Genomic DNA, 44,369 nt, shown 5'->3' with positions numbered 1-44,369 from the left:
ACAACGCCTGCCGGTCCGGCACCCGCGGCCGGCCCGCCACCAGCTTCGGCCCCGGCTCGGGCAGCAACGGCTCGATGAGCGACCACAGTTCGTCCGACACGATCCACGGCCGCGACTGACGCTTCCCCACGCCCCGACCAACGAGCAGACCAGCGGACGGTTACTTGATCAACAACTTCTGTTAGGACCTCTCAGAGGGTAATTCACCCAAGCCGGGCGTCCCAAGACGGTTGAAGCCGGCGAGGCGCGGCGAGACGACGAAGGGGAAGGATTCGCCATCGGGGGTCTTGAGCGCCGCCACGATGTCATGGTCCGGTGCACCGAATATCTCGAAGTGCTGCACGGTGCAGTGGTCCATTACCTCGCGGATGCACGGATCCGAGAGCCGCCAGTGGGCGCGGATGGCATCGGAGTCGCGGTAGAGCTGGAAGCTGTGCGCCAGCATCCGCTCCTCGTCGATGAAGACCTCGACCATGAGCTGAGGGCCGTGCTCTTGAGAGAATGCCACCGCCTGCGCGATGGCGCGCCGGAAACCGTCGAGGTGACCGTCCGTGATGCGCATGGTATTGCGGAAGAGAATGGTGCTGCTCTTTGTGATCTCCATGCGCCGAGTGTTGCGCCTCAACCAAGGTTGAGGTCAAAGGTGCAGCCCAGCCGGGGAACCGGCGACGACACTGAGGCTGCTGATGAAGCCCAGGCGGGCCGCCTCGCGCTCTTCTCCGGCACGGAGGACCGAACAGCACCTCCCACCCGAGCCCAGCGACGAACCGAACATTAAGTCACAAACCGGCCTCTGACGGCTTGATGGTCCGGGATACCGGCATCGGCAGCATGCCCCAGGTGCTCGCCGGCCTGCTCGACGCCGGTGACTTCACGCAGGTTCTCCATCGACTCGACGAGGAGTGACCGTCCCCCACTCCTACTCTGAAACGATCAGTAATCCCCGCGACGCTCCGTCGCCCCACCTCTACGATCGTTCAAAGCGGCAGATGAGCAGGGTAGGACAAGCATGGACGACGACATCGGAAGCGGCGGGACAGCAGCAGTCTGCCTGATCCGGGGAACGCCCCTCACCGAGGCTTTGGACACCGTTGATCCCCGGGCTTGGACCGCGCTCGATGTGGGCGTCCGACAGATCCTCCGGTACGGGCATGCGCTGCTGCCGGACGAAGACCGGACCGCGGTGCTGCGCTCCGGCGCATCCAGTGACGCCGCACTGCGGACGGAGGCGTCTTCACGGCAATCGGCAACCGGCCGCTTCCGCCGCTGGGTCACTGCCCGTTTCCACCATCCGGTCGGGAGAGTGGAACCGGCCGCCGAACTCGGGCACCTTTCGTACAGCCAGCCCGAGGCAGACAAGACCTGGGACGAGAGCGCGAGGCAGGGTGCGCAGGCCCGGCTCGCTCTCGCGCTGTGTCATCCGGACGGGCGGGTACGCGAGGCCGCTCTGGAGGGGGCCGTGGAGCATCCCGTGCTCCTTCCGCTGCTGGCCATACGCGCCGGCGACTGGGCCACGCCCGTGCGGGAGCGGGCCCGGAGGTTGCTGGGCGAGAGGCTCGATGTGGAGACCGCGGTCGCCCTTGCGCCGCTGATCCTGCGCGTCGGCCTGCGCGAGCGGGGCGCCTTCGGGCTCGAACTGCTCGACAGCACGCTCCGCCGGGCGCCGCGCGAGCGGCTGCTGCCCCTGCACACCCACACCGACCGCACCGTACGCCGGTTCGCCTTCCGGCTGAGCATTGAGGAAGGGCTCCTCTCTCCCGGCGAACTGGCCCGCCGCGCCGCCTGGGACGACGACGCGGTCGTCCAGGGCCTGTGCGCCGACGCCGCTCTGGCCGCCATGACGGACGGAGGCGACTGGGACGAGGTGCTGGAACCGCTCCTGGACGCGCGCAGTCCCCGGGCGCGGTCGGCCGGGGTCACCGCGCTGCGACGGGCGGAACGACCCGGGTGGGCGATGGAGTTCCTCAACGACCGGTCCGCGTTGGTGCGGGCCTGCGCGCGGTACGTCATACGCCAAAACGGCAGGGATCCGCTGCCCTGGTACCGGGAGCGATGCGCGGACCCGGCCGACTCGACGATGCCGCCCGGTGCGGTGATCGGGCTGGCGGAGTGCGGGGCACGCGTGGACGCGGAGCTGCTGTGGCCACTGCTCACCCATCCGGCACCGACGGTGCGGGCACGGACGGTGGCCGGGCTGCGCACGCTGGACGCGACCGACGTCGCACGGCTGCTACCGCTGCTCGACGACCCGGCACCCGGCGTCGTACGGGAGACGGCCACCGCGCTGCTCCCGTTCGCCGGAACACTGCCCGCCGGGCTGCTGACAGTGCGCCTCGGCGCCGCGCGGCCCCGGCCGGTCCGGGTCGCCGCATTCCGGCTGCTCAACGCCCGCGGCGGGATCGTCGGACTGCGGGCCGCGGTCGCCCTGCTGGACGATCCGGACGACAAGCTGCGCGCGTGGGCCGGGCAGTCGGTGCAGCGCTGGCATCCGGGAGCGGACACCCCGCGCGGGGACGCGGAAGTGGGCGAACTGCTGAACCGCTCCCGCCATCTCTTCAGCGACCACGTCCTTCAGCGGCGCAAGTGGGAAGTCGGACTGTCCAGCTGACCTGATGCCGGACACCCCGCAACCCCAGGGCGCCCGGCACCGGCCCGGGCGCCAGCGGTTGTAGTACATGAACGCGCTGTGGGGCGTTGTCACGTTGGCTGATCGGTGAGGATGATCTCCTGGTTGATCAGCCTGGGAAGGGTCGTCCATGGGGCCGTGTCGCCGTCGTACAAGAGCCACCGGTATCCGGTCGAGGTCATCTCCCACTGCGTGTGGCTGTACCACCGCTTCCCGCTGTCGTTCCGCGAGGTCGAGGAGCTCATGCTCGAGCGCGGGATCGCCGTCTCCTACGAGACGGTGCGCCGCTGGTGCGCCAAGTTCGGTCAGCAGTACGCGAGCGCGCTGCGCCGCCGGCAGCCCCGCCCTGGTGACACATGGCACCTGGACGAGGTCTTCCTCAAGATCAGCGGGGAACGGAAGTACCTGTGACGGGCTGTCGACCAGGACGGCAATGTGCTGGACATCCTGGTGCAGGACCGCCGGGACAAGGCCGCGGCCAGGCGCTTCTTCCGCCGCCTGATGAAGAGGACTCACACGGTGCCGCAGGTGATCGTCACCAACAAGCTCCGCTCCTACGGCGCCGCCCACCGCCAGGTCATGCCCTGCGTCGAGCACCGGCAGTCGAAGTACCTCAACAACCGGGCGGAGAACAGCCACCAGCCAACGAGGCAGCGCGAACGCGCGATGAAAGCTTCCGCTCCGTGGGCGGAGCCCAACGATTCCTGTCCGCGTTCAGCGGCATCTCGCCCCACTTCCGCCCCCGCCGCCACCTGACGACCGCACACGACTACCGAGCCGAGATGGCCATCCGCTTCGCGATCTGGGACCAGATCACCGGCACTGTCGACCAGCCCACCACAACCTGACCACAGTCCCAGGTCGCGGGCCCACATGCCGCGACGCACCATAAAACCACCACACGTCCAACAACGTGACAATGCCCGGAGGTGGCGTGCACGGACGAGCGCGTCCACTACTACGACCAGGAGGCCGTGGAGGCGTTCTGGGCGGCCTGGCAGGAGGATGTCGGTACCGGTCGGCTGCGGCGTGCGGGGCGGCCCCGCGGAGACGGGAGGGGCAACCACGGAGGCGGCTGGGGTCGCGCCCGACGCGACCAGGCCGTCGCCACCGCCCTCGAGGAACTCAAGCACGCCGGCGGCTACCAACGCGGCATGGCAGCCCGGCTGGCGCGTGAACACGGCGGCAGCGAACGCAGCTGGCAACGCGCCATGGCCGAAGCCCGCATCCTGTATGCACACGAGGACGGCCAAGGCCAGGGCCAGAACGTGGAACGAGACCAGGACGTGAAACAGGAAGCCGGCGCCGCCCAGACCACGTCCTGACGCACCGAGGGGACACTGCCGCGCCACACCCCTTCCGCCCGCATCCCGCCTCGCCGTCCCTCCTGACCTCTCCCCCGTGCCATCCTCTCTCGCCGCTGCCGCTCCCTCTCCTTCCCACTCTCTCCTTCTCTTTCCTACATGTCGGGCTGCCGACCAACCCCGAACAGGCGTGGTGAGCTGCGGGAATGTGGTCCGGAGGGCGGGGTGCGCGGACGGATGCGGGAGGGGTTGTCGGCGGGGATATCGGCCCGGTCCACGGCGGTGTTGTCGCAGCATGACCGCGGTCGGGTCCTGGCGGTCGACGGTCTGGTCGGGGCCGACTGCTGATCTGCCTCATATGCGCGAGGCCCGAGATGGAGCGGCACTGGTGTTCGGAGTGTGTGGCGAGTCGTCACGGCTGCGTACCGGCTGATCTGTTCGGGTTCCTGGTGGGGCTGGTTCGGGGCATTCTCGCTTCACTGTGACGGGTGAAGGGGGATGCCGGTGCGCGGGGCGAGGCCGGTTGGGTGGGCGGGCGTGCTGGTCCGTTGGGTGCTGGTTGCGGCGTTGGCCGCCTTCCTGGGGGCGGTGGTTTGGGCGGTTGCCCGTTTCGGGCTGGAGGCGGCGGATCAGACGGCCAGTGTCGTCGGCGGGAGCGCTGCGCTGCTGAGCCTGCCGATCTCCCTGTATGCCCTGCGCGCGTCTGGTGGGGCGGAGGCCGGCTCGTCGGCAGGCAGTGCGCCGACGGCGCGGGAGTGGGTGTCAGCCGCCGCGGTCAGCGCCTCCTTGCGGCCACCGGTACCGACGGCGCGGGTGCGGGGCCGGGACAGCGAGCTCGCCCTGCTGAACCATCTGGTACGTCGTGGTGGGGGGATGGCGGTGGTATGCGGGGCCGGCGGGTTGGGCAAGACCACCCTCGCCGCCGAGGCCGCCCGTCAAGCGCAGCAGGCGCGGAGGGTGGTGTTCTGGGTCCGCTGGCAGGACGACCCCAGCCGACTGGCTGAGGACCTGACCCGGATCGCGCAGGATCTGGGGCTTGCCGAGGAGCGGTTGGAGGCGGCGCGGCGGGGGCAGGCGGTGCTGGTCGATGTGGTGTGGGAGCACCTGGCGGCGGTGAGCGGGTGGGTGGTCGTCGTGGACAATGTCGACACTCCCGCGCGCGTCGGGCCGGGCCGGGAGGCGGTGGCGTCCTATCGGGGGTGGCTGCGCCCCGACGGGGCCGGACTGTTGATCGTCACCAGCCGGGACACCTCGGTGGGCACGTGGGGACGGCGGGCGCAGCTGGTGCATCTGGAGCCGCTCGAGGAGACGACCGCGGCCGCCGTTCTCACCGATGCGGCGCCGTCGGCCGGCAGTGAAGCGGAGGCGCGGGCGCTGGCGGTGCGGTTGGGGGGTCTGCCACTGGCGCTTGAGGCAGCCGGCCGCTTCCTGGCCACCCCGACGAGCCGCTACCGCAGCTTCGCTGCCTACCGTGAAGCGCTAGACCGGGAGTTCGGTGATCTGCTGGGAGCCGAGCATCCCCAGGCTGCCGATCCGGAGATCGCCCGCAGCGTCGTGCGGCACACCTGGGACCTGTCCCTGACCCAGCTCCACACCGACGGCTACACCCTCGCCCGCCCGCTGCTGCATCTGCTGGCTCTGCTGGAAGCCGCCCCTGTCCCCCGCTCCCTGATTACCCCCGCCCTCCTGGCCGACGCCACCGGGCAGGACGTCACCGCCACCGCCCTGGACGCCGCGCTGGCCGGGCTCCACCAGTACGCCCTCCTCGGCGCTCCCCGCACCACGGCAGACGCACCAGCCGGGGACGGCGCGGCGGTCAGCGTTGGTCAAGTGGTCCTGCATCCGCTGGTCCGCGAGGTCATGGCCCTTACCCCCACCGGCACCGACCCCGCCCCCTGGTACACCGCCCTAGACGCTCATCTCACCCAGGCCGTGAACGACACCGTCCACGCTGGCCGCGCCGGCTGGCCCACCGCCCGCCTCCTCACCCCTCACCTCCCAGCACTCCTGAACCGCACCACCGACCACACCTTTACCTCAGCCCACAACACACTCAACGCCCTCGCCGACGCGCTGCATGAAGCTGGCGCCTTCACCGAGGAACACCTGCTGCACCAGCACATCCTGGACATCGGAGTACGCCGTCTCGGACCCAACTACCCCGACACCCTCACCAGTCGCCACAATCTCGCCACCGCACTGCGGGGTCTGGGCCGCTATCAGGAAGCCGCCGATCTGCACCGCCAAACCCTCACCGACAGCGAACGCATCCTCGGCCCCCACCACCCCGACACCCTCACCAGCCGCAACAACCTCGCCACCGCACTGAACGACCTCGGCCAACACCAAGAAGCCGCCGAACTGCACCGCCAAACCCTCACCGACCGAGAACACACCCTCGGCCCTCAGCACCCAGACACCCTCACCAGCCGCAACAACCTCGCCACCGCACTGAACGACCTCGGCCAACACCAGAAAGCCGCCAACCTCCACCAGCGCACCCTGACTGACCGAGAACACACCCTCGGCCCCCACCACCCAGACACCCTCGCCAGCCGCAACAACCTCGCAGCCGTGTCGACTAATCTCGGACGGCACCAGGAAGCCATCGACCTGCATCGCCGAACCCTCACCGACCGCGAACGCATCCTCGGCCCCCACCACCCAGACACCCTCACCAGCCGCAACAACCTCGCCCGCGCGGAGGCCGCAATGGCACAAGCAGGGAGCGGCTGGTGGTCGAGACTGCGTCGACGTGGTCGGCCGTAGGTAGTGCATGCACCGTGATCTGGTCTGTTGGGTATGCCGTCAGGCGTAGGGCGTGGATACACGGCCAACGCGCGGCCGAGTACAGGCCGCCCTGCTCCCCCGGGTCGTACACCGCCCGCCCTCGTCCGTGTCGTTCCCCCCGCTTCTGGTGGTGAGGTGGTCATGGGGTGCGTGCAGGGGAGGTCGGGCTCTCGACCACGGTCAGACCAGTGTGGTGACCTGCGGATACGCGAGTCGTTCCTGGGCAAGTACGGGCCGGTGTTGGCGGGGAGGCCAAAAGGGGTTGTCGGCGTGGTCGGGGGTGGTGTTGTCGCATCGTGGCCGTGGTCGGGCCTTCGTGGTCGGTGGTCTGGTCGGGGCCGGCTGCTGACCTTCCTCATACGCGCGGCGCCCGATACGCAGGGGTGCCGCTGGATGAGGGAGCCGACGATGGCGGACGTCGACACGGGCGGTCGGGACCGGCTGGCGCTGGCGGTGCTGGTCCAGTACCGGATGGCCACCACCGAGCAGATGCGCCTGATCATCTCGCCCGGCGTAAGGGTCGAGCAGACACTGCGGCGGTTGATGAAACTGCGCGAGGAGGGCCTGGTCGATCGCATCACCCTGCCCCAGGCCGGACGCACCCAGGTATGGCATCCCACCCAGTACGGGGCGCAGATCGCCTCCGAGTGGCCCGAGCTACGCAGCCGGCGTCCCCTGCGGGGCGCGGTGGACCGGACCGCGGTGCGGCTGAAAGTCGGACACGGGCTGACCGTGACCGAGACCGCGCTGGCGTTCCTCCAGGACGCCCACCACCGCGGCGACCTGTGCCGGCCGCTGGACTGGATCCCCGAAGTCCACCACCCCCTCGGAGGCGGCGAAGCCGTCATCCCCGACGCCCTCCTCTACTACCAACGCCGCCCCACGGACGGCACGAACCGTACGACCGGCATGGACAGCGCGGACGGCGGCAACGAGGACAGGAACGGTGTCAGGGGCGGGGTGATGCTGCGGGCGTTCGTCGAAGTCGACCGGGCCACCATGGGACCCGAACGCCTCGCCGCCAAACTGTCTTCCTACGCCCGGCTCCACAGTTACGCGCCCGTACCAGTCGTGCGGCAGCGACAACCACCCTTCCCCGAACCAGCACAGGAGACCTGGCGCCAGCGCTACCCCCTCTTCCCCCGCCTGCTGTTCGTCCTCGACGGCACCAGCTCCACAGGCGTCGAGACCCGTATCAACGCCCTACGCGCCGCCACCCGAGGACACGAACTCGCCGCATTCCTGCGCGAGGTCCCCGTCCTCGCGGCCCCCATGACCGACCTGCTCCAGCACGGCCCCACCGCACCCATCTGGCGGCCCACCCACGACCCCGACCGGCAGGGTCGACTGGATGCACAGCCGGAACTCCTAGCCGCCATGGTCAGGGCTACGGTCAGGCATTGCGCAGACCCCGACCACAACCGCCTGGACCCCGACCATGAGGCCTACCACCGCAGGCCACAGCATTGCGCAGCCGAGCGCGCAGCGATTGCGCAGCCGCACCTCCGGCACGACCACCAGCTGCGCAGCGCGTCCACCAGATGCCGAACACTCCCGCGAGTGCGGGGAGTAGCAGATGCCGGAGGAGGGGAGGCCGGAGCGGCCGGGGACCATCCCCGCGGGTGCGGGGCAGAAGACGCGGCGTCCCTCTCCAGCTTAAGGGTGGTGTCGGCCTGGTGAACCTCCCCGGGATCGGTGCAGGCTCTGTGCATTGGCTCCAGCCGCCGGTTGGGGTGGGAAGAGGGCGAGCACACCGCAACGGTGCTCCACCAGGAGATCGTCACCAAGGGCTACCGCAGCCACTACCAGCGGGTCAAGACGGCCATCGCGCCGCTGCGCCGCGGTTTGCCGATCGACACCCCGCGCAAGCGGCCGCCCTCACCCCGCCAGATCGCCCGCTGGATCACCACCGCGCCATCCCGGCGCGGCCTGCACGCTACCGAGGCGCTCGGGCGGCTGCTTGAGCACTGCCCGGAACTGAACCGAACCCACAACCTGGTACGGCAGTTCGCCGCCATGCTCGAAGCCCGCGACGCCGCACCATTACCCGACTGGCTTGAGTACCTCTCAGCCTCCCGCCTCCCGGCCCTGGCCAGCCTGGCCAACGCCATCCGCGAGGACCAGCTGGCGGTCGTACAGGGCATCACCACGGTGCTCAACTCCGATGTTAACGAAGGCCGCATCACCGGTCTGAAGCTCTAAAAACGGATCATGGCCGGTCGCGCTGGAGTCCCGCTACTCCGCCACCGAGTCACCTTCATGGCCCTACTCCGACGCCGCCATGGGTGACGGAGCGTCACGGGCACACGAAAACACACCCCAGCTTCACGAAAATCTTGCCAGGGCCCTGAACGTGCTCAACCCCGTACAGGTGAACGTGCTCAGTTGATGATGCGCTGACCACGGGTTCTCGTCAGCCCGCAGTGGAGGGTCGACAGCGTCAGACGGCCGGGCACTTCTCATGCCACCTTGATGACAACTTTGCCCGAGGTGTGACCGTTCTCGACGGTGGCGAGGGCGGCCGGGGCGTCGGAGAGCGGATGGACCGCGGTGATCACGGATGCGAGGAGTCCGTCGAGGGCCAGCCGGGCCGACCGCTCCAGGTTCTCGCGGTCGACGCGGCGCTCGACGAAACGCCCACCGAGATCGGGCACAGACATATCACCCACAGCGATGACGTTGCGGGGATCCTGGGCCAGCGGAGCGACCGTCCGCAGCGAGGTGCCTCCGGCCAGGTCGACGATCCCGTCGAAGCCGTCCGGAACCAGCGCGCGTGCCGCGGCGGCGACGTCCTCGGCGGTGTAGTCGATGAACCGCACCCCGATGGCCTCGGCGTGCTCGCGTTTGGCGGTACTCCCGGTGCCGATCACACGCAGCTCGCGCCCGATGGCCAGCCGGGCGACGGCGAGGCCTACCCCGCCCCCGACTCCGTTGACCAGGACCGTGGCACCGGCCGGGAGGCCGAGCTGGTCGAGCACGTCCACCGCGGTCGTCCCAGCCACTGGCAGCGTTGCCGCCACGGTCGCGGACAGACCCTCCGGGATGCGTGCGGTGTTCGGCGCGGACAGCACCGTCGTCTCGGCGTAGGTGCCGCCACCGGTGAGTGCGAAGCCGAAGACCGCGTCACCCACCTCCAGCCCGTCGACGTCCTCGCCCCGGGCGAGAACGGTTCCGGCTGCCTCCATGCCCAGCACGCGGGGAAACGGACGCCCGCCGTCGAGCCCGTCGACCAGACCCGAGCGCAGAAGGTGGTCGAGGGGATTCACGCCGGCCACGTCGACCCGGATCAGCACCTCGCCGCGACCGGGGACGGGGTCGGGACGATCGAAGAACTCCTGCACCTCGGGTCCGCCGTACCTGCCGAAACCCCACGCCTGCCCCATCTTCCGCCGCCTCTCGTATGACCGCCCCGGTGATTCCGGGGTTGTCGCCATCCTCACCTCTGACATTGATGTGAGGGGCAACCGGCTGAGACGCAGATCACAGCATCAGGCCGACTGCGCCACCGGTTCCGGGGCCGTGGACAGCTCCGCCCGGTGTCGGCTGTTGGCCCTGATCAGCACGTCGAGTGCCTCCCGGGTCTCGATCAGGTGCGCGATGTCGGCGTCGATCCGGTCGCGCTCGCGCATCATCGCCGTGAACGTCTCCTCGGCGACGCCCAAGTCACCCGGGACGTCCACACACGGCAGCACCGTCGCGATCACCCTGCTGGACATACCCGCGTCGAACAGCTGCCGGATGAGTGACACGCGCTGGACCGCAGCATCGGAATAGTGACGCTGCCCCGCGTCGGAGCGTGAGCTGGTCAGCAGGCCCTGCTCTTCGTAGTACCTCAGTGAGCGCGGACTCACGCCCGTGCGCTTGGACAACTCGCCTATCCGCATCCCTGAGAGCCTACGCCCGCGTGCTCCAGGTTCAGACCGCCGTCGAGTCATGGACGCTCGCGGACACCCCCACCACCGCAGGACTGTCGCCAGGTCCCCCGACCGAGCACGTTCGCCTGCACACGCCTGAGCACTTTTCCCGGTACGCCGACACGCCTGCCACAGCGTCCCCCAGCTGCAGAACCTGCTTGATGAGTGGCTGGTGCACTGCCACCACCGGCCCCATGAAGGCCTGCGCCACCCGCCGATGCCCAGGAAGGCCCTCACCCCGAATCAGATGCGGGCCGCGCTCGCCGCCGTCGCCGGACACGTGCCCGTCCCGTTGACCGGCCACGACTACCTCGAACTGCTGCCCCCCTCCCCGCCCGCCACGGCACCCGCAGCCCCTTCACCGACGTCATCACCGGCATCGAAAACAACCTCGACCTCACCCACCACAGACCCGGTACTCCCCGCCACCCTCCCTGCCTCCACCAGCGCACCGCCGGCCGCATCGGATCCCTCACCCGACTCATCCGCCAAGCCGCCATCACCGCCATCACCGCCATCTGCGACGGCACCGAACGCATCACCAAACGATCACTCGAAACCATCCGTCTCGACCACCTCGCGGAAACCCACCACCACCCCCGCACACGAGACCGCCAACCCACCACCCCGCCGGCACAAACAGCGAGGGCGCGCACTGCGCACCCCACCCCTCCAACGCCCCCTCTTCCTGGGCCCGGAGCATCCTGCGCCACAACTCCGCGACGTTCCCGCCCGCCTCCGCGAGGACCTCCCGCACGGAGGCAGCCGGCAGGACGACGGAGGTGGCGCGCATGGGAGCCGTGCCGCCGTAACACGGACAAGGGTTCCTCAATCGGGCGGATCGGTCCGGTCCGGGGTGGTCGGCCCGCCCCGCGCCCGTCGCCCCCGGCCGGGCGCGAGGGGCCAACGCCCCCTCGCACGTCACCCGTTGCGGGAGTACCACGCCAGGCAGCGGCGCCACACCACGAGACCGGACAGTACGGCCAGCAGGGCGACCAGCGGTGCCAGATGGACCAGCAGGGGGGAGACGGGAACCGTGTCGGCGTGGCCGGTCAGCCATGCCGCCGGGTAGTAGCCGGCGAACGCGATCGGGATGCCGAACGTGAAGGCGCCCTGGAGGACCGCCGGGAACACGCTCAGCGGGTAGTTGCCGAAGTTGCCCGCGGTGTTGTCGAGCCAGAAGAACAGGGACTCACTGCCCCGGAACCGCAGCACCAGACCCGCGATGTGCAGGTTGAGCCCCAATTCGATCACCGCGGCGGCGGCGACGGCGACCACCAGGAAGCACACAGCGGCCGGCGACCAGGTGATGTCCAGGAGGGACAGACACACGGTCAGCGATGCTCCGGCCACCACCAGGTCCCCCAGGGCGTTGATCGGCGCCTCGTACGTGAACACCTGGAGCAGCACCGGTGCCGGGCGCGTGCGGAAGGCTTCGAAGCGCCCCTCCCGCAGCAGGTGCGGGATCAGTCCGAGATTGCCGAAGAACAGCATGTACAACCCGTGTCCGAGCATTCGGATGCTGCTGATCAGCAGGATCTCCCCGAGGCCCCAGCCGCCGAGGGAGGGGAACCGGCTGAAGACGACCGTCGCGAAGAGCAGCACCGTGATCTGGTAGGTCACGCCGTTCGCGACGGCCATCGCGAAGTCCGCCCGGTTGGCGAGCTGGCTGCGCAGACCGGCGCGCATGATCACGGCGGCCAGCCGCAGCCTGCCCACCCGGCGGGCGGGCGCGGCGGTGTCAGGAGTCGTCGTCATCCGCGTCACCCTCCCAGCACGAGCAGCCGGCGGGCCGCGCGCTGCCACATCACGCGGCTCAGCAGGGCCAGTACGACGCACCACAGGGCCTGCTCGGCGACGTACGGCCAGCAGTCCGCCGCAAGGATGCGCCCCGTGTACAGCGAGACCGGCACGTTGATGGTCGCGGCGAACGGCAGGTGGACGGCGAGGGCGCGCAGCCAGTCGGGGAAGAACCACAGGGGGATCAGTCCGCCGGACAGCAGCAGTTGGGCGAAGGCCGCCAGCCGGTTCACGCCGAAGGAGGTGATGGTCCAGAAACTGGTCAGGTCCACCAGCAGGCCGATCTGGTAGAAGACGACCTGGCCGAGTCCGTAGGCCAGCGCGGTGACCGCGGCGGCGGCCGGGGACGGCGGCAGCGCGACCAGCCCGCAGGCCACGCCCACCGCCAGGCCGGCCAGCAGCCAGGCCGTGGCGTACAGGCTCTCGCCCAGGCCGCGCCAGGCGCAGTAGCGGCGGGCGGAGAGCGGGCGGACGAACCAGAACACCACCGATCCGTCACGGATCTTGCTCTGCGCGGTCTCCTGCGAGGCCCCCTCCATGATGACCCGGCCGGTCCCCATGAGCGTGGCGAGCACCGAGTAGGTGATGGCCTGGGACATGTCGAGGCCGACGACCGTCTCGCCGCTCTCGCCGTACAGCGCGCGCCACAGCAGCACGTACAGGAAGACCTGTGTGAGGATCACGAAGGCCGTCGCGGCGATGCGCGGCCGGTAGGCCCATTCGGTGCGCGGCACCAGAGTCATGAGGCGGTGGGCGCGGGGGGACGGCCACGACACCGGGTCGGACGGGCCCGCCGGCTGGTCGGTGAGGCTCATGTGGCCACCTCGGCCGCATCGGTCGCCGGCTCGGGGCGCGCGCGCCGGTGCAGGGCGCGCAGGACGTCCTCGGCCGTCGCCCCCTCGTAGCGCACCGAGCGGACCGGGTGCGCGGCGAGCAGCTCGGCGGTGACCTCCGCCCGGTCCGCCCCGGGGAGCGGTCTGACCCGCGCGGTCGCTCCCTCGACCGACACGACCGTGGCCCGGACCAGGTCCAGCGGCGGCGGTGGCGTCTCGAACTCGACGAGGAACGACTGCTCGGCGTCGGCGGCGACGGCCAGCCGGTCACGCTGCCCGTCGTGTACGACCCGCCCGTGGTCGATGACGACGATGCGGCGGCACAGTGCGTCGACCTCCGCCATGTCGTGGGTCGTCAGCACCACCGAGTGGTCGCCGGTGGCGGCCAGCCGTGACAGCAGCTCCCGTACCTGGTCCTTGACCATGACGTCCAGGCCGATGGTCGGCTCGTCGAGGAAGAGGACCCGCGGCCGGTGCAGCAGGGCGGCGGCCAGGTCGCACCGCACTCGCTGTCCCAGTGAGAGGAACCGCACCGGGGTGTCCCAGAACTCGGAGAGGGTGAGTACGTCGTCGAGCTCGGTCAGGGTCTCCCGCCAGACTCCGTCGGGCAGCCCGTAGACGTCGCGGAGGATGGAGAAGGAGTCCCGTGCGGGCAGGTCCCACCACATCTGTGTGCGCTGCCCGAAGGTGACGCCCATGTTCCGGGCGTTGCTCTCCCGGTCGGCGTACGGGTCGAGCCCGCAGACCCGGACCGTGCCGGCGTCCGGCAGCAGCAGGCCCGTCATCAGTTTGATCAGGGTGGACTTGCCGGCCCCGTTCTGTCCCAGCAGCCCGACGAACTCGCCACGTGAGATCCGGAGCCGGACGTCGTCCAGCGCGACCGCGCGTTCCGTCGGCCGGCGGAAGGGGCGGCGGATGCTCCAGGCTCCGGCGGCGCCCCAGGTGCGGAACGTCTTGGTGACACCAAGGACTTCGATCACCGGCTCGGCACCGCTCATGATGTGCTCCCGGACGGCGCCGGGCCGGTGCCCGCGACTGTGGCGTCCTGGGCGCCCCGCAGCACCGCGGCCTCCACCAGCGGGTGCAGCAGCTCCCCCACGGCCGCCAGCCAGCGCACCGGGACGACGCGGCGCAGCGCGCCCGGAACGAGTGTGGCCAGGGCCGTACGAGCGGCGGGCCGTGCGGGGTCGGGGAATCTGCCGTCGGGCGCGCCGAGGTCCCGGCTGACCACACCGAGCGTGTAGGCGGTGGTCCACACCTCGGCGAGCAGGACGTCACTGACCCGGTCGTGCACGAACGCGCGGTGCGGGAGGGTCTCCAGCGTCTGCCGCAGCGCTCCCACGATCTGCTCATGTCCGATACCTCGTCGCGCGAGGGCTTCCTCGGCCGGCACCCGGCGCCAGCCGTCGGGGGCGGCGGGGTCGTGCAGGTAGACCACGGCCAGCTGTTCCCACCAGCAGAAGTACGGCACGGCGGTCATCGCCGGGAGGACGGAGCCGCCCGGGTCGGCGGCCGGGGACAGACAGGCGGCGCTGCGCGGGCCCATGATGTCGTTGCCCACGAGGCTGGGCGGATTGGCGTGGTCGACCGGTCCGGCCACGGGGACGAGTTTGTCCACTCCGCGCAGGTGGTCGAGGAGGGTGACGTCGTCGGTCGCCTCGGGCGTGGCCTTGGCGGCCGCGTACTCCTCGAAGCCGAAGGCGAGTGGTGCGGGCAGGACCAGGGCCACCGACGGCAGGTAGTCGTCCACCACGGGTGCCCAGGCGTGGCCGAGCAGCGCGGCGGCGCGGACGGCGTTCGCGGTGCGCGAGCCCCATTCCGTGAACAGGCTCAGGGACGCCCCCGGTTGCGCCGCGGTCAGTGCGGCGACCGTGCTCGCGAACCCCGGGAGCGGCAGTGCGTCGTCCTGGACGACCAGGTGGTGCGTGGCGCCCGGTGCCACTGCCTGCCAGGCGCGGCGGGCGGTGCGCAGCGCCGACGGGGGCCCCTCGGGCTCCGGGTCGGTGACGATCCTCGCGGCCAGCGCGGGATGGGCCTTGCTCAACGCCTGTGCCGCCGCCCTGCGGTGCGGGTGAGCCATGATCACGGTGGACAGGAGCGGGTCTGGGGGGTGCGGTGTCATTCTCGGGTCTTTCTCGTCGGCGGCGAGGTCGGGGGCTGGAGTCGGGGGTGAGGGGGTGAGGGGGTGAGGGGGTGAGGGGGCGGTGAACGGGAGGAGCACCGGTGCGGGCGGGCGTGGTGTGGGGGTTTTCAGGCCGTGTCCGGGCTCGGCTCACCGTTCGGTCTTGCCGAGGGCGGGCGGGGCACCGCGTACGGCCCGGTACAGGTGTCCGAGCGGGCCCGCCCAGTGCAGCAGCGGCTGGAGCAGGAAGGCCGGTACCAGTGCGAGAGCCGACGGCCACGTGGGCGTCTCGGTCCGTGCGGCGGTTCCGCGATGGGCGGCCAGCCATTGACGGGCCTTCGTCACGCACCATGTGGCGTGCAGCACCGTGTACGCGCACGCCGCCGCGACCCACACAAGCAGCGCACCGCCCGAGCCGTCGGCGACGAGGGCCGTGATCGCGGCCAGTACCACGGCGGGACCGCCGAACCACCATGCCGTGTCGAGGCCTTCCTTGACGAGCACGACGGTGTTGCGCGGCCGGAAGGCGCGCAGCACCGGATCGGTCAGCAGCCGTCGGCACCCGGCGATCGAGCCGTGGGCCACGAGCGCGTATGCCTTGCCGAGCGCCTGGGGCCGGGGGTAGCGGTCGACCAGGTTGAACACGGGCAGTACGTCCATGACGGCACCGGTGGTGGACAGTTTGTAGCCGACGAGCAGGTCGTCGACCGGTTCCTCGTACATGCCGATGGACACCAGGGTGTCGTGGCGGACGAACAGCCCGGCGCCGATCCCGTACACCACCGGCTCCGCGAGTGCCGTGAGTCCCGCGGGCAGTCGCGCGGAGCGGATGCGGCGCCGGGCCAGGATGCGGTACGCCTCCACGCCCGTGCGGCGGCGAAGGTCGGCCAGGGCGTGGGCGCGCATCAGCACGTCCGTGCCGCCGTGCCGCGCCGCGTGCGGCCGGCGCAGCTGGAGCGGAAGTTGCTGAACCAGGTGGGGTGTGGGTCCGTCGCCCCGGGACACGGTGGCCGCCAGCTGCTCCAGGCTGCCCAGGTCCGGCTGCGAGTCGGCGTCGTACAGCCCGACGTAGGTGTAGGCCGGGTCGGCGTCCGGCGGGAGCAGGCCCGGCAGTTGTTCGACGGCGTGCACGAGCTGACTGCTCTTGGCTCCCTCGTCCGTGTAGTGCAGGTGGTGCAGACCGACCCCGGGGTGGCCGGCCGCGATCGCCGGCAGCAGAACGGCGGCGACCTCACGTGTGGTGGGGACGGCGTCGATCTCGGCGCGCAGGGTGCCGGCCGGGTCGCTGGAGGCGCGGGTGCGCCGCGCGGTCTCCGCGGCCCGTCCGGACGGCACGATCCCGGCGAGCCTGGCGGCCGCGTCCTCGGCGTCTGCCTTGACCAGAGCGGCCGCCAGAGCGGGTACCCGTGCCGCCACGGCGTGCCGCTCCCGTTCCTCCCGCTGCGTGGTCACCACGACGACATGCAGCAGACCCGGCGGGTACGACAGCCCGGCCGCCGCCCGCACCACCTCGGCCAGCAGTTCCTGTTCGCGAAGGGCCGGCACCAGCAGGACGACGTGCGGCGCCGGGTCGGCGGCCGGCACGGTGCGCTGCCGTCGCCGGTCGAGGACGCGGGCGGCGAGCGCCGCTCGCACGCTGAGCAGGACCCCCCACGACAGGACGCCCCACAGTACGACGAGTGCGGCCGTGGTCATGAGGGCTGGGCCTGTCCGGGCGGGCCGTCCGGCGCGGACAGGTGCCGGTGCCCTCCTTCGGCGCGGGCCGCCTCGCGCAGCGCCCGCACCGGTGGATACAGACCGGCGGCCCAGGTCACCACCTCGGCGGGTGTCAGGCTCTCCGGGGCGCCGACCGGGATGCCCTTCAGCAGTGCGGGCAGCCGGGTGCCCAGGCCGAGCGGCACCGAGAACACGGCCTCGCCGGGTGTGTCGACCGCGGTGAGCGTCACCCGCAGGTCGCCTTCCGTGACGGCCGGCACCACGCGGACGAGGTCCAGCTCCGCGGACCGGGCCAGCACGTCGCCGCCCGGCAGGGCGGGCACGTGAGATGCGCCGGGTGAGGTGTGCCGGCGCCCCACGGTCATCTCGACGATCGTGTCGAAGAACCGGTTGGGGAACCGGCGGTACTGGCCGCGCAGCAGATGCCGCCGTCGCGGCAGCGCCGGATCGGTGTGCCGGGCCACCCGGTCGACGCGCGGGGCGGTGTCGTCGTCCGTCACCCTCACCCGTAGCTCCAGCGAGGTGTCCAGGGAAAAGGAGTAGTCGTCGCCGTCGCGGTGCACGCTGCGGGCGTCCTTGCCGATCTTGACCACGATCGTGTCGTGGAAGACCTGCACCTCGTCGTTGTACCGGCGGTCCCCGTACTTGTACTCGACGGACCGCAGTGTCCCGTCGGCGTGGAAGTTGGCGAGGACCACGGGCCGGCCGGCGTTTCGGGGCTCGGGGCCGAAGACGGAGAAGTGGGCGGCGCCGACCAGCGACAGTTTCTGCTGGTTGCGGTCGAGGACCTCCAGCGCGTACCGCTGGGGATCGGTCACCCCGAACAGCTCGTTGGCGAAGGGGGCGTCCAGATCGGGTGCGTAGACATACAGGTCCCGGTGCGCTCCATGGCCGTCCCACGGGCGTGCGGTCAGCTCCTCGCCGAGGCCCGCCCGGTCCTGGAAGGTGTGGAAGGAGTACGCGTCCGGATAGCCGTCCGGGTCGCGGCGCCGCGGAGGGTGGACGACGAGGTGCCTCAGGCAGACGCTGCTGCGCCGCACCTCTCGCAGCTCGTCCGGCGGGCCGGGGGGCGCGGTGTCCCCGGTCCGCCGGGACCGTGACGGTGAGGGCGCGCGGAGAGCGGCGGCGAGGGCGGTGCCGAAGGCGTCGATGTGGGTGCGGGTCAGGTGGGGCATGGCGTAGAAGTGGTGGAAGAGCCGGCCCTTGTCCGTGCCGTCCGGCGCGGTCCACGGCAGTATGTTGCCCACCAGGCGGTAGTGCTCGGTGAGTTCGGCGGGCAGGCGGCCGCCCTCGTGGGAGAAGCCGGCGACGACGACGGTGTTGCCGGGTGAGGGCAGCACCACCGCGTCGGGATCTGCGGCTCGTATGGCGTCGGCCAGTCGGTCGCGTACGGCGAGACAGTGGCGGAACACCTGCCGGTAGCCGTCCGCCGCCACCCCGAAGACCAGTGACCACAGAGCGGCGGCCATCGCGCCGGACCGTGACCCGGTGATCGTCTCGTCGAGGAAGCCGGACATCGGGGCGGGCACCGCGCCATGGCCCATCAGGCCCTTGCGGCACAGGAAGACCCCGCAACTGTAGGGCATCAGGCCGGACTTGTGCGGGTCGAGCACGATCGAGTGCACGTGCGGGCTGCGGAAGTCGAAGGCCACTTCCGGGGCGGTGAAGGGCAGGATCATGCCGCCGTGCGCCGCGTCCACGTGGTGGAAGAGCCTCAGGTCGCCGCCGTCCGCGGCCCGTCGTCCGAGTATGTCGGCGATCTCGTCCACCGGGTCGACCAGGCCGGTGTTGTAGTAGCCCGCGGTGGACACCACGATCACTCCGGTGCGGTCGTCCGGCGATCCCTGTGCCGCGAGATCGTCCAGCGCGGCCTCCACCGCCGCGGCCTCCAGCCGCCAGGACGGGCCCGCCGGGCAGAGCCGCAGTTCGACGTCGAGGATGTCCGCGGCCTTCGCCACGGAGTGGTGGGTGAGCGTCGACGCGAGGACGACGACCCGTGAGGCGCCCGCGGCACGCAGCGTGTTGCGGCCTACGCGCAGCCCGGCGAGGGTGCCCTCGTTGGCGCCGCTGGTGACGTACCCGTCGGCGGCGTCGGCGTGCAGGAGCCCGGCGAGTGCGAGGACCGCCTCCCGCTCGAGGCGTCGGGTGCCGCGGACGCCGTCGCCGAAGCGGGTGTGCACGCCGACGTTGTTGGGGTTGCGTGCGGCGAAGCGGCCGAACGTCTTCAGGGCCAGGTCGTGCGGTGCCGTCATGGCGAAGCCGAGCCGCACCGGGTCGTCTGGAGCGTGCCAGCCGGGCACCTCCGCGAGGCGGGCGTCCAGCAGGGCGTCCAACTCCTCCTTGGGCAGCGGTGTCTGAGGGAAGGGGTCGGCCTCGGTCGAACCGTCGTCCAGGTCGGCCATGTCAGTTTCCCTCCCGCCGCAGCACGCAGCGAAGGACGGCGCGGGGACCGACGTCCAGGTCACGGACGTAGGTGTGCACGTCGCCCCGGGCGGCCAGCCCGGCCGCGGTGAACGCCGCGAGCACCTCGTCGACGGGCAGCAGCATCATGGGGATGCCGTCGGGCAGCAGGTACTGGCCGTCCTCCGTGCCCGCGCGCAGCATGGGATCCAGGGTCTGGCAGGTGAAGGTGTTCAGGGCCAGCAGCCCGCCGGGACGCAGCACCCGGGCCAGTTCGGTGACCGTCGCCGCCCACTGGGTCCGGTCCACCGCGTTGTGCAGGACGCCGTAGCACACCGCGAGGGCGAACGTTCCGTCCTTGGCCGGGATGTGGTGTGCGGGGCTTGGCCGGACCGAGACGCGGTCGGGCGGATACGCGGCCGTCCTGGCCCGGGTCGTCTCCACCATCTGCGCGTGCAGGTCGACGGCGAGGACGTCGAAGCCCCGTTCCAGCAGGGCCAGGGTGTTGCGGCCACCGCCGCAGCCGACGTCGAGGGCGGGGCCGTCGACGGCTGTGCTGTCGAGCAGGTCGGTCAGATAGGGCTGTACGTCGAGGGAGCGGAACTCCGTGACGGTGCCGGGATGGTTCCAGTAGGCGGCGGCCCGATCGGCGGCCGCGGTCACGTCGGTCATGGGACGAGCCCCGTTTCCTCGTAGGTGCCGTTGTGCGGCCGGGCGTGCACGACGTCCATGTCCAGCTCGGCGAAGCGGTCGCCGCACCGGTCGGGGTCGTCGGTAAGGGCGAAGAAGGCCGGGCCGACGGAGGACAGGGCGAGCATGGTCGCCGCCTTGTCGTGCCACAGGGACTCCAGTCCCCCCGCCAGTTCGACGAGGCCGGGATGCGAGAAGGAGCAGTTCTCGATGCTGCCCATCCGGAACCGGTAGTCGAACACGAGGGAGCCGAGCGGGCCGAGGTCGCCGCGCAGCGCGGCCGGCATGGCCTCGTGCAGCATCCGGAACGCGATCGTCTGCGCCCACCGTTCACCGGTCGCGCGGAACCGGTCGAACTGCTCCACCTCGGCGGCCATCAACTCGTCGGTGGGACGCTCCTCCAAGGAGCGCGGCACGCCGATCACCAGCGACAGACGATCGGGCACCGGCACCGACAGCACCACCGTGCTGCGTCCCGCCACGACCTGTACGCCCCCCGGGTACAGACCGGAGGCCGCCGAGCCGCCGATGCACTGCACCGGCGTCAGCAGACCGGGCCGACTGCCGTGCTCCTCGCCGTGGTTGGCGGTGAGATACGGCAGCAGGCCGGCGCGGTCCACCGGACTGCCGTACAGGTGGTTGACCGCCGTGGCGACCGCCGCGATGAGACTGCTGCTGGAGCCGAACCCGGCGTGCACGGGCAGCCGGTCGCTGTCGACACCGATCGCCAGGTCGCACTCCACGCCGAGGGCCGCGCACATGATCCGGGCGGCGTGCTCGACCAGTTCCGGCCGTCGTACCTCCGGATCCAGGACGAGACCGGTGCCCGGCACGAGCCGCCGCACGTGGACGTGGTGGAAACGGGCGACGGAGAGGACGACCTCTCCCGCGTCGTAGATCAGGTTGTTGTCGGCCGCGATCGCCGCCGGTTGCAGCGCCATGGCGTTGAGCCGGGTGGGGTAGCGCACGAGCACCTCGGCGGCGGGGGCCGGCACGGCACCGGGCGGCGTGGCCAGGGGGTGGTGGACGGTGCCGGGGACGAAGGGCTCGAAGCCGACGGGCGCGGCGGGCCGGGTCGACGGTGACGGGGAGGTCATCGAGTTCTGTGGGGTCGTGGAGGTCATCGCTGTGCCCTTTGGGTGGCCGGCTCCTCGGAGAGCAGCCGGTGCCTTTCGAGGGTGAGCTCCGCCAGGTGGTCGAGGGAGTCGGTGGTGTAGCCGCCGCTGCCCAGGGAGCCGTCCGGACGCACGTTCATGTTGGCCTTGGCCAGTTGCAGGTGGGGCAGCCGGAAGCGCAGCACTTCCCGCATCAGCGACCGAAGTTCGGTCAGATTGCGCCGCACCTTGCGACCGCGGGAGCGGTGCCGGGCGGCCTCGTCCACGAGGCGGGGCAGCAGCGGCCGGTGCCGCCGGGCCCGGTCGCTCGCCGCTCGGTAGGCGGCGGGAAGATAGAGGAGGTTCTCGACCAGGTACTGCTCGTACCATTCCTCACGGGGCTCGCCCGGCTCGGGTCTGATCAGCAGGATGTCGACGAGCAGCGGAGTCATCTGCGCCCCGCCCGGCGCGTAGAGCACCTGCCCGCCGACGGTCATGGGCGGGAAGTACGGCCGCATCTCGAAGGAGAACGTCTGTGGAGTGATGGTCCGCTTCACCGACAGCAGCGACTGCGCGAAGACGGTGAACCCGCGGGTGGCCTCGGCCAGCAGCTTGGCCAGCGCGGGATCGTCGACGGGAAGTGTGAGCGTCTGAAGGAGCGCGTCGACGGCGGGGCGCAGGGCGATGCCGGCCGTGCGGACCTCCCGTATGAAGAGGGCTTCCTCGGGCAGTCCGGTGAAGGACCGCACGGCGTCCTGCGGGTTGCGCAGCGCGTAGGTGTAGACGCTGTCCCTGGGCACCTCCTCGGCGAGCGCGCCGAGTTTCAGCAGCGTCTCCTCGGCGGACGGAACCGTCCGGTAGTCGACCCCGTGGCGCTCCAGGGAGGCGAGGACGAAGCCGAGGTCACGCAGGGCCGCGTTGGCGGTCACGGCGTCGTGCACGCGGTCAGGGACCCGGCCGGTCCACAGCCGGGCGAGCGCGTCGAGGCCGGAGACGTCCCCGGCACGGTTGAGGGCCGGCAACCGCGAGGCGTCGCGGGCGGCGTCGAGCGGATCACAACCGGACACATGTGAGTCCAGTTCACGCATGGATGAAGCGAGCAGCACGGAAATTGCAGTCTCCAAAGTGAGGGCCCGGGGCGAGAGCAGCAGCGGCGGCTGCGCGCTCGGACGCCGCCCCGGGGCCGAAGTCGGTCGTGCGGTGCCAACGGTCGTATGTCGCCGTTCGCCGGGCGGTGCCCCTCCGTCACAGGACGCCGGTCAGCTCGTCGAGCGTGCGTACGCGACGCGCGACGGGGCCGGGGGGCACGGTGGAGTCCGGGGCGTCGGTCACCCAGACCGCGGCCAGGCCCGCCGCGCGTGCCGCGGCCAGCCCGGTGTATGAGTCCTCGACCGCGAGGGCCCGGTGCGGGTCGGTGGGAGAGGCGCGCAGCGCCCCCAGGTAGGTGTCGGGAGCGGGCTTGGTCCGCACTCCCGGCCCCGCGCAGTGCACCGAGCCGAAGGCGGACCGGATGCCGAGCCGTTCCAGGTGGCTCTCCACCCAGTCGCGGCCGTTCCCCGAGGCCACGGCGAGGCGGTGGCCCCGCTCCAGGCAGTGTGCCAGGAAGGCACGGACCCCGGCGCCGGCGTCCAGGAGGTCGGCCTCTGCACGGTTGAGCCGTTCGAACTCGTCCCACAGTGCCTGTGTCCGGCGCCGGCCGACCGTGTCGAGCAGGTCCCGGCGCAGCATGTCCCGGTCGAGTGTGCGGTCGGGCCGCACACTGATTCCGCTCCGCAGTTCCAGCGCCTTGTCCGTCAGCAGCCGGCGCCAGACCGCGATGCTTGTTCGTTCCGTGTCGAGCAGTACCCCGTCGAAGTCCAGGACGATCAGCCGGCCTGCCCCACCGGAGTGTTCGATCACCGCTCCCACCGCATTCCCCCCGTCCCCGTGCACGCCGAAGCCGACGGAACACACCGAGGTGCGACCGCCCACTCCGCTCTGTGGTCTGGACCTTTCCGCACCCTAAAGGGCGTGGACGGGTACTTCAACCAGTCCGGCACACACGGGAATCGATCCAGGCCACAGCGTGACGGCGCCCGCGCACCCGGACACCGGGCCGTCAAAGCCGTAGGTGACGTGCCGTCACGGCGGGCCGCGACGGCACGATCAGCGTGCCCCGACAGGACCGCGGGCACGGCCACGCGCAGCGGGCGACCGGCCGCCCCTGAGAATTGACCGGCCCCACGGAGACATCCGGCTGCGGCGTCACGAGACGCGCCGGCATCGGCCGCAGACCGCCGGAACCGATCACCCCGGACAGGCCGGCCAACCCGTTTCCGCATCCGCACCACTGGGCCGCCGGCAGGGAGCGGCCGGGCCAACCCGAGCGGTGACTCGGTCGAGTCGGTGCTCGCCGTGACTTTGGTGGCGAGCACGGCTGCGACGACTCTTCGCGACCGCTTGCGCAGAAGGCGGACGCGAGCTGCCGAGCCGGCCCGACGGCGCAGCGGCCACCGTCTCGGACTGCCCCCGGGCCCGGCCCTCAGCGGGCAGACGGCGGCGCTGTCCGGCACTGGCTGCCGTGCTTGGGCGGTCGGCCGCCCTTGGGGTCGTGGACTCGCGGCGGCGTCGGCCGGCGCACCACCCGGTCCGAACGCAGACGGCCGAGGATCTCCACGGGTGGCCCGGCCGGCAGGTGCGCGATGCGCAGGGCGTCGTACCCGGAGCCGAGCACCACCAGCATCTCAGGGTCTGTCTCGTGCCACCGCCCGGCGGCGATGAGCCGCTCGACGACCTCGCGGACCTGGGCAGTGGCGACGGCGGTAAAACCGGCACCAGGCGCTGTAGGCGGACCGCATCCAGCACCGCCGTCCACGACATGCGGCAGGACGGCCGTGCCGCCCCGCCGGCCCGAAGGCTGACAGGGCGAAGCGGCTGCCAGGTTCGGTGCGGGATGGCGGGGCAGAGGGCTGCCGGTGTTCGGCGGTGCCACGGGCAGGTGAGCGGTGATCAGTTTTCCTGTGGCGCGCAGAGCGACGACGGCCTTCTCACCGACGGTCTGGACCAGGTGCGGTCCGTGGCCGCCGATGCGGTGCGGATCCGCCTTCTTCGGCGCCGGCTGCTCGGTGGAGCCGCCCCGCACGGTGATCGTCGGCTCCTGCCCGGACATCCGCAGGGTTGTCCCGCAGGCGCCCGGAGCGTGCCGGATCGCGCTGGTGATCAGTTCGCCGGCGGCCGGCTCGGCGTCCATGGCCAGAGCCGGCGGCACCGCGGTGTGACCGGTTCGGGGACGTGAGTGAAAAGGGGCGCGTACGGACCGGCTGGCATCCGCAGCCCGCGCCGCGCCCCGTCCCGGGTCGCGCCGTAGCACAGCGGGGTTTCCCCGTCCGTACCATCTGCCGGTTGCTTGCTCAGCGGGATGACCGCAGGGGTTTTCTCAGTGCGCTCGCCGTTCAGTGGGGGTGTTGCGTTTCCGTCGCGTACCCGGGGGCCGAGAGCACACAGCGCGGAGCGGCGGGTACCCCGATGAATATTCATCGGGGTACCCGCCGCTCCGCGCGGGTCAAGGCTGTGTGGCGGCGTCGCTGTCGGGGTGGAGGGGGAAGATCTGGTCGAGGCCGACCAGCCGTAGCACACGCAAGGTGGGGTCGGGGACGGCGGCGAGTGCGATGTCGGCATGGGCGGCCTGGGCGTGGTTGCGGGCGGTAATCATGGCGGTGATGCCGCTGGAGTCGCAGAACTCCAGCCCGGCCAGGTCCAGGACGAGGCGCTGGCCGGGCTGGAGGGTGAGCGCGGTGATCAGTGCGCGGAGTTCGCCGGCGGTGGTGTAGTCGAGGTCGCCGCTGATCTCCAGAACGGGGCCGGTGGGAGCGTGGCGGGTGGTGGTCTTCAGCGGGTTCATGCGGTGGCTTCGGTCCGAGGGGTGAGGGCGGGGACGCCGAGGGCGAGAAGGGCGGTGTCGTCGTCGAGGCCGTCGCCGAAGCCGTCCAGCAGGCCGGTGAGGGCCTGGATCACGTCCCGGGCGGAGCGGCCGGCGTGGCCGGCGGCGAATTCGAGCAGAGCTTCTTCTCCGTAGAGGGCGGTGCGGTCGTCGCCGGTGCGGGCCTCGGTCAGGCCGTCGGTGTACAGCACCAGGGTGTCCCCGGGATCCAGCACGGTCGTGGCGGCGGAGAAGGCGGCGGTGGGCAGGACGCCGACGAGGAAACCACCGGGAGTAGGGAGGAATTCGGCCTTCCCGTTTCCGCGCAGGACAAGGGCCGGGGGGTGTCCGCCGGAGGCAAGACGGACGGTGACCTGCCCTGTGGCGGGATCGGGGTCGAGGGTGCCGAAAATCGTGGTGCAGTAGCGCGGGTCGTCGCCGGTGTAGCGCTCATGGAGCACCTGGTTGAGGGTCGTCAGGGCGGAGACGGGGTCGGGGTCGTGCACGGCGGCGGCACGCAGGGTGTAGCGGGTCAGTGAAGTGACCGCGGCGGCCTGGGGGCCCTTGCCGCACACGTCACCGAGGAAGAAGGCGAAGCGATCGGCGTTGACGGGGAAGAGATCGTAGAAGTCGCCGCCGAGCCGATCCGGGGAAGCGGTGCGGTAGTGGGCGGCCGCCTCCATTCCCGGTACCGAGGGGAGGGTGGCGGGCAGCAGCGACTGCTGCAGCACGGCCAGGGCGTCCTGCAACCGGGCACGGTCCGCCTCCGCCTCCTTACGTGCCTGTTCAGCTGCTTTACGGGCCCGCAGGAGCTCCTGCTCGTAGGCGCGGCGTTCACGGGCGTCGAAGACAGTGGTGCGGATCAGCTGGGGCTCTTTGCCGCTGCCGTGTTTGACGACGGAGGAGACCAGGACCGGTATGCGCCCGCCGCCGGCTCCCTTGATCTCCAAGGCGACACCGCTGATCTCACCCTGCATCTGCAGCAAAGGCGCGAAGTGCGTCTCGTGGTACAGCTTGCCGCCCACGGTCAGCAGGTCGGTGAACCGCATCCGGCCCACCACCGCCTCACCCTCCAGGCCGAGCCAGTCCAGCAACGTGGCGTTGATCTTGGCGATGGTGCCGTCCATCAGCGTGGACAGATACCCGCAGGGCGCGTTCTCGTAAAGTTCCTCGACGCTGTCCTCCAGCAGCGCGGCGAATGCCGCGTGCGGTGTCTTGTCGTTGCCTGCGTCATGCGGGCCGGGTTCCTGCCCGGTGCGGCACATCACCGCAGACGCGCCAGGAAATCGGTGATCGCTTCGTTGGTGGCCTCGGGTGCGGAAAGGTGCGGGCAGTGCCCTGTCGCGTCGAGCGTGACCAGCTCCGAGCCGGGGATCGCCCGGTGGACGAAGGCGCCGACCTCCCGGGGGGCGATGACGTCCTGGGTGCACTCCAGGATCAGCGTCGGCACCGTCACCGCCTTCAGGTCGTCCCGCGAGTCCGACAGGAACGTGGTCCGGGCGAAGACGCGCGCCATGTCCGGGTCGGTGGCGCAAAAGCTGCTCTTCAGTTCCTCACCGAGTTCGGGCCGATCCGCGTTCCCCATGATCACCGGTGCCATCGCCGCCGACCAGCCCAGATAGTTCGACTCCAAAGAGACCAAGAGTTCGTCGATGTCCTCGGCGCTGAATCCGCCCCGGTAGCCGTCGTCATCGATGTACCGCGGGGACGGAGCGACCATCACCAGCGCCCCGAGACGCTCCGGCGCCATCCCGGCCGCCAGCACACCGATCATCGCGCTGACAGAATGCCCCACGAACACCGCCTCGCGCAGATCGAGCGCCTCACAGACCTCGGCCACGTCCCGGGCGTAACCGTCCAGCGAGGCATAGCGGTCCTCCGAGAACGCGGACAGGTCCGAACGGCCCGATCCGACGTAGTCGAACAGCACCACCCGGTAGTCCCCTACCAGAGCGGGCACGGTCAGCCGCCACATGTTCTGATCACAGCCGAACCCATGCGCCAGCACCACCGCCCGCCCCCGGGGGTTACCGGTGACCGTGACATTGTTCCTGCGTTCGATGTCCATGCCTCCACTGTCTCAGGCTCTGCCCACTCCACAGACAGGACCGCGGACCGCCCCGTGCCCCGGCCGGTGGATTCCGTCTGCGCCACGCACCGCCGCTACACCATGAAACGGGGCAGCCACCGGACATCTCCGGCCCCGACCGCACACAGCACACACGATGCATCCCAGCACCCCAAACCCGCACAAGCCCAAGCCGATGAACACACAACCCGCGCCACAGTGCGGGCTTTGCCCTGTGATCGGATGCAGAACGGCCGGTCAAAGACGTGTCGCTACGCGGATCAGGTCGGCGGCTGCGCGAAGCCGGATCTGCGACGGCCAAGCGATCACGGCAGGAACCGGACGCGGTGATCCGCCGGTTCCGCTTCCGGCTGCTGTGAAGCGGCTCACCTGCGCTGTCCGTACCTGATCGTAGGTACGGACAGGCTGCGTATGGGTTCCGTCAAGACCCTCCGCCATGCCGTAAGGGAGCCGTCAACGGACGCTGCCATCCGACCACGGAGGCGCTTTCCTCTACTCGTCCGTTCCATTCGCACCTGACTTCAGGAGTTCGCGATGGCCGATCCGGCCTTCGTCGTCACCACGCTCGTGGTCTTCGCGCTGGTGGCCTTCCTCGCCAAGGGGGTGACGAAGCTGTGACCGCCGAGAACGTAGTCGGCCTGCTCGTGGCCGTCGCCCTGCTGGGCTATCTCTTCCTCGCCCTGGTCTTCCCGGAGAGGTTCTGAGCCGCAGCATGGGTCCCGTAACCGCCGGCGTGCTCCAACTGCTCGCGCTGACAGGCGCGCTGGCACTCGTCCACATCCCCCTCGGCACCTACATGGCCTGGGTCTACTCCTCCGAGCGACACCTTCGGGCCGAGAAGTGGATCTACAAGGGCATCGGCGCCGACCCCGACACCGAGATGCGCTGGACCGCGTACCTGCGCGGTGTCCTCGCCTTCTCGGCAATCGGCGTCCTCTTCCTCTACGCCCTCCAGCGGCTCCAGGGCGTGCTGCCCGGCTCGCTGGGCTTCGCCTCGATCGACCCGGACCAGGCGTTCAACACCGCCGTGTCCTTCGTGACCAACACCAACTGGCAGTCGTATTACGGCGAGCAGGCCATGGGCCACGTCGTGCAGACCGCCGGTCTGGCCGTGCAGAACTTCGTCTCCGCGGCCGTCGGCATGGCCGTCGCGGTGGCTCTGGTGCGCGGTTTCGCGCGGTCCCGCTCCGGTGAGCTGGGCAACTTCTGGTCGGACCTGGTGCGCGGTGTCGTGCGCATCCTGGTGCCGCTGGCGTTCGTCGCCGCGATCGTGCTGGTCGCCTGTGGCGTCATCCAGAACTTCTCCGGGATCCACGAGGTCGGCCAATTCCCTCATGGGCACAGCACGGGCGGCACGCAGGAGTGGAACGGGGGCGCGGTCGCCTCGCAGGAGGCCATCAAGGAGCTGGGCACCAACGGTGGCGGTTACTTCAACGCCAATTCCGCCCACCCCTTCGAGAACCCCACCCCGTTCTCCAACCTCTTCGAGATCTTCCTGATCCTGGTCATCCCGTTCTCCCTGCCCCGCACCTTCGGCGTCATGGTCGGCTCGGTCAGGCAGGGCCACGCGATCCTCGCCACCATGGCCACCATCTGGGTCGGCTTCGTCGCGCTCATGATGTGGACCGAGTTCTCCCACCACGGCCCGGCCTTCGAGCTCGCGAACGGGGCGATGGAGGGCAAGGAGGTCCGGTTCGGGATCGGCGGCTCGTCGATCTTCGCGGTGTCGACCACGCTCACCTCGACCGGTGCGGTGGACTCCTTCCATTCCTCCTTCACCGGTCTGGGCGGAGGTATCACGATGCTCGGCATGATGCTGGGTGAGATCGCGCCCGGCGGCGTGGGCTCCGGTCTCTACGGCATGCTGATCATGGCGGTCATCGCGGTGTTCATCGCCGGTCTGATGGTCGGCCGCACGCCCGAGTACCTGGGCAAGAGGATCGGCATCCGCGAGATCAAGCCGGCGGCTCTGTACATCCTGGTCACTCCGGCGCTCGTGCTGGTCTTCACCGCCGTCGCGATGACCCTGCCGACCCCGGCGAACTCCATGACCAACAGCGGTGCGCACGGATTCTCCGAAATCCTCTACGCCTACACGTCCGCCTCGAACAACAACGGCTCCGCCTTCGCCGGCCTGAACGCCGACACCCAGTGGTTCAACACCACGCTCGGCCTCGCGATGCTGCTCGGCCGTTTCCTGCCGATGGTGTTCGTCCTGGCTCTTGCCGGCTCGCTGGCCCGGCAGACGCCGGTCCCGGCCACCGCGGGCACCCTGCGCACCGAGAAACCGCTGTTCACCGGCCTGCTGATGGGCGCAATTCTGATCATCACCGGTCTCACGTACTTCCCCGCCCTCGCGCTGGGCCCGCTCTCCGAAGGGCTGGCGTGATGACCACCCGTACAGAGAAGTCGGAGGACTCCATGTCCGTGCCCGTCCTGACGCTCCACCAGGACGCGCCGGCGGACCGCAAGAGGCCTGAGGGCCGTATCGGCGCGGGTCTGTTCGACCCCAAGCAACTGGTGAAGTCACTGCCGGACGCGTTCCGCAAACTCGACCCGCGGGTGATGATCAAGTCCCCCGTGATGTTCGTGGTCCTCGTCGGCTCCGTCCTGACGACGGTCTTCTCCTTCACGGACCCGGGCGACTGGTTCGGCTGGACCATCAGCGCCTGGCTCTGGCTGACCGTGCTCTTCGCCAACCTGGCGGAGGCGGTCGCCGAGGGCCGCGGCAGAGCCCAGGCCGACACGCTGCGCAAAGCCAGGACCGACACGGTCGCCCGGCGGCTGTTCGAGGACGGCACCGAAGAGCAGGTCCCCGGCACCGCCCTGACCATCGGCGACCTGGTGGTCTGCGAGGCCGGGGACGTCATCCCCGGCGACGGCGACGTCGTCGAGGGCGTCGCGTCCGTCGACGAGTCGGCCGTCACCGGCGAGTCCGCGCCCGTCATCCGCGAGTCCGGAGGCGACCGTTCGGCGGTCACCGGCGGTACGAAGGTCCTCTCCGACCGCATCATCATCAAGATCACGACGAAGCCGGGCGAGACCTTCATCGACCGGATGATCAATCTGGTGGAGGGGGCGGCCCGGCAGAAGACGCCGAACGAGATCGCGCTGAACATCCTGCTCGCTTCGCTGACGATCGTCTTCCTGCTGACGGTGGCGACCCTGCCGCCGTTCGCGGAGTACGCCGGCTCCGAGCTCGGCATGGTCGTGCTGGTGGCCCTGCTGGTCTGCCTGATCCCGACCACGATCGGCGCCCTGCTCTCCGCGATCGGCATCGCGGGCATGGACCGCCTGGTCCAGCGCAATGTACTGGCCATGTCGGGCCGCGCGGTCGAGGCCGCCGGGGACGTCTCCACGCTGCTGCTGGACAAGACCGGCACCATCACGCTCGGCAATCGCCGGGCCGCCGAGTTCGTGCCGGTGCGCGGTACCACCGAGGCCGAGGTCGCCGACGCCGCCCAGCTCTCCTCTCTGGCCGACGAGACGCCCGAGGGCCGCTCGATCGTGGTCCTGGCCAAGGAGAGGTACGGGCTGCGCGAGCGCCGTCAAGGCGAACTGGTGGGCGCCGAGTGGATCGCCTTCACCGCGCAGACCCGTATGTCCGGCGTGGACGTCGCCGGACGGAAGATCCGCAAGGGGGCGGCCGGCTCGGTCATCGCCTGGGCCCAGGAGCGCGGCGGCCGGGTCGCCGAGGACGCCGGCACCGTCGCCGACCGCATCTCCGAAGCGGGCGGCACCCCGCTGCTGGTCGCGGTCGAGGACATCGGCGGCGCCCGGATCCTGGGGGTCGTCCACCTCAAGGACGTCGTCAAGGACGGCATGCGCGAGCGGTTCCGGGAACTGCGCCGCATGGGCGTCAGAACCGTCATGATCACGGGTGACAACCCGCTGACCGCCAAGGCGATCGCCGACGAGGCGGGCGTCGACGACTTCCTCGCCGAGGCCACGCCCGAGGACAAGATGGCGCTGATCAAGCGGGAGCAGGCCGGCGGCAAGCTGGTGGCGATGACCGGTGACGGCACCAACGACGCCCCGGCGCTCGCCCAGGCGGATGTCGGCGTGGCGATGAACACCGGTACGTCGGCCGCCAAGGAGGCCGGCAACATGGTCGACCTCGACTCCGACCCGACCAAGCTGATCGAGATCGTCGAGGTCGGCAAGCAGCTCCTCATCACCCGGGGCGCGCTGACGGCGTTCTCCCTCGCCAACGACGTCGCCAAGTACTTCGCGATCATCCCGGCGCTCTTCGCGGCGGTCCACCCGGGCCTGGACAAGCTCAACGTCATGGGTCTGTCCTCACCCGACTCCGCGATCCTGTCCGCGGTGATCTTCAACGCGCTGATCATCATCGCGCTGGTTCCGCTCTCCCTGAAGGGCGTGCGGTACCGGCCGGTCAGCGCCGACCGCATGCTGCGGCGCAACCTCACTCTCTACGGCCTCGGCGGTCTGGTCGCGCCCTTCATCGGCATCAAGCTCATCGACCTGCTGCTCTCCCTCGTCCCCGGAATCGACTGATCGCCATGAACAATCCAGTGACCGACACCGCCCGGTTGCTCGGGGCAGGTCTGCGTGCCCTCCTCGCACTGACTCTGGTGACGGGCGTCGTCTATCCGCTCGTCGTCACGGGCATCGCCCAGGGGCTGTTCAGCGACAAGGCGAACGGCTCAGAGATCAAGTCCGACGGCGGGGTCGTCGGCTCATCCCTGATCGGGCAGCCCTACAACCTGCCGCTCAAGGAGGGCGAGGAGACCCCGGCCGCCGACCTGAAGTGGTTCCAGGGCCGTCCGCACAACGGCCTGGGCGCCAACAGCGTCAACACCCGCTACTCGATCCTCCTGTCCGGCGCGACCAACCGGTCCGGCGACAACGAAGAGCTGATCCAGTGGGTGAAGGACGCCAAGGCCGCCGTGGTGAAGGAAAACTCGGTGGCCGGCTACACGGTCGAGCCGGAGGAGGTGCCCGCCGACGCGGTCACCTCCTCCGGCTCCGGCCTCGACCCGCACATCTCCCCGGAGTACGCGGACATCCAGGTCCACCGGATCGCGGAGAAGAACGGCCTGCCCTTCGCCGAGGTCCGGAAGCTGGTCGATGCACGCACCGAGGGCCGCACACTCGGCTTCATCGGTGAGCCCCGGGTCAACGTGCTCGAGCTCAACATCGCTCTCAGGGAACTCGTGGCGAAGAGCTGACGGCGTCATGTGTTCTCTCACGGGAGCCGGCGGCCGGCAGCAGTGCCCGGATCCGTCGGCTCCCGACGCCCACGGCCCGACATACGACAGGAGAGGCGGCCCACCCATGACCCGGGTGCTCGTGGTGGAGGACGACCCGCAGCTCGCGCGGGCCCTCGTGATCAACTTGCAGGCACGCCACTACGGCGTGGACGCCGCTCCCGACGGGGCCACGGCCCTGCGGCTCACCGCCGTGCGTCCGCCCGATGCGGTGCTGCTCGACCTCGGCCTGCCCGACATGGACGGCGTCGACGTCATCAAGGGCCTGCAGGGCTGGACCCGGGCGCCGGTCCTGGTCCTGTCCGCCCGGCAGTCGTCCGGCGAGAAGGTCTCGGCACTGGACGCGGGCGCCGACGACTACATCACCAAGCCGTTCAGCATGGACGAGCTGCTGGCCCGACTGCGGGCCGCCGTACGCCGCGCCGCGGACCTTCCGCCCGTTCCGGAGACGACTCCGGTCGAGACGGACGACTTCACCGTCGACCTGCTCGCCAAGAAGGTCGTCCGGGGCGGGCGGGACGTGCGGCTCACTCCGACCGAGTGGAATCTGCTGGAAATCCTGGTGACCCATCCGGGCCGGCTCGTCACCCAGAAGCATCTCCTCCAGGAGGTCTGGGGTCTTTCCCGAAGCAGCAGGACCAACTACCTGCGCGTCTACATGGCCCAGCTGCGACGCAAACTGGAGAAGGACCCCTCCCACCCCCGCTATCTGATCACCGAGCCCGGCATGGGCTACCGCTTCGAAGCCTGACCGAGGGACGACATGGCACGCGGCACACTCCGCCCCTTCCTCGCCGGCCATGTCCTGCGCGGTGGGACGAGTCTCGACGCCCCTCCGGAGCGGGTCCGTGAGACCTTCGGAATGGAGTCGGTGGCGCTGCTGGAGCGCGAGAGTGACGTGGCGCCCTGGACCTGTGCCGGCAGTGTCGGCCCACGCCCCTGCGTCGTTCCCGACGAGGCAGACGCCGACGTCCCGGTCGGCGACCGCACGACCCTGGCCGGTCGGGTCCTGCCGGCCGAGGACCGCCGGCGCCTTCAGCAAGGGCGGACCAGGCCGAGGAACCCGCCGAGGGCAACCGCATCCGCGCCGCCCCGCTCGCCGCCGCCAGCCAGGACCCGCGCACCCCGCCCGCCGGTATCAAGGCCGGCTCGACCACCTCGTCGGCAACCTCCTCGACATGTCACGCCTCCAGACCGGCACCGTCACCCCGATCATCCGCGAGACCGACCTGGACGAGGTGATCCCGACGGCGCCGGGCGGCGTCCCCGAGGACACACCCGGTGGGGGCCTGACCACGGTGTTCACCGTACGGACCACATCGCAGCGGTATGAGGAGCAGCCGGACCTGCCGGCGGCGACGGCCTGAAGCGCTCAGGCTTCGAACAGCGCGTTCTCGAGCTCGTTCACGCTGCCCGGTGTTCAGCCACGGTCGACGGACGTTACGGCAGCGTACGGCCGTCGGTTCAAGTTCCAGCGGGGACGGCGGTACCGCGAGGACGGGCAGGTGGCCCGGGCGCGGTGGGAGCGGCCGGCCTGCGGCCGCAGCGGGCTGTGCGGACGGCCACGCACTCCGGGACCGATCACGAGGAGATCGCCCTCTCGGCCGGTGATCTGCCGCAGCGCCTGTCCCGGGGCGTCCCGGGTGATGAGCGCCCTTCCCGTGGTCGGGACCCCGCGGGACACGGACGCCCCGGGGTGACTCGAAGTGCGCGATGTGGGAACTGGAAGAGAAACCCTGACGCACGAGGGGAGGCCGGATGCCCACACGCCCGCCCGGCTCCCTCACCGGAGGAGAGACCACGATGGCGCACGAAGACGACCTTCAGCAGGCCGTGCCGGACACGCCGGGGACGCACGCTGACGGCGGCCGCGTCACGCGCCGCCGGCCGCTGCGGGAGCGGCACGTCGAGGAGACGGTCGAGATCGCGGTGCCGGTGCGGACGGCGTACAACCAGTGGACACAGTTCAAGACCTTCCCGCGCTTCTCGACCGTGGTGCACGGCGTCGAGCAGATCAGGCCCGCCGTGACCACCTGGACCATCGGCTACGGGCCCCTGCGCCACCGCTTCGCGGTCGAGATCCTGGAACAGGACCCCGACACCTACCTGGCCTGGCGCGGTCTTGGACAGAACCCCTCCCACCAGGGCGAGGTCGAGTTCGGGCCGACGGAGTCCGGCGGCACCGCGATCACCGTCCGGATGCTCCTGGAACCACGGGGAGCCGCGAGGGTCCTCACCCGCTCGTCCAGGGCCGCTCGACTGACCGCCCGGCTGGTGCGCGGGGAACTCGTGAACTTCAAGCAGTTCATCGAGGGACTGGGGCAGGAGGGCGGGGCCTGGCGCGGCACCATCCGCAACGGCCGCGTGCAACACGATCACCCGGAACCGCCCAGGAGCCGCGTGGCCCAGTGGCCTGTCGGCTGACCGGCGTACCGGACACGGCAAGAGAAAGGCGAACCGATGCAGAACCCGGTCGGCGAGGAGCCGGAGACCGCCCTCTCCGTGACACCGCCGAAGAAGTGGGCGGCCGGAGTCCCCGCGGTCGTGCACGCGCTGGAGTACTCCCTGGAGCAGACCTCCCCGCGCAGGACCGGGGTGGACCTGCTGGCCATGAACCAGGTGGGCGGGATCGACTGCCCCGGCTGCGCGTGGGCGGACCCGGCCCCGGGCCGCCGCCATCGCAACGAGTACTGCGAGAACGGCGCCAAGCACATCAACGACGAGGCCACCACGCGCCGGGTCACCGCCGCCTTCTTCCGTGAGCACAGCGTCTCCGACCTCGCCGCCCGCTCCGACATGTGGCTCAACCAGCAGGGCCGGCTCACCGAGCCGATGATCAAGCGGCCCGGCTCCGAGCACTACGAGCCCATCGGCTGGAACGACGCCCTGGGCGTCCTCGCGCAGGAACTGAAGGCGCTGGCCTCCCCCGACGAGGCCGTCTTCTACACCTCCGGCCGCGCCAGCAACGAGGCCGCCTTCGTCCTGCAGCTCTTCGCCCGCGCCTTCGGCACCAACAACCTGCCCGACTGCAGCAACATGTGCCACGAGTCCAGCGGCTTCGCCCTGAGCGAGACCCTGGGCACCGGCAAGGGCACCGTCAGCCTCGACGACCTCCACCACGCCGACCTGATCTTCCTGGTCGGGCAGAACCCGGGCAGCAACCACCCGCGCCAGCTCTCCGCACTGGAGGAGGCCAAGCGCAACGGTGGCCGGATCGTGGCGGTCAACCCGCTGCCGGAGGCAGGTCTGCGGCGCTTCAAGAACCCGCAGAAACCGAGCGGGGTCCTCGGGCGCGGCACCCAGATCGCCGACCGCTTCCTGCACATCAAGCCCGGCGGCGACCTCGCTCTGTTCCAGGCCCTCAACCGTCTGCTGCTGGAGGCCGAGGAGGCCCGGCCCGGCACCGTCCTGGACCACGCCTTCATCGAGGCCCACACCAGCGGCTTCGAGGAGTTCGCCCGGCACGCCCGTACCGTCGACTGGGACGACGTGCGCGCGGCGACCGGACTGACCCGCGAGGAGATCGAGAAGGTCCGCGACGAGGTCCTGCGGAGCGAACGCGTCATCGTCTGCTGGGCGATGGGCATCACCCAGCACAAGCACGGCGTGCCCACCGTCCGGGAGATCGTCAACTTCCTGATGCTGCGTGGCAACCTGGGGCGCGCCGGTGCCGGCGCCTGCCCGGTGCGTGGCCACAGCAACGTCCAGGGTGACCGCACCATGGGCATCTGGGAGCAGATGCCGGACACCTTCCTCGACGCCCTGCGGCAGGAGTTCGGCTTCGACCCGCCGCGCCCGCACGGCCTGGACTCGGTGGACTCGATCAAGGCGATGCTCGAAGGCCGCGTCAAGGTCTTCCTCGCCCTGGCCGGCAACTTCGTCCGCGCCGCTCCCGACAGCGAGGTCACCGAGGAGGCGATGCGCTCGTGCCGGCTGACCGCCCACATCTCCACCAAGCTCAACCGCTCGCACACGGTCTGCGGCGACACCGCGCTGATCCTGCCGACCCTGGGGCGTACCGAGCGTGACGTCCAGGCCGACGGCGAGCAGTTCGTCACCGTCGAGAACTCCATGAGTGAGGTGCACACCTCCCAAGGCCGCCTCGAACCGGCCTCCCCGCTGCTGCTCAGCGAAGTCGCCATCCTGTGCCGGCTCGCCCGCCGCACCCTGGACGGCAAGGCGGACATCCCCTGGGACAGGTTCGAGGGCGACTACGGCACCATCCGTGACCGCATCTCCCGCATCGTGCCGGGTTTCCACGACTTCAACGCACGGGTGACCCGCCCCGGGGGCTTCCAGCTGCCCAACCCGGTCAACGAGGGCGTCTTCAACACCAAGGCCCGCAAAGCCCTGTTCACCTGCAACGAGCGCGTGGTCCCCCGGGCGCCCGAGGGTCACCTGCTGCTGCAGACGCTGCGCTCGCACGACCAGTGGAACACCGTTCCCTACACGAACAACGACCGCTACCGCGGCATTCACGGCAGCCGCCACGTCGTGCTCGTCAACCCGGCCGACCTGACCGAACTCGGCCTCGCCCAGGGCGATCGCGTCGACCTGGTGAGCGTCTGGGCGGACGGCTCCGAGCGCCGGGCCGAGAACTTCGAGGTCGTGCCCTACCCGGCCGCCAAGGGCTCGGCCGCCGCCTACTACCCGGAGACGAACGTCCTGGTGCCGCTGGACAGCGTCGCCGACATCAGCAACCAGCCCACGTCGAAGGGGATCGTCGTCCGCCTCGAACCCGCCCTCGACCGGACACAGCCCGCACCCGCCTGACCGGCGGCACGATCCCGACGGGGCCCGCGACGACAGCGGGCCCCGTCGGGCGTTGTCGACAGGGCGACGCGCCCTCAGCGGGTCAGGAGGAACCACGGGACGGGGCCTGCGGGCGGCCGGCGTCGCAAAGGCCGCGGCTGCCGCGAGGGGCGGGACCGGGGACAGGGCGCAGGGTGTCGCCGCTCCCCGCGGCACCCGCCAGCGCGGAGAGCTCGGACGGTGCGGGGTCGCGGCCGCGCGAACCACTACGGCGGCGAGTACCACCCGAGGAGCGGGCGCACACCGCCGCGCTCGTCCAGCGAGACGGGGTCGGCGGTGGGGCCGGCGATCACCACCCGGTGGCCGGCCTCGGTGAGCACCTTGTGGGAAGCGGCCGCCTCCTCGGCCCGGTAGCCGGTGGGGTGGGTGGTGCCGTCGGCCGGCGCGAGGGTGTCCGCGGCCGAGACGATCATGAGGATCTTCCGACGAGTCCGCCGACGGGCAACCCCGGTCACCCGCGTCCTCTCCACGCCTCCGACCGTGCCGGTCACGCGGAGGACCGGTTCTGCCGGTCGGCCGGAGACCACTCATGTCGATCTTGTGCAGCTTTGCAGCCGACAGCATGGAACCCGGACGAGGCCGCTCATCTCGCCACGCGGCACCTGTCGACTTCGTGATAGCACGGAGTGATCAGACAGGGAGGGCCTACGACGCCATGGGGATCTTCAACCGCCGCCAGACAGCCGTCATCGAGCCGGTGCCGGTGGCCGGCACCAGCACGCCCGCAGCGGATGCCTCGACCACCGGTGTCGCACTGGATCCGACGCTGCGGGCACTGACCGGGCGATGGGCCATCGACCGCCCGCACAGCCGCATCGGATTCTCCGTCCGGCACGCGATGGTGACAACGGTCCGGGGGGCTTTCAGCGACTACGACAGCACACTGTACTTCGACGGAGCGCGGCCCTCCGAGTCGCGGGCCGACCTCGTCATCCGGGTCGCCAGCGTCGACACGGGCGTGGAACAGCGGGACGCGCACCTCATCGGCCCCGACTTCTTCGACGTGCGGCGTTATCCGGAGATGGTGTTCCGCAGCACCTCCACCAGTCACGAGGGCGGGGAGAGCTTCCGCATGACGGGAGAGCTGACCATCCGTGACGTCACCCGGCCCGTCGACCTGCAACTCGACTACCTCGGCTCGGTCCTGGATCCGTTCGGGTACGAGCGGGCGGGCTTCGACGGCACCACCACCATCGACCGCACCGAGTGGGGCCTGGTCTACAACCAGCGCCTCAAGAACGGCGGCGCCATGGTGAGCGAGAAGGTCCGGCTGCAGCTCGACATCTCCGCCATCCGGTCCACGCCATAGCCGCCCCGATGGACGTCTTCGCCTGAGGCGTACCGCTCGACGGACGTCCGCCGTTCACACAATGCGTTCTCGCACATGAACCGGCGGACCCGCAGGCACAGCCGAACCCGCTTCCCCGCACCGGGACCGTCAGCGGGAAACCGCAGACGGAGGCTGTGAACTCGTTCCGCCCGGCCCTTGCACCCGACGCGTTCGGCCCCGGCCATCGAGCACCGGGCCTCCATCCGCCGGCCGGAGCGACTCTCACCGTGCACGCGTCACGGAAAGTGAGCCGGAACCCGAATCCGGGCGGCGCGCGTCCCGCCGGGACCGGACGGGGCGGTCCGGGGAGTCATGGCCGGATCCACGGTGCGGGAAGGGAGGCGGTGCGGGTCGCCGCTGGGCGCCGTCGGCCGGAGCATCCGGACGATAAAATATCCCATACTGGGAGGAAAGGGGTGAAATGGCACTACAGGACAACGGTACTGAGGGCCGCCCCGAGGGCACGCCCGAGCCGTACACCACGACCTCGACCGCCGCCACCGCCGTCGCCATCGCCGACGAGCGGGGGGTGATCACGGGGTGGAGTGAGGAAGCCCGGAGCCTGCTCGGTTACACAGCCGGGGAGGCCGTCTCACGCCCCGCGGCCGATCTGCTCGCCTCACACCTCCCCCCGTCCGCCCTGCGCCGCCTGGCGGAACACGAGCCGTGGCACGGCGCCGTCCCGGCTCGGCACCGGGACGGCCGGACGGTGGACATAGCGGTCCGGGCCTGTCCGTGCCCGGACCGGGACGGCCGGACCCAATGGGTCCTCACGGCCTCGGTTCCGGATCCCCCGGGCCTGCCCGAGGACAAGGACACCCTGCTGGGGGAACTCACCCTGTCCCAGCTCCCGGTCGCCGTGGCGTTCTACGACCAGGACAACCGGGCGGTGGGAGCCAACGACGTGATAGCCCGGATAATGGACCTGCCCGAGGAGCAGATACGAGGGCACCGCCTCATGGACTTCCTGCCCAGTCCGGCATACGACGAATTCACGGAGCTCCAGGACCAGGTGGTGCGCACCGGGAAACCCGTGCACGTGGTCCGGCACCTCCGGGCACCCGGCGAGTCACGGGGACGTTTCTGGTCCGTGTTCCTCTCTCCGCTGAAGAACCACCTCGGCCAGGTGCAGGGATCGTCCGTCGCGCTCCTCGACATCACCGAGCAGTACCTGGCCCGCCAGCGGCTGCTGCTCGTCAATGAGGCCGGCAACCGCATCGGCAGCACCCTGGACGTCACACGTACCGCGCAGGAACTGACCGACGTGGTCGTTCCCCGGCTCGCGGACTACGCATCCGTCGACCTGCTGGAGTTCATCCACCGCGGCGAGGAACCGCCCGACGGCCCGCCGCGCGGCCCGGTCACCATGCGCCGGACCGCACGGCAGGCGGACACCGATGCCCTCCTCGGCATCATGCTCCGGCTGGGGAGCACGGTGGCGTACCCGGCGTCCGCGCCCACGGCCGAGTGTCTGGCCACCGGCCGCTCCGCGGTGTACGAGGTGAACGACTCCTCCATGGCCCGATGGACGGCCCAGGACCCCGAGCGGGCCACCCGGCTCCTCCGGTCCGGGGCGCACTCGGTGATGGTGGTGCCGATGCGCGCTCGTGGTGTCACTCTCGGCTCGGTCTTCCTGGGCCGCACCCGGCACCCGGAGGCGTTCGCGCAGGACGACGTCCTGCTGGCCGAGGAGATCACGGCCAGGGCCGCGGTGTGCATCGACAACGCCCGTCGCTACACCCGTGAGCGCATCACGGCCATGACCCTGCAGCGCAGTCTGCTGCCCATGACACTGCCCTGCCAGCCGGCGGTCGAGGCCGCCTCCCGCTACCTGCCCGCCGGAGGCCGGGCCGGCGTGGGCGGTGACTGGTTCGATGTCATCCCGCTCTCCGGCGCCCGGGTCGCCCTGGTGGTCGGCGATGTCGTCGGTCACGGGGTCCAGGCCTCCGCCACCATGGGGCGGCTGCGCACGGCCGTGCGGACCCTGGCCGACATCGACCTGCCGCCCGACGAGCTGCTCACCCACCTCGACGACGTCGTCATCCGCCTGTCCTGCGAGGCCGCGGCCGACGCCGACATCGCCGGAGACATCGGCGCCACCTGTCTCTACGCGGTCTACGATCCCGTCTCCCGCCGCTGTTCACTGGCCCGGGCCGGCCACCCGCCGCCCGTCGTGGTGACCCCGGACGGCGAAGCGGCCTTCCTCGACCTTCCCGCGAGCCCACCGCTCGGCCTGGGAGGCCTGCCCTTCGAGGCACGCGAGGTCGAACTGCCCGAGGGCAGCCTCCTCGCCCTGTACACCGACGGCCTGGTCGAAGCCCGCGGCCATGAGGCCGACGAGAGGCTCGGTACGCTGCGCCGGACCCTCGCCCGGCCCGCGCAGACGTTGGACACGCTCTGCGACGACGTGCTCGCAACGCTGCTGCCCGTCCCTCCCGATGACGACATCGCCCTGCTCCTCGCCCGCACCCGCGCCCTGGGAGCCGGTCAGGTCGCCACCTGGAGTCTGCCTCCGGAACCCGTCGTCGTCGCCCAGGCACGCAAACAGGCCACCGACCAGCTGACGGCCTGGGGACTGGACGAGTCCTCCTTCGTCACCGAGCTGGTGGTCAGCGAACTGGTCACCAACGCCATCCGCTACGGCCGGCCCCCCATCCAGCTGCGGCTGATCCACGACGGCAGCCTCATCTGCGAGGTCTCCGACGCCGGCAGCACATCCCCGCACCTGCGCCGCGCCCGCACCTTCGACGAGGGCGGACGCGGACTGCTCCTCGTCGCCCAGTTCGCCTGGCACTGGGGCACCCGCCACGCCGCACAGGGCAAGACGATCTGGGCCGAGATACCTCTGGCGGCCTGAGCGGACGTGGCCGGCCAAGACCGAAGCGGCGACTCGGGCCGTCGCGTGGGTGGGCTGACCAGCCGGGGCGGGGTGCCCTCAGGGACAAGGTTCCAGCACCTCCAGGGCGCCCGTTTCCGTGTCGTAGCTGCGCAGGGTGGTGAGCCGGACCGACGACGGCGGCGCCGGCAGCAGCTCGAAGACCCGCGGGCCGGTGAAGGCGCCGGCCCGCCGGGAGCGACCGAGGGTGATGTGCGGGCTCCAGCGCGCGGGTGCGTGGAGAGGGTTGAGGGACCCGGGCGGACTGTCCGAGACCACTGCGTCCCACACCCGGCCGTGCAGGGCCGCCAGCCCGGGGTCGAGATGCAGCGCCCAGGCCAGCACGGAGGTCGGCCGCTCGAAGCGGACCACGCCGGTGACCCGTACCGGCAGCGGCAGGGAGGCGGCCACCGCGGCAAGCTCCCAGCGGATCGGAGCGGTCAGCTCCGGGCAAGCCGCCAGGGTCAGATGCGGGCTGTTGGTCGGTGAGCGATGACGCGCCTGACTGGGCAGCCCCGCGTCCGCGAGCCGCCGCCAGGCCTCCCGGACCGCGAGGTCCGCGGCCTCGTCCAACAAGAGCTCGACTGTGCGCATCGGCGCAGCCTACCCACGCGATCTTCTGCCGCGCTTCCGGAACCGCCCACGACGAAGTCCCTGAGCGGGCCTGGAGGGGTGGCCGTATCCCCTGCTGCGTGAGATGTGCGGATGGGAGCGGGCCGAGGGCCGTGTGGTGGAACCAGGTCTCACCGAGCTCGGTGCGTTCGGCGTTACCGGTGCCCGCGTGGACCAGGTCGCAGGTGTTGCCGGTGGTGGTGCCGGCCGGCTGTAGTCCGTCCAGGTCTCGCCGGTGCGAGCGGCGCTGCCGACGATCGTCCGGTATACCGGACGGACGCTGTCGCGCCCATCGGCGACTTCCGGGAGACCGGCTCGTCCACCGTGCTGGTGGTCCGTCCGGCGCGGCAGGACCGCTCCGTGGGGATCGCCCAGCCGGCGGCCCGGACCCCTGCCCCAGGGGCCGGGCTCCCTCCGCCGTCCTGACCGGGCGGGGCGCACAGAAGGGAGGGCGGTCAGTTCGCCGTGGTGGAGCGGGGCCGGAGCACTTCGCCGACGGACTCCTCGCGCCAGCGCCGCAGCAGGTCGTGGAAGGCGGCGGCGCCGTGCGGGTAGGCGGTCGGACCGTTGGGCCGGCCGCGGCCCTCGGCGTTGTAGTAGCCGGGAGTGCACTCGGCGTGGAACCAGGCGTGGTCCGGGGCGCCCTCGGCGCACAGGGCGATCCAGTCGTCCTCGGCCTCTCGCGACGGCTCCACGATCGCTCCCCGCTCCTCGGCGGCTGCGATCAGCGCGGCGGCGTGGACGGCGTGCTCGTCCAGCACGTGGGTGAAGTTGACGCTGGGGGCGCTCTGCGTGCCGCCGAGCTGGATCAGGTTGGGGAAGCCGTTGCTGGTGAGGCCGTGCAGGGTCCGCGGGCCGTGGGCGCGCCAGGCCTCCTGGAGCCGGACGCCGTCCCGGCCGGTGACGGGCAGCCGGCCGGAGGAGACGCCGGAGACACCGACGGAGAAGCCGGTGGCGAGGATCAGGCAGTCCAGCTCGTACTCGGTCCCGCCGACGACGGCACCGCGCTCCGTCATCCGCTCGATGCCGTGGGTGTCGGCGGTGTCGACCAGGGTGACGTTGTCCCGGTTGAACGCCTGGAGGTACAGGTCGGAGAAGGTGGGACGCTTGCACATGTACCGGTACCAGGGCTTGAGCTTCTCCGCCGTCCCCGGGTCGGCCACCACTTCCTCCACGCGGGCCCGGATCCCGTTCATCTTCGCGGCGTCGTTCAGTTCGTAGGCGGCCTCGAAGGCCGCACGGTCGCCCTGCCTGCGGAAGCTCGACAGGAGTTTCTCCAGCAGGCCCGCCGATGCCGTCCACCCGTCGGCGACGAGGTCCTCCTCGACCGTTTCCCCGCTGGTGACGCGCAGGAAGTTCTCCCGGCGCTCCCTCGCCCAGCCGTCGTGGTCGGCGCCGACGTCGGCGGCGGTGGTGCGGCGGTTGCCGCGGACGTCCACGGTGGAGGGGGTGCGCTGGAAGACGTAGAGGTAGGCGGCGTCCTCAGCCAGTTTCGGCACGACCTGGATGCCGGTGGCACCCGTGCCCACGACACCGACGCGTTTGTCGGCGAGGCCGGTCAGGCCGCCGTCCGGGGTGCCGCCGGTGTAGGCGTAGTCCCAGCGCGAGGTGTGGAAGGTGTGGCCCCGGTAGGTCCCGATGCCGGGGATGCCGGGCAGTTTCAGCTCGGAGAGGGTGCCGGTGGCGGTGACGACGTACCGGCTGCGGAACGTGTCGCCCCGGTCGGTCGTGACGATCCAGGTCTCGTCGGTGCCGTCCCAGGTGAGGGAGGTGACCGAGGTGGAGAACAGGGCGTCCGCGCAGAGGTCGAACTTCTCGGCGATCCGCACCGCGTGACGGCGGATCTCCTCTCCGGGGGCGTACTTCCACTCGGGGACGTAGCCGGTCTCGTCCAGCATCGGCAGGTACACGTGCGACTCGATGTCGCAGTGGATGCCGGGGTAGCGGTTCCAGTACCAGGTGCCGCCGAAGCCACCGCCCTTCTCGACGACGCGGATCCGGCCCACGCCCCGCTGCCGCAGCCGTGCCCCGGCGAGGATGCCGCCGAAGCCACCGCCGACGACCGTGACGTCCACCCGGTCCCGCAGCGACTCACGCTCGGCCCGCTCGCCGGCGTACGGGTCCTCGGCGTAGTAGCCGAACTCCGCGTCGGCCGACAGGTACTGCCCGCTGCCGTCGGGGCGCACCCGGCGTTCCCGCTCGATGCGGTACCGCTCCCTGAGTGCGCCCAGGT

The 44,369-nt window shown here is 70.8% G+C and carries 34 protein-coding genes and 4 pseudogenes (1 of these 38 only partly in view); 17 read left to right on the top strand and 21 right to left on the bottom strand.

Annotated elements, in window-relative coordinates; genetic code table 11:
• Together ACF1DX_RS27225 and ACF1DX_RS27220 are read right to left on the bottom strand one after the other, a co-directional pair.
• Positions 1 to 130: pseudogene (locus tag ACF1DX_RS27225) on the bottom strand (IS5/IS1182 family transposase); the annotation flags it as partial.
• A 51-nt stretch (positions 131 to 181) separates the two neighbouring features.
• Positions 182 to 604: a hypothetical protein gene (locus ACF1DX_RS27220; protein ID WP_391793761.1), complete on the bottom strand. Its 423-nt coding sequence runs from the start codon at positions 602 to 604 to the stop codon at positions 182 to 184.
• A 405-nt stretch (positions 605 to 1,009) separates the two neighbouring features.
• Between ACF1DX_RS27220 and ACF1DX_RS27215 the strand changes: the two genes are divergently transcribed.
• The 6 genes and pseudogenes from ACF1DX_RS27215 (at position 1,010) to ACF1DX_RS27190 (ending at position 8,922) form a co-directional block, all read left to right on the top strand.
• Positions 1,010 to 2,608, top strand: coding sequence for a HEAT repeat domain-containing protein (locus ACF1DX_RS27215; protein ID WP_391793760.1), 1,599 nt, complete (start codon positions 1,010 to 1,012; stop codon positions 2,606 to 2,608).
• A 111-nt stretch (positions 2,609 to 2,719) separates the two neighbouring features.
• Positions 2,720 to 3,474: pseudogene (locus tag ACF1DX_RS27210) on the top strand (IS6 family transposase).
• An 81-nt stretch (positions 3,475 to 3,555) separates the two neighbouring features.
• Complete coding sequence (locus ACF1DX_RS27205; protein ID WP_391793759.1) at positions 3,556 to 3,951, top strand: hypothetical protein; 396 nt, start codon at positions 3,556 to 3,558, stop codon at positions 3,949 to 3,951.
• A gap of 516 nt (positions 3,952 to 4,467) precedes the next feature.
• On the top strand, positions 4,468 to 6,699 hold the full coding sequence (locus tag ACF1DX_RS27200; RefSeq protein ID WP_391793758.1) for a tetratricopeptide repeat protein: 2,232 nt from the start codon (positions 4,468 to 4,470) through the stop codon (positions 6,697 to 6,699).
• Between the two features lie 429 nt (positions 6,700 to 7,128).
• Positions 7,129 to 8,400: a replication-relaxation family protein gene (locus ACF1DX_RS27195; RefSeq protein ID WP_391793757.1), complete on the top strand. Its 1,272-nt coding sequence runs from the start codon at positions 7,129 to 7,131 to the stop codon at positions 8,398 to 8,400.
• 81 nt (positions 8,401 to 8,481) lie between these two features.
• A complete protein-coding gene (locus tag ACF1DX_RS27190; RefSeq protein WP_391793756.1) occupies positions 8,482 to 8,922 on the top strand; it encodes a hypothetical protein in 441 nt (146 codons plus the stop codon).
• Positions 8,923 to 9,179: 257 nt separating this feature from the next.
• Here the strand turns inward: ACF1DX_RS27190 and ACF1DX_RS27185 are convergent, their stop codons facing one another.
• Both ACF1DX_RS27185 and ACF1DX_RS27180 read right to left on the bottom strand, forming a co-directional pair.
• Positions 9,180 to 10,103: an NADP-dependent oxidoreductase gene (locus tag ACF1DX_RS27185; protein ID WP_391793755.1), complete on the bottom strand. Its 924-nt coding sequence runs from the start codon at positions 10,101 to 10,103 to the stop codon at positions 9,180 to 9,182.
• A gap of 105 nt (positions 10,104 to 10,208) precedes the next feature.
• The gene (locus ACF1DX_RS27180; RefSeq protein WP_391793754.1) at positions 10,209 to 10,604 is read right to left on the bottom strand and encodes a MerR family transcriptional regulator; all 396 of its coding nucleotides are present in this window, start codon (positions 10,602 to 10,604) and stop codon (positions 10,209 to 10,211) included.
• 148 nt (positions 10,605 to 10,752) lie between these two features.
• Between ACF1DX_RS27180 and ACF1DX_RS27175 the strand changes: the two are divergent.
• Positions 10,753 to 10,959, top strand: a pseudogene (locus ACF1DX_RS27175) (transposase); the annotation flags it as partial.
• Between the two features lie 596 nt (positions 10,960 to 11,555).
• Here ACF1DX_RS27175 and ACF1DX_RS27170 read toward each other — a convergent pair.
• From ACF1DX_RS27170 to ACF1DX_RS27105, 14 genes are all read right to left on the bottom strand, one after another.
• Positions 11,556 to 12,392, bottom strand: coding sequence for an ABC transporter permease (locus ACF1DX_RS27170; protein WP_391793753.1), 837 nt, complete (start codon positions 12,390 to 12,392; stop codon positions 11,556 to 11,558).
• A 5-nt stretch (positions 12,393 to 12,397) separates the two neighbouring features.
• Positions 12,398 to 13,249 (bottom strand): ABC transporter permease, encoded by an 852-nt coding sequence (locus tag ACF1DX_RS27165; protein ID WP_391793752.1) that lies wholly within the window; start codon positions 13,247 to 13,249, stop codon positions 12,398 to 12,400.
• Positions 13,246 to 14,265 (bottom strand): ATP-binding cassette domain-containing protein, encoded by a 1,020-nt coding sequence (locus ACF1DX_RS27160; protein ID WP_391793751.1) that lies wholly within the window; start codon positions 14,263 to 14,265, stop codon positions 13,246 to 13,248. Before ACF1DX_RS27160 ends, ACF1DX_RS27165 begins: the two co-directional genes overlap by 4 nt.
• Positions 14,262 to 15,347: a hypothetical protein gene (locus ACF1DX_RS27155; RefSeq protein WP_391793750.1), complete on the bottom strand. Its 1,086-nt coding sequence runs from the start codon at positions 15,345 to 15,347 to the stop codon at positions 14,262 to 14,264. Before ACF1DX_RS27155 ends, ACF1DX_RS27160 begins: the two co-directional genes overlap by 4 nt.
• Before the next feature lie 192 nt (positions 15,348 to 15,539).
• Positions 15,540 to 17,084, bottom strand: a complete 1,545-nt coding sequence (locus ACF1DX_RS27150) for a hypothetical protein (protein WP_391793749.1) — start codon at positions 17,082 to 17,084, stop codon at positions 15,540 to 15,542.
• Positions 17,081 to 19,507: a pyridoxal phosphate-dependent decarboxylase family protein gene (locus ACF1DX_RS27145; RefSeq protein ID WP_391793748.1), complete on the bottom strand. Its 2,427-nt coding sequence runs from the start codon at positions 19,505 to 19,507 to the stop codon at positions 17,081 to 17,083. The genes ACF1DX_RS27150 and ACF1DX_RS27145 overlap by 4 nt, the downstream gene beginning before the upstream one ends.
• Before the next feature lies 1 nt (position 19,508).
• Positions 19,509 to 20,177 carry a class I SAM-dependent methyltransferase gene (locus tag ACF1DX_RS27140; protein ID WP_391793747.1) on the bottom strand — a complete coding sequence of 223 codons (669 nt, stop codon included), beginning with the start codon at positions 20,175 to 20,177 and terminating at the stop codon, positions 19,509 to 19,511.
• A complete protein-coding gene (locus ACF1DX_RS27135; protein ID WP_391793746.1) occupies positions 20,174 to 21,319 on the bottom strand; it encodes a hypothetical protein in 1,146 nt (381 codons plus the stop codon). Before ACF1DX_RS27135 ends, ACF1DX_RS27140 begins: the two co-directional genes overlap by 4 nt.
• Positions 21,316 to 22,377, bottom strand: coding sequence for a monodechloroaminopyrrolnitrin synthase PrnB family protein (locus ACF1DX_RS27130; RefSeq protein ID WP_391793745.1), 1,062 nt, complete (start codon positions 22,375 to 22,377; stop codon positions 21,316 to 21,318). The genes ACF1DX_RS27135 and ACF1DX_RS27130 overlap by 4 nt, the downstream gene beginning before the upstream one ends.
• 157 nt (positions 22,378 to 22,534) lie before the next feature.
• Positions 22,535 to 23,188: an HAD family hydrolase gene (locus ACF1DX_RS27125; RefSeq protein ID WP_391793744.1), complete on the bottom strand. Its 654-nt coding sequence runs from the start codon at positions 23,186 to 23,188 to the stop codon at positions 22,535 to 22,537.
• Positions 23,189 to 23,810: 622 nt separating this feature from the next.
• A complete protein-coding gene (locus ACF1DX_RS27120) occupies positions 23,811 to 24,518 on the bottom strand; it encodes a transposase (protein WP_391793743.1) in 708 nt (235 codons plus the stop codon).
• A gap of 312 nt (positions 24,519 to 24,830) precedes the next feature.
• Positions 24,831 to 25,169 carry an STAS domain-containing protein gene (locus ACF1DX_RS27115; protein WP_391793742.1) on the bottom strand — a complete coding sequence of 113 codons (339 nt, stop codon included), beginning with the start codon at positions 25,167 to 25,169 and terminating at the stop codon, positions 24,831 to 24,833.
• Positions 25,166 to 26,452, bottom strand: coding sequence for a PP2C family protein-serine/threonine phosphatase (locus ACF1DX_RS27110; protein ID WP_391793741.1), 1,287 nt, complete (start codon positions 26,450 to 26,452; stop codon positions 25,166 to 25,168). Before ACF1DX_RS27110 ends, ACF1DX_RS27115 begins: the two co-directional genes overlap by 4 nt.
• Positions 26,452 to 27,255 (bottom strand): alpha/beta fold hydrolase, encoded by an 804-nt coding sequence (locus ACF1DX_RS27105; RefSeq protein WP_391793740.1) that lies wholly within the window; start codon positions 27,253 to 27,255, stop codon positions 26,452 to 26,454. Before ACF1DX_RS27105 ends, ACF1DX_RS27110 begins: the two co-directional genes overlap by 1 nt.
• 635 nt (positions 27,256 to 27,890) lie before the next feature.
• Here ACF1DX_RS27105 and kdpF point away from each other — a divergent pair.
• From kdpF to ACF1DX_RS27065, 8 genes and pseudogenes are all read left to right on the top strand, one after another.
• The gene (gene kdpF / locus ACF1DX_RS27100; protein ID WP_391793739.1) at positions 27,891 to 27,980 is read left to right on the top strand and encodes a K(+)-transporting ATPase subunit F; all 90 of its coding nucleotides are present in this window, start codon (positions 27,891 to 27,893) and stop codon (positions 27,978 to 27,980) included.
• Positions 27,981 to 27,988: 8 nt separating this feature from the next.
• Entirely contained in the window at positions 27,989 to 29,665 is a 1,677-nt protein-coding gene (kdpA, locus tag ACF1DX_RS27095; protein WP_391793738.1) for a potassium-transporting ATPase subunit KdpA, read from the top strand.
• The gene (gene kdpB, locus ACF1DX_RS27090) at positions 29,665 to 31,794 is read left to right on the top strand and encodes a potassium-transporting ATPase subunit KdpB (protein WP_391793737.1); all 2,130 of its coding nucleotides are present in this window, start codon (positions 29,665 to 29,667) and stop codon (positions 31,792 to 31,794) included. Before kdpA ends, kdpB begins: the two co-directional genes overlap by 1 nt.
• A gap of 5 nt (positions 31,795 to 31,799) precedes the next feature.
• Positions 31,800 to 32,468 (top strand): potassium-transporting ATPase subunit C, encoded by a 669-nt coding sequence (locus ACF1DX_RS27085; RefSeq protein ID WP_391793736.1) that lies wholly within the window; start codon positions 31,800 to 31,802, stop codon positions 32,466 to 32,468.
• Between the two features lie 106 nt (positions 32,469 to 32,574).
• Entirely contained in the window at positions 32,575 to 33,258 is a 684-nt protein-coding gene (locus ACF1DX_RS27080) for a response regulator (RefSeq protein ID WP_391793735.1), read from the top strand.
• A gap of 15 nt (positions 33,259 to 33,273) precedes the next feature.
• Positions 33,274 to 33,784 (top strand): annotated as a pseudogene (locus ACF1DX_RS27075) (histidine kinase); the annotation flags it as partial.
• Between the two features lie 526 nt (positions 33,785 to 34,310).
• Positions 34,311 to 34,931: an SRPBCC family protein gene (locus ACF1DX_RS27070; RefSeq protein ID WP_391793734.1), complete on the top strand. Its 621-nt coding sequence runs from the start codon at positions 34,311 to 34,313 to the stop codon at positions 34,929 to 34,931.
• Positions 34,932 to 34,967: 36 nt separating this feature from the next.
• Positions 34,968 to 37,280: an FdhF/YdeP family oxidoreductase gene (locus tag ACF1DX_RS27065; protein ID WP_391793733.1), complete on the top strand. Its 2,313-nt coding sequence runs from the start codon at positions 34,968 to 34,970 to the stop codon at positions 37,278 to 37,280.
• 245 nt (positions 37,281 to 37,525) lie between these two features.
• Here the strand turns inward: ACF1DX_RS27065 and ACF1DX_RS27060 are convergent, their stop codons facing one another.
• Positions 37,526 to 37,732 (bottom strand): hypothetical protein, encoded by a 207-nt coding sequence (locus ACF1DX_RS27060; RefSeq protein WP_391793732.1) that lies wholly within the window; start codon positions 37,730 to 37,732, stop codon positions 37,526 to 37,528.
• A 242-nt stretch (positions 37,733 to 37,974) separates the two neighbouring features.
• On the opposite strand from ACF1DX_RS27060, the gene ACF1DX_RS27055 reads away from it, so the two are divergent.
• Both ACF1DX_RS27055 and ACF1DX_RS27050 read left to right on the top strand, forming a co-directional pair.
• Positions 37,975 to 38,628 carry a YceI family protein gene (locus ACF1DX_RS27055; RefSeq protein ID WP_391793731.1) on the top strand — a complete coding sequence of 218 codons (654 nt, stop codon included), beginning with the start codon at positions 37,975 to 37,977 and terminating at the stop codon, positions 38,626 to 38,628.
• A 442-nt stretch (positions 38,629 to 39,070) separates the two neighbouring features.
• Positions 39,071 to 41,506, top strand: coding sequence for a SpoIIE family protein phosphatase (locus ACF1DX_RS27050; protein WP_391793730.1), 2,436 nt, complete (start codon positions 39,071 to 39,073; stop codon positions 41,504 to 41,506).
• Between the two features lie 78 nt (positions 41,507 to 41,584).
• Here ACF1DX_RS27050 and ACF1DX_RS27045 read toward each other — a convergent pair whose 3' ends face one another.
• Together ACF1DX_RS27045 and ACF1DX_RS27040 are read right to left on the bottom strand one after the other, a co-directional pair.
• Positions 41,585 to 42,118 (bottom strand): 2'-5' RNA ligase family protein, encoded by a 534-nt coding sequence (locus ACF1DX_RS27045; protein ID WP_391793729.1) that lies wholly within the window; start codon positions 42,116 to 42,118, stop codon positions 41,585 to 41,587.
• A 473-nt stretch (positions 42,119 to 42,591) separates the two neighbouring features.
• Positions 42,592 to 44,369 carry the 3' portion of a flavin-containing monooxygenase gene (locus tag ACF1DX_RS27040; protein ID WP_391793728.1) on the bottom strand. The gene runs 31 nt beyond the window's last position, so the window shows 1,778 of its 1,809 coding nt (coding positions 32–1,809); its start codon lies beyond the right edge, outside the window; the stop codon is at positions 42,592 to 42,594.

This window comes from Streptomyces sp. NPDC014676 (assembly GCF_043084105.1).
In the GTDB taxonomy this organism is placed as follows: Bacteria; Actinomycetota; Actinomycetes; order Streptomycetales; family Streptomycetaceae; genus Streptomyces.
Note: the sequence above shows the minus strand (reverse complement) of the source record. Positions and strands in the feature narration are given on the sequence as shown.

What these genes read in the sequence shown, in the direction of transcription:
- ACF1DX_RS27045 (WP_391793729.1), bottom strand. Translation starts at nt 42,118, where the DNA reads ATGCGCACAGTCGAGCTCTTGTTGGACGAGGCCGCGGACCTCGCGGTC.
- ACF1DX_RS27115 (WP_391793742.1), bottom strand. Translation starts at nt 25,169, where the DNA reads ATGAACCCGCTGAAGACCACCACCCGCCACGCTCCCACCGGCCCCGTT.
- ACF1DX_RS27185 (WP_391793755.1), bottom strand. Translation starts at nt 10,103, where the DNA reads ATGGGGCAGGCGTGGGGTTTCGGCAGGTACGGCGGACCCGAGGTGCAG.
- ACF1DX_RS27165 (WP_391793752.1), bottom strand. Translation starts at nt 13,249, where the DNA reads ATGAGCCTCACCGACCAGCCGGCGGGCCCGTCCGACCCGGTGTCGTGG.
- ACF1DX_RS27220 (WP_391793761.1), bottom strand. Translation starts at nt 604, where the DNA reads ATGGAGATCACAAAGAGCAGCACCATTCTCTTCCGCAATACCATGCGC.
- ACF1DX_RS27130 (WP_391793745.1), bottom strand. Translation starts at nt 22,377, where the DNA reads ATGCGTGAACTGGACTCACATGTGTCCGGTTGTGATCCGCTCGACGCC.
- ACF1DX_RS27105 (WP_391793740.1), bottom strand. Translation starts at nt 27,255, where the DNA reads ATGGACATCGAACGCAGGAACAATGTCACGGTCACCGGTAACCCCCGG.
- ACF1DX_RS27065 (WP_391793733.1), top strand. Translation starts at nt 34,968, where the DNA reads ATGCAGAACCCGGTCGGCGAGGAGCCGGAGACCGCCCTCTCCGTGACA.
- ACF1DX_RS27050 (WP_391793730.1), top strand. Translation starts at nt 39,071, where the DNA reads ATGGCACTACAGGACAACGGTACTGAGGGCCGCCCCGAGGGCACGCCC.
- ACF1DX_RS27160 (WP_391793751.1), bottom strand. Translation starts at nt 14,265, where the DNA reads ATGAGCGGTGCCGAGCCGGTGATCGAAGTCCTTGGTGTCACCAAGACG.
- ACF1DX_RS27085 (WP_391793736.1), top strand. Translation starts at nt 31,800, where the DNA reads ATGAACAATCCAGTGACCGACACCGCCCGGTTGCTCGGGGCAGGTCTG.
- ACF1DX_RS27080 (WP_391793735.1), top strand. Translation starts at nt 32,575, where the DNA reads ATGACCCGGGTGCTCGTGGTGGAGGACGACCCGCAGCTCGCGCGGGCC.
- kdpB (WP_391793737.1), top strand. Translation starts at nt 29,665, where the DNA reads ATGACCACCCGTACAGAGAAGTCGGAGGACTCCATGTCCGTGCCCGTC.
- ACF1DX_RS27170 (WP_391793753.1), bottom strand. Translation starts at nt 12,392, where the DNA reads ATGACGACGACTCCTGACACCGCCGCGCCCGCCCGCCGGGTGGGCAGG.
- ACF1DX_RS27135 (WP_391793746.1), bottom strand. Translation starts at nt 21,319, where the DNA reads ATGACCTCCACGACCCCACAGAACTCGATGACCTCCCCGTCACCGTCG.
- ACF1DX_RS27150 (WP_391793749.1), bottom strand. Translation starts at nt 17,084, where the DNA reads ATGACCACGGCCGCACTCGTCGTACTGTGGGGCGTCCTGTCGTGGGGG.
- ACF1DX_RS27120 (WP_391793743.1), bottom strand. Translation starts at nt 24,518, where the DNA reads ATGGACGCCGAGCCGGCCGCCGGCGAACTGATCACCAGCGCGATCCGG.
- ACF1DX_RS27180 (WP_391793754.1), bottom strand. Translation starts at nt 10,604, where the DNA reads ATGCGGATAGGCGAGTTGTCCAAGCGCACGGGCGTGAGTCCGCGCTCA.
- ACF1DX_RS27215 (WP_391793760.1), top strand. Translation starts at nt 1,010, where the DNA reads ATGGACGACGACATCGGAAGCGGCGGGACAGCAGCAGTCTGCCTGATC.
- ACF1DX_RS27060 (WP_391793732.1), bottom strand. Translation starts at nt 37,732, where the DNA reads ATGATCGTCTCGGCCGCGGACACCCTCGCGCCGGCCGACGGCACCACC.
- kdpA (WP_391793738.1), top strand. Translation starts at nt 27,989, where the DNA reads ATGGGTCCCGTAACCGCCGGCGTGCTCCAACTGCTCGCGCTGACAGGC.
- ACF1DX_RS27110 (WP_391793741.1), bottom strand. Translation starts at nt 26,452, where the DNA reads ATGTGCCGCACCGGGCAGGAACCCGGCCCGCATGACGCAGGCAACGAC.
- ACF1DX_RS27070 (WP_391793734.1), top strand. Translation starts at nt 34,311, where the DNA reads ATGGCGCACGAAGACGACCTTCAGCAGGCCGTGCCGGACACGCCGGGG.
- ACF1DX_RS27195 (WP_391793757.1), top strand. Translation starts at nt 7,129, where the DNA reads ATGGCGGACGTCGACACGGGCGGTCGGGACCGGCTGGCGCTGGCGGTG.
- ACF1DX_RS27145 (WP_391793748.1), bottom strand. Translation starts at nt 19,507, where the DNA reads ATGGCCGACCTGGACGACGGTTCGACCGAGGCCGACCCCTTCCCTCAG.
- ACF1DX_RS27140 (WP_391793747.1), bottom strand. Translation starts at nt 20,177, where the DNA reads ATGACCGACGTGACCGCGGCCGCCGATCGGGCCGCCGCCTACTGGAAC.
- ACF1DX_RS27155 (WP_391793750.1), bottom strand. Translation starts at nt 15,347, where the DNA reads ATGGCTCACCCGCACCGCAGGGCGGCGGCACAGGCGTTGAGCAAGGCC.
- ACF1DX_RS27055 (WP_391793731.1), top strand. Translation starts at nt 37,975, where the DNA reads ATGGGGATCTTCAACCGCCGCCAGACAGCCGTCATCGAGCCGGTGCCG.